The 57,135-nt window shown below is 57.5% G+C and carries 56 protein-coding genes and 1 pseudogene (1 of these 57 only partly in view); 30 read left to right on the forward strand and 27 right to left on the reverse strand.

Annotation, left to right across the window (positions count from 1 at the left end):
* The first annotated feature begins 101 nt into the window (after positions 1-101).
* Positions 102-383, forward strand: a complete 282-nt coding sequence (locus PGB28_RS21340) for a DUF2270 domain-containing protein (protein ID WP_408636286.1) — start codon at positions 102-104, stop codon at positions 381-383.
* Here PGB28_RS21340 and tnpA (PGB28_RS19245) read toward each other — a convergent pair.
* From tnpA (PGB28_RS19245) to ilvC, 8 genes and pseudogenes are all read right to left on the reverse strand, one after another.
* Positions 309-749: pseudogene (tnpA, locus tag PGB28_RS19245) on the reverse strand (IS200/IS605 family transposase); the annotation flags it as partial. The gene PGB28_RS21340 and the pseudogene tnpA (PGB28_RS19245) overlap by 75 nt on opposite strands.
* 75 nt (positions 750-824) lie before the next feature.
* Positions 825-1,241, reverse strand: a complete 417-nt coding sequence (gene tnpA, locus PGB28_RS19250) for an IS200/IS605 family transposase (protein ID WP_271423162.1) — start codon at positions 1,239-1,241, stop codon at positions 825-827.
* Positions 1,242-1,374: 133 nt separating this feature from the next.
* Entirely contained in the window at positions 1,375-3,642 is a 2,268-nt protein-coding gene (locus tag PGB28_RS19255; protein ID WP_271423163.1) for an NADP-dependent malic enzyme, read from the reverse strand.
* Between the two features lie 49 nt (positions 3,643-3,691).
* Positions 3,692-5,212, reverse strand: coding sequence for an AMP-binding protein (locus tag PGB28_RS19260; RefSeq protein ID WP_271423164.1), 1,521 nt, complete (start codon positions 5,210-5,212; stop codon positions 3,692-3,694).
* A 112-nt stretch (positions 5,213-5,324) separates the two neighbouring features.
* Positions 5,325-6,641, reverse strand: coding sequence for a TRAP transporter large permease (locus PGB28_RS19265; RefSeq protein ID WP_271423165.1), 1,317 nt, complete (start codon positions 6,639-6,641; stop codon positions 5,325-5,327).
* A gap of 3 nt (positions 6,642-6,644) precedes the next feature.
* A complete protein-coding gene (locus PGB28_RS19270) occupies positions 6,645-7,190 on the reverse strand; it encodes a TRAP transporter small permease (protein ID WP_271423166.1) in 546 nt (181 codons plus the stop codon).
* Between the two features lie 55 nt (positions 7,191-7,245).
* Positions 7,246-8,229 carry a TRAP transporter substrate-binding protein DctP gene (dctP, locus tag PGB28_RS19275; protein ID WP_271423167.1) on the reverse strand — a complete coding sequence of 328 codons (984 nt, stop codon included), beginning with the start codon at positions 8,227-8,229 and terminating at the stop codon, positions 7,246-7,248.
* 112 nt (positions 8,230-8,341) lie between these two features.
* Positions 8,342-9,346 (reverse strand): ketol-acid reductoisomerase, encoded by a 1,005-nt coding sequence (ilvC, locus tag PGB28_RS19280; RefSeq protein ID WP_271423220.1) that lies wholly within the window; start codon positions 9,344-9,346, stop codon positions 8,342-8,344.
* A gap of 232 nt (positions 9,347-9,578) precedes the next feature.
* Between ilvC and PGB28_RS19285 the strand changes: the two genes are divergently transcribed.
* The 6 genes from PGB28_RS19285 to PGB28_RS19310 all read left to right on the forward strand — a co-directional run bounded on the left by PGB28_RS19285 (position 9,579) and on the right by PGB28_RS19310 (position 16,042).
* Positions 9,579-10,253 carry a GntR family transcriptional regulator gene (locus tag PGB28_RS19285; protein ID WP_271423168.1) on the forward strand — a complete coding sequence of 225 codons (675 nt, stop codon included), beginning with the start codon at positions 9,579-9,581 and terminating at the stop codon, positions 10,251-10,253.
* Between the two features lie 112 nt (positions 10,254-10,365).
* Positions 10,366-11,589 (forward strand): CaiB/BaiF CoA transferase family protein, encoded by a 1,224-nt coding sequence (locus tag PGB28_RS19290; protein ID WP_271423169.1) that lies wholly within the window; start codon positions 10,366-10,368, stop codon positions 11,587-11,589.
* Positions 11,590-11,639: 50 nt separating this feature from the next.
* Positions 11,640-13,805 carry a methylmalonyl-CoA mutase gene (gene scpA, locus PGB28_RS19295; protein ID WP_271423170.1) on the forward strand — a complete coding sequence of 722 codons (2,166 nt, stop codon included), beginning with the start codon at positions 11,640-11,642 and terminating at the stop codon, positions 13,803-13,805.
* 35 nt (positions 13,806-13,840) lie between these two features.
* Positions 13,841-15,247 carry a Glu/Leu/Phe/Val family dehydrogenase gene (locus PGB28_RS19300; protein ID WP_271423171.1) on the forward strand — a complete coding sequence of 469 codons (1,407 nt, stop codon included), beginning with the start codon at positions 13,841-13,843 and terminating at the stop codon, positions 15,245-15,247.
* 283 nt (positions 15,248-15,530) lie between these two features.
* On the forward strand, positions 15,531-15,764 hold the full coding sequence (locus PGB28_RS19305) for a helix-turn-helix domain-containing protein (RefSeq protein ID WP_271423172.1): 234 nt from the start codon (positions 15,531-15,533) through the stop codon (positions 15,762-15,764).
* 77 nt (positions 15,765-15,841) lie between these two features.
* Positions 15,842-16,042 (forward strand): hypothetical protein, encoded by a 201-nt coding sequence (locus PGB28_RS19310; RefSeq protein WP_271423173.1) that lies wholly within the window; start codon positions 15,842-15,844, stop codon positions 16,040-16,042.
* On the opposite strand, the gene PGB28_RS19315 is transcribed toward PGB28_RS19310, so the two are convergent.
* A complete protein-coding gene (locus PGB28_RS19315) occupies positions 16,036-16,614 on the reverse strand; it encodes a hypothetical protein (protein WP_271423174.1) in 579 nt (192 codons plus the stop codon). The genes PGB28_RS19310 and PGB28_RS19315 overlap by 7 nt on opposite strands.
* A gap of 133 nt (positions 16,615-16,747) precedes the next feature.
* Between PGB28_RS19315 and PGB28_RS19320 the strand changes: the two genes are divergently transcribed.
* Genes PGB28_RS19320 through virB11 form a run of 14 tightly spaced genes read left to right on the forward strand, consistent with a single transcriptional unit; the run spans position 16,748 to position 28,027 of the window.
* A complete protein-coding gene (locus PGB28_RS19320; protein WP_007120603.1) occupies positions 16,748-17,062 on the forward strand; it encodes a hypothetical protein in 315 nt (104 codons plus the stop codon).
* On the forward strand, positions 17,055-17,699 hold the full coding sequence (locus PGB28_RS19325; protein ID WP_456300301.1) for a lytic transglycosylase domain-containing protein: 645 nt from the start codon (positions 17,055-17,057) through the stop codon (positions 17,697-17,699). The genes PGB28_RS19320 and PGB28_RS19325 overlap by 8 nt, the downstream gene beginning before the upstream one ends.
* Positions 17,700-17,715: 16 nt before the next feature.
* Positions 17,716-17,997, forward strand: a complete 282-nt coding sequence (locus tag PGB28_RS19330) for a TrbC/VirB2 family protein (protein ID WP_271423175.1) — start codon at positions 17,716-17,718, stop codon at positions 17,995-17,997.
* A 15-nt stretch (positions 17,998-18,012) separates the two neighbouring features.
* On the forward strand, positions 18,013-18,291 hold the full coding sequence (locus tag PGB28_RS19335) for a type IV secretion system protein VirB3 (protein ID WP_271423176.1): 279 nt from the start codon (positions 18,013-18,015) through the stop codon (positions 18,289-18,291).
* The gene (locus tag PGB28_RS19340; RefSeq protein ID WP_271423177.1) at positions 18,266-20,659 is read left to right on the forward strand and encodes a VirB4 family type IV secretion/conjugal transfer ATPase; all 2,394 of its coding nucleotides are present in this window, start codon (positions 18,266-18,268) and stop codon (positions 20,657-20,659) included. The genes PGB28_RS19335 and PGB28_RS19340 overlap by 26 nt, the downstream gene beginning before the upstream one ends.
* Entirely contained in the window at positions 20,656-20,865 is a 210-nt protein-coding gene (locus PGB28_RS19345; protein WP_271423178.1) for a hypothetical protein, read from the forward strand. Before PGB28_RS19340 ends, PGB28_RS19345 begins: the two co-directional genes overlap by 4 nt.
* Positions 20,862-21,974: a lytic transglycosylase domain-containing protein gene (locus PGB28_RS19350; RefSeq protein WP_271423179.1), complete on the forward strand. Its 1,113-nt coding sequence runs from the start codon at positions 20,862-20,864 to the stop codon at positions 21,972-21,974. Before PGB28_RS19345 ends, PGB28_RS19350 begins: the two co-directional genes overlap by 4 nt.
* Positions 21,971-22,738, forward strand: a complete 768-nt coding sequence (locus tag PGB28_RS19355; protein ID WP_271423180.1) for a type IV secretion system protein — start codon at positions 21,971-21,973, stop codon at positions 22,736-22,738. The genes PGB28_RS19350 and PGB28_RS19355 overlap by 4 nt, the downstream gene beginning before the upstream one ends.
* An 8-nt stretch (positions 22,739-22,746) precedes the next feature.
* Positions 22,747-23,172, forward strand: a complete 426-nt coding sequence (locus PGB28_RS19360; RefSeq protein WP_271423181.1) for a hypothetical protein — start codon at positions 22,747-22,749, stop codon at positions 23,170-23,172.
* The gene (locus PGB28_RS19365) at positions 23,172-24,185 is read left to right on the forward strand and encodes a type IV secretion system protein (protein WP_271423182.1); all 1,014 of its coding nucleotides are present in this window, start codon (positions 23,172-23,174) and stop codon (positions 24,183-24,185) included. Before PGB28_RS19360 ends, PGB28_RS19365 begins: the two co-directional genes overlap by 1 nt.
* A 17-nt stretch (positions 24,186-24,202) precedes the next feature.
* The gene (locus PGB28_RS19370) at positions 24,203-24,883 is read left to right on the forward strand and encodes a virB8 family protein (protein WP_271423183.1); all 681 of its coding nucleotides are present in this window, start codon (positions 24,203-24,205) and stop codon (positions 24,881-24,883) included.
* A gap of 5 nt (positions 24,884-24,888) precedes the next feature.
* The gene (locus PGB28_RS19375) at positions 24,889-25,623 is read left to right on the forward strand and encodes a TrbG/VirB9 family P-type conjugative transfer protein (RefSeq protein WP_271423184.1); all 735 of its coding nucleotides are present in this window, start codon (positions 24,889-24,891) and stop codon (positions 25,621-25,623) included.
* A gap of 2 nt (positions 25,624-25,625) precedes the next feature.
* On the forward strand, positions 25,626-27,050 hold the full coding sequence (locus tag PGB28_RS19380; RefSeq protein WP_271423185.1) for a TrbI/VirB10 family protein: 1,425 nt from the start codon (positions 25,626-25,628) through the stop codon (positions 27,048-27,050).
* The gene (gene virB11, locus PGB28_RS19385) at positions 27,050-28,027 is read left to right on the forward strand and encodes a P-type DNA transfer ATPase VirB11 (RefSeq protein ID WP_271423186.1); all 978 of its coding nucleotides are present in this window, start codon (positions 27,050-27,052) and stop codon (positions 28,025-28,027) included. The genes PGB28_RS19380 and virB11 overlap by 1 nt, the downstream gene beginning before the upstream one ends.
* A 239-nt stretch (positions 28,028-28,266) precedes the next feature.
* Here the strand turns inward: virB11 and PGB28_RS19390 are convergent, their stop codons facing one another.
* From PGB28_RS19390 to PGB28_RS19400, 3 genes are all read right to left on the reverse strand, one after another.
* Positions 28,267-29,865, reverse strand: a complete 1,599-nt coding sequence (locus tag PGB28_RS19390; protein ID WP_271423187.1) for a Na/Pi cotransporter family protein — start codon at positions 29,863-29,865, stop codon at positions 28,267-28,269.
* 164 nt (positions 29,866-30,029) lie between these two features.
* Positions 30,030-30,839, reverse strand: coding sequence for an inositol monophosphatase family protein (locus tag PGB28_RS19395; protein WP_271423188.1), 810 nt, complete (start codon positions 30,837-30,839; stop codon positions 30,030-30,032).
* Positions 30,840-30,847: 8 nt separating this feature from the next.
* Entirely contained in the window at positions 30,848-31,954 is a 1,107-nt protein-coding gene (locus PGB28_RS19400; protein WP_333908248.1) for an ROK family transcriptional regulator, read from the reverse strand.
* 183 nt (positions 31,955-32,137) lie between these two features.
* On the opposite strand from PGB28_RS19400, the gene PGB28_RS19405 reads away from it, so the two are divergent.
* The 7 genes from PGB28_RS19405 to xylA all read left to right on the forward strand — a co-directional run bounded on the left by PGB28_RS19405 (position 32,138) and on the right by xylA (position 39,758).
* Positions 32,138-33,163: an ABC transporter ATP-binding protein gene (locus tag PGB28_RS19405; protein WP_271423189.1), complete on the forward strand. Its 1,026-nt coding sequence runs from the start codon at positions 32,138-32,140 to the stop codon at positions 33,161-33,163.
* Between the two features lie 19 nt (positions 33,164-33,182).
* On the forward strand, positions 33,183-34,016 hold the full coding sequence (locus tag PGB28_RS19410) for an ABC transporter permease (RefSeq protein ID WP_271423190.1): 834 nt from the start codon (positions 33,183-33,185) through the stop codon (positions 34,014-34,016).
* On the forward strand, positions 34,013-34,837 hold the full coding sequence (locus tag PGB28_RS19415) for an ABC transporter permease (protein ID WP_271423191.1): 825 nt from the start codon (positions 34,013-34,015) through the stop codon (positions 34,835-34,837). Before PGB28_RS19410 ends, PGB28_RS19415 begins: the two co-directional genes overlap by 4 nt.
* Before the next feature lie 34 nt (positions 34,838-34,871).
* Positions 34,872-35,975: an extracellular solute-binding protein gene (locus PGB28_RS19420; protein WP_271423192.1), complete on the forward strand. Its 1,104-nt coding sequence runs from the start codon at positions 34,872-34,874 to the stop codon at positions 35,973-35,975.
* Between the two features lie 117 nt (positions 35,976-36,092).
* Positions 36,093-36,971: a glycerophosphodiester phosphodiesterase family protein gene (locus tag PGB28_RS19425; protein ID WP_271423193.1), complete on the forward strand. Its 879-nt coding sequence runs from the start codon at positions 36,093-36,095 to the stop codon at positions 36,969-36,971.
* 10 nt (positions 36,972-36,981) lie between these two features.
* Positions 36,982-38,454: a xylulokinase gene (gene xylB, locus PGB28_RS19430; RefSeq protein ID WP_271423194.1), complete on the forward strand. Its 1,473-nt coding sequence runs from the start codon at positions 36,982-36,984 to the stop codon at positions 38,452-38,454.
* Positions 38,451-39,758 (forward strand): xylose isomerase, encoded by a 1,308-nt coding sequence (gene xylA / locus PGB28_RS19435; RefSeq protein ID WP_271423195.1) that lies wholly within the window; start codon positions 38,451-38,453, stop codon positions 39,756-39,758. Before xylB ends, xylA begins: the two co-directional genes overlap by 4 nt.
* 325 nt (positions 39,759-40,083) lie before the next feature.
* On the opposite strand, the gene PGB28_RS19440 is transcribed toward xylA, so the two are convergent.
* From PGB28_RS19440 to PGB28_RS19465, 6 genes are all read right to left on the reverse strand, one after another.
* Complete coding sequence (locus PGB28_RS19440) at positions 40,084-41,997, reverse strand: type IV secretory system conjugative DNA transfer family protein (RefSeq protein WP_271423196.1); 1,914 nt, start codon at positions 41,995-41,997, stop codon at positions 40,084-40,086.
* Between the two features lie 14 nt (positions 41,998-42,011).
* Positions 42,012-43,940, reverse strand: a complete 1,929-nt coding sequence (locus PGB28_RS19445) for a relaxase/mobilization nuclease domain-containing protein (RefSeq protein ID WP_271423197.1) — start codon at positions 43,938-43,940, stop codon at positions 42,012-42,014.
* Positions 43,933-44,553, reverse strand: a complete 621-nt coding sequence (locus PGB28_RS19450) for a helix-turn-helix domain-containing protein (RefSeq protein ID WP_271423198.1) — start codon at positions 44,551-44,553, stop codon at positions 43,933-43,935. Before PGB28_RS19450 ends, PGB28_RS19445 begins: the two co-directional genes overlap by 8 nt.
* Positions 44,554-44,904: 351 nt before the next feature.
* On the reverse strand, positions 44,905-45,132 hold the full coding sequence (locus tag PGB28_RS19455; RefSeq protein WP_271423199.1) for a hypothetical protein: 228 nt from the start codon (positions 45,130-45,132) through the stop codon (positions 44,905-44,907).
* Entirely contained in the window at positions 45,129-45,488 is a 360-nt protein-coding gene (locus PGB28_RS19460) for a DUF2958 domain-containing protein (RefSeq protein ID WP_271423200.1), read from the reverse strand. Before PGB28_RS19460 ends, PGB28_RS19455 begins: the two co-directional genes overlap by 4 nt.
* Positions 45,489-45,557: 69 nt before the next feature.
* Positions 45,558-45,758, reverse strand: coding sequence for a hypothetical protein (locus tag PGB28_RS19465; protein WP_271423201.1), 201 nt, complete (start codon positions 45,756-45,758; stop codon positions 45,558-45,560).
* Between the two features lie 333 nt (positions 45,759-46,091).
* Between PGB28_RS19465 and PGB28_RS19470 the strand changes: the two genes are divergently transcribed.
* Positions 46,092-46,817 (forward strand): hypothetical protein, encoded by a 726-nt coding sequence (locus tag PGB28_RS19470; RefSeq protein WP_271423202.1) that lies wholly within the window; start codon positions 46,092-46,094, stop codon positions 46,815-46,817.
* Between the two features lie 232 nt (positions 46,818-47,049).
* A complete protein-coding gene (locus PGB28_RS19475; protein WP_271423203.1) occupies positions 47,050-47,826 on the forward strand; it encodes an AbiJ-NTD4 domain-containing protein in 777 nt (258 codons plus the stop codon).
* Positions 47,827-47,959: 133 nt separating this feature from the next.
* Here PGB28_RS19475 and PGB28_RS19480 read toward each other — a convergent pair whose 3' ends face one another.
* The 9 genes from PGB28_RS19480 to PGB28_RS19520 form a co-directional block, all read right to left on the reverse strand.
* On the reverse strand, positions 47,960-48,856 hold the full coding sequence (locus PGB28_RS19480; protein ID WP_271423204.1) for an ArdC family protein: 897 nt from the start codon (positions 48,854-48,856) through the stop codon (positions 47,960-47,962).
* 295 nt (positions 48,857-49,151) lie between these two features.
* Positions 49,152-50,384: a type II toxin-antitoxin system HipA family toxin gene (locus tag PGB28_RS19485; protein ID WP_271423205.1), complete on the reverse strand. Its 1,233-nt coding sequence runs from the start codon at positions 50,382-50,384 to the stop codon at positions 49,152-49,154.
* Positions 50,384-50,692 carry a helix-turn-helix domain-containing protein gene (locus tag PGB28_RS19490; RefSeq protein ID WP_271423206.1) on the reverse strand — a complete coding sequence of 103 codons (309 nt, stop codon included), beginning with the start codon at positions 50,690-50,692 and terminating at the stop codon, positions 50,384-50,386. The genes PGB28_RS19485 and PGB28_RS19490 overlap by 1 nt, the downstream gene beginning before the upstream one ends.
* 385 nt (positions 50,693-51,077) lie before the next feature.
* Positions 51,078-52,373 (reverse strand): plasmid replication protein RepC, encoded by a 1,296-nt coding sequence (gene repC / locus PGB28_RS19495; RefSeq protein WP_271423207.1) that lies wholly within the window; start codon positions 52,371-52,373, stop codon positions 51,078-51,080.
* 273 nt (positions 52,374-52,646) lie between these two features.
* Positions 52,647-53,618 carry a plasmid partitioning protein RepB gene (gene repB / locus PGB28_RS19500; protein ID WP_271423208.1) on the reverse strand — a complete coding sequence of 324 codons (972 nt, stop codon included), beginning with the start codon at positions 53,616-53,618 and terminating at the stop codon, positions 52,647-52,649.
* 2 nt (positions 53,619-53,620) lie between these two features.
* Complete coding sequence (gene repA / locus PGB28_RS19505) at positions 53,621-54,802, reverse strand: plasmid partitioning protein RepA (protein WP_271423209.1); 1,182 nt, start codon at positions 54,800-54,802, stop codon at positions 53,621-53,623.
* A gap of 208 nt (positions 54,803-55,010) precedes the next feature.
* Positions 55,011-55,349 (reverse strand): DUF736 domain-containing protein, encoded by a 339-nt coding sequence (locus tag PGB28_RS19510; RefSeq protein WP_271423210.1) that lies wholly within the window; start codon positions 55,347-55,349, stop codon positions 55,011-55,013.
* 258 nt (positions 55,350-55,607) lie between these two features.
* The gene (locus PGB28_RS19515) at positions 55,608-56,720 is read right to left on the reverse strand and encodes a hypothetical protein (RefSeq protein WP_271423211.1); all 1,113 of its coding nucleotides are present in this window, start codon (positions 56,718-56,720) and stop codon (positions 55,608-55,610) included.
* 267 nt (positions 56,721-56,987) lie between these two features.
* On the reverse strand, positions 56,988-57,135 hold the end of the coding sequence (locus PGB28_RS19520) for a ParB/RepB/Spo0J family partition protein (protein WP_271423212.1). The gene runs 1,718 nt beyond the window's last position; the window shows 148 of its 1,866 coding nt (coding positions 1,719-1,866); its start codon lies beyond the right edge, outside the window; it ends in the stop codon at positions 56,988-56,990.

Here is a 57,135-nt window from a genome sequence, read left to right on the forward strand (position 1 = left end):
GCAAACCCCCAGCCGTGGTCTACTGGCTAAGAAAAGACGAAACCCAATCAGGTCAGCAGGAGCAAAGAGTAGCTTAATTTACGCTGAACACTGTCCAAACACTGGGGAGTAGCTCACTTGGGCGCCGCGTTCGGCGCAACTACTTGTGGATAATGGTGATCCAGCTATTAGCATATGCTGGAAAACTCATCATACATCCTACACCGGCAAACGACATTTCTGAGTTTGTTGCACGCGCCTCCATTGGTCCAATTTCAGGCGAACTCGTGCTATTGGGTGGTGCAGCCTATTGTTTCCTGGGAGTGGCGCTATCTATATGGGTTAAGTTTGTCGATGCAAGGCGCATAGAAAGGAGAGGGATCAGTGGTGAAGCAATCGCCTAGAGCCAGGGTTTTTTCCATGCGAGGCGGCGCCGTTAATGGTTGAAAATACCCCCTGCCCCAAATCCGGCAGCCCCAATAGCGCCTGCGGATCGCGGGAAACTCGCGTTGCACCTTGAAGGACGAACGGCCCTTCATCTTGCACACCAGATCGGAGACCGCAAGCTTCGGCGGCACCGAGACGAAAATGTGCACGTGATCGCTCGACAGCACCCCACGCAAGATGTCGACCTCGTTCTCGCGGCAGACCTGCCGACAAATGTCCCGGACCCGCAGGCGCAGCGCCCCTGTCAGCACCTTGTAGCGGTACTTCGTCGACCAGACGATATGGTAGCGGCTACAGAAAACACAGTGCTTGTCAGTGTCATATTACCTGTTCTTCACGCTGAAGCAGGTCCGACTGGAAGTCGGAGGGTTTGCTTCAAAAGCGTGGATACTGAACGACTACCGGCTGGCGCCGGTAGGATCGGCGATGTGCTGCTCCAGATACTGAAGTACGATGTCTTCGGTAATGGCGCCGTTGGTGGTTGAAAAATACCCCCTGCCCCAGAACCGGCATCCCCAGTAGCGCTTGCGGATATGCGGGAACTCCCGTTGCACCCGGTAGGACGAACGGCCCTTCATCTTGCGCACCAGATCCGAAATCGCGAGCTTAGGCGGCACCGACACGAACATATGAACATGATCGCTCGATAGTACCCCGCGCAAGATATCGACCTCGTTCTCGCGACACACCTGACGGCAGATGTCGCGCACTCTCAAGCGCAACGCCCCGGTCAGAACATTGTAACGATACTTCGTCGACCAGACGAGATGGTAGCGATGATAGAAAACGCAGTGCTTGCCAGTGTCATATTGCATGCTCTTACCCTCCCGAAAATGAGCCTTCGATCCGGCTGCGGCTCATTTTCGGGAGGGTAAGAGCATAAACCGATTCTTCCGCGCTAAAGCGGGTCCGACTCGAAGTCGGAGGGTTTGCTCCAAAGCGTGGATACTAAATGTTAGTTTGAGCATCGACGACCGCAATCGCTGCCATATTCAGCAAACCGCGCACAGTAATTGACTGAGATACAATGTGGGCAGGTTGAGCTGCACCCATCATGATTGGCCCCACAGACACACCTCCCGCTAGAGATTTTATCAAGTTCAACGAGATGTGAGCTGCGTCCGCATTTGGCATTATCAGCAGATTTGCAGCTCCTTTCAGATTGCTGTTCGGCATAACGTTTTGACGGAGCGCAACACTCAGTGCCGCATCCGCGTTCATTTCGCCGTCAAACTCAAAGTCGACCTTTCTCTGCTGAAGTATCGAAGCGGCTTTCTTCATCTTTTTTGAAGACTTGTTCGGTCTATCTCCAAAATTTGAATTCGAAAGGAGCGCAGCTTTAGGCGTAACTCCGAGACTTTTGAGAGTCGCGGCAGCCTGAATTGTGATTTCGGCGATGTCTTCGGCCGTAGGGTTTGAGTTTACATACGTATCCGCCAAGAAAACGGTCCCTGAAGGGAGCACCAATGCATTTAAAGTCGAGTAATTTACCGCGCCAGATTTTTGCCCGACAATACCATCAAGTCGAGTTAGATGATGTCCAAATCGCCCATTGGTACCGCAAATAGCTGCATCTACTTCACCTCGCGCCAACATACAAAATGCTAGCACACTTGGGTCGTTTCTGACTCCTCGGGCAGCCTCTTTCGGTGCGATGCCGTTACGACCAACAAGTGAGTGAAGCGTGGCAGCATATGGCTCCAATGATACAGTTTCGGGGTCTACTACCTGAATGTCATTCTCCACATCCAACGCCAATCCCAATTCAATAGTCTTCTCGTGAATATTGGACTTCGACCCGATCAATATCGGGGTGGCAATTCCATTTGCGATAGCTTGGTGAGCGGCCTGCAGTACCCTTGACGATTCGCCTTCTGCGAATACCAGAGTCTTGGGGTCCGCCGCCGCCTTCTCCATGACCGGCTTCATGAGCATGCCAGATTGGTAAACAAACCGCGTCAGGTCTTGCCGATACTGCTCCATATCTTTGATCGGGCGCTCTGCGACACCTGTGTCCATGGCAGCCTGCGCTACTGCAGGTGCAATTTCCAGAATAAGTCTAGGATCGAAGGGCTTCGGGATAATGTACTCAGGTCCAAAGCGAAGCGCTTCTGAACCGTAAGCAGAGAGAACGACGTCAGAGGCTTCCACTTTGGCTATTTCCGCGATGGCGCGCGCACAAGCTTGCTTCATTTGTTCATTAATCTCAGTTGCGCCCACGTCAAGCGCGCCTCTAAAAATGAACGGAAAGCAAAGCACATTGTTGACTTGGTTAGGGTAGTCAGATCTGCCAGTTGCAATGATCGCATCATCTCGTACTGACTTAACAAGTTCTGGTCGGATTTCTGGCTCTGGGTTAGCCATAGCCAAGATCAGAGGGTTGGACGCCATGGCCGCAACCATAGGTGCACTGACGACTTTTCCGGCAGACAACCCTAAGAACACGTCGGCGCCATTTAGAGCTTCGGTAAGAGACCTTTTGTTGGTTTTTCTGGCGTAACGTGCTTTGTAGCAGTCCATATCATCTGTGCGGTCCGAATGGACAACGCCCTGTCGGTCGCACACTGTAATATTGTCCAGCTTCGCTCCAAAGCTCACAAGAAGATCCAAGCAAGCCAAGGCTGCCGCTCCAGCGCCATTGGCAACAATTTTGATATCCTCGATTGATTTCCCTACCAACTCTAAGGAGTTGATGACAGCCGCAGCAGATACGATCGCTGTTCCATGTTGATCATCATGAAACACCGGAATTGTCATCCGCGAACGGAGATTGGCTTCGATTTCAAAGCATTCAGGCGCTTTAATATCCTCAAGATTAATACCGCCAAATGTGGGCTCCAACCGCGCCACGGTTTCACAGAATGCCTCGGTGTCTGTCTCATCAACTTCGATATCAAATACGTCAATTCCTGCAAATTTTTTAAAGAGCGCCGCTTTACCTTCCATGACTGGCTTCGAGGCCAGCGCACCAATGTTTCCAAGTCCTAGAACAGCAGTTCCGTTTGAAATCACGCCAACCAAATTTCCCCGCATCGTGTACTTGCTCGCTAGGCTCGGACTATCTGCGATTTCCTTACAAGGAATTGCCACGCCTGGACTGTAGGCCAATGCAAGATCGCTTTGCGTCGCCATTGGTTTAGATGGCAAGACTTGAAGTTTCCCACATGGAAAGTTCGAGTGATATTCCAGAGCGAGCTTCTTAAAACTCTCAGCCATTACTATTGTCCTTTGGTTTCGTTGTTAATCGTAGAACAACACTGCGCATCTAGTTGAGGCGTGCATCGGATTGCGCAAACTGGGTGCGCAAGTCTTTCTTTTGAACTTTGCCCATCGAATTGCGGGGGAGTTCTGAGACCGTTTTGTAGAGTTTTGGATGTTTGAACTTAGCCAAACCGCTCGATATCACCGCGCGGGTGGATTCTTCATCAAAAGTTTCGGTTTCATCTTCGACGATTACTGCCAGAACCCGCTCGCCAAAGTCCGGGTCAGGAATACCGATGACAGCACTTTCCTTGACACCGCGGCATCCGTCGAGAACTGCCTCAATCTCCTTCGGATATATGTTATATCCGCCAGAGATAATCAGATCCTTCGCACGTCCAGTTAACTTCAAGTACCCATCGGCATCCAAGCAGCCAAGATCGCCTGTTCGGAAGTATCCATTGCTCGTGAATTCTGCTTTGGTTTTTTCTTCAAGTTTCCAGTAACCTGCGCATACATTAGGTCCTCGCACATGGATTTGTCCAACTTCGTTTGCTGCACAGACTTGCCCGTCCTCATCACGAACTATTTGCACTTCCACACCTGGCAACGGCAGCCCCACAGTTCCTTTGCGTCGTTCGCCGTCATAGGGATTTGACGCGATCATATTCGTTTCGGTCATGCCGTAACGTTCTAGAATGATGTGACCTGTTCGTTGCTGAAACCGGTCAAATGTATCAGCTAGCAACGGTGCACTCCCTGACACGAACAGCCGCATGTGGTCAGTGGATTCGGCGCTTAGCCTCTCGTCCTGCAGCAGTCGGGTGTAAAAAGTAGGAACTCCCATAAAGAGCGTAGATTTTGGCAGTGCAGCAAACACATCATCCAAATTGAACTTAGGTAGATACTCCATGGATGCACCGGCAACCAAAACCGTATTGACCGCGACAAACAAACCATGAATGTGAAAAATGGGCAGAGCATGCAGCAGCGTATCTTGATCCGTAATCTTCCATAGCTTCGCCAAGGTAGAGGCATTGGTAAGCAAATTCTCGTGCGTGAGCATGGCGCCTTTTGAGCGCCCGGTTGTTCCTGAGGTGTATAGTATGACAGCCAAGTCTCGCTTGTTTCGAGCGCAAACCGGTCCAACTAGACTTTGGTTTGCTACCCTGTCTGCGAACAAACCCGTCCCGTCGGCAGAAAGCGTTTCCACGCACACGCCCGTTCCACCCAAATTCCTACGAAACTGATCCCGCAAGTCGGGGCGACAAATAAATAATCGAGCGCCCGAATCCTCTAGGAAGAATTCGACTTCGCTTGCAGTGTAGGCCGTATTTAATGGAAGAAACACGAGGCCCGATTGTATGCATGCTGTGTAGATTGCCAAAGCGGCGGGCGACTTATCCACTTGCACCGCAACCCTTTGCCCAGGTTTTATGCCCATAGACTGAAGCGCGTTTGCCGTTTGATTTGTTAGTTGGATGAACCTCTTATAACTCCAGACGGTGCCATCAGCTTCCCTTAAAAAGGTTTCGTCCCTGGACGAATGGCGACCAACCAAATTGTAAAAGAGCTCATTTTTCATAGGATTCTTGCCGTATCTCATTTTGTCTCGATCTTATTCTGGCGGCGTTCATTGCGGCTTCAAAACCTAAGCTCCGGGAAGCTCAATTAGCACGAGGTCAGATCGCCAATAGCTAGATAGGTTTTCCCATCACGGTATTTGGCAACCAAGTTGCAATCTGTGGAAACAGGCACAGCAGAACAATCGCGACGACCATGCAAGCTACAAATGGCAGAGATCCTTTGAGGATCGTTTTCAGGGGGATTTCCGGCGCAATCCCGTTGATCACATAGAGGTTCAAACCGACCGGAGGAGAAATCAGGCCGATTTCCATGTTGATCGTCAGAACAACCGCAAACCAGATAGGATCGAAACCGGCCGTCGTGATAACCGGCAGTAGGATCGGTGCAGCCATGAGGATGACGGCAACGGGGGGTAGAAAGAACCCAGCAATTAGCAGGAAGATGTTCACTGCAAACATAAGAACCCAGCGGTTTACATCCAGAGTGCCGATCCACTCGGCAATGGCTTGGGTGATAAAGAGGCTCGAAAGCATGTATGCGAAGATACCTGCTGCCCCGATGATGAACAGGATCATGACGCTTTCACGTGTGCTGTCCCGCAGTACCGCCCAGATATCATTTGGATTCCAAAGCTTGTAGATTACAATCGCCAGGATCAGGCAGAGCAATGCGCCAACTGCTGCGGTTTCTGATGGTGTCGCAACACCTCCATACATGGCAAACAACACGCCGACGATGATTGCCAAGAACGGTACAACCCGGGGCAGGATTTCAAACTTCTCCCGCCAAGTGTAGCTTCCACCACCAAGCAATTGCTTGTCCCCAGACCTCCAAGTCGAATATAGCGACCAGACCATAAAAAGACCGACCAACATCAGCCCTGGGAGAACGCCCGCCAGAAAGAGTCGCCCGATCGAGGTCTCGGTGGCAATTCCGTAAACAATCATGGTAACGGACGGTGGAATCAGAATTCCGAGCGTCCCACCGGCTGCTATCGAACCCGCTGCAACACCGTCAGGGTAACCGCGCTTACGCATCTCGGGAATTCCCATTTTCCCAATCGCTGCGCATGTCGCCGGGCTTGAGCCGGACATTGCGGCAAAGAGCGCACAGGCGCCGAGGTTGGAAACCAGAAGACCACCTGGAACACGCGTCAACCAGCGTTCGAGAGCCTCATAGAGGTCTGCGCCAGCTCTTGTAGAGGCAATGGAAGCCCCCATGATGATGAACATCGGAATGGATAGTAATGCGAAGTTGTCGAGCTTTCCGAAGAAGAGTTCAGGCAACAATTCTAACGAGCGGACGCCATCAAAAACAATAAGGAAGCCAGCGGATACTGTCAGCAAGCCGATGGCCACCGAAACCCCTGAAAATAGAACGACTATTGTTGCGCCCGCAACAATAGCGCTGAGAATGAGGGGGTCCATTGGCTACTCCTCTAATCCAAATAGCTTGTCAATTCCGAGGAGCAAACCAATTAGGTCTGCCAATAGTTGCAAAGAAAGGAGGCCAAACCCCACTGGCAGAGCAAGATAAGGGATCCAAAGCTGAACACCCCACACTGTGTCTGAACGCCAGCCTCTCTCAAACGCCAAATGCCAGTGCTCATAACTATACCAGCACATAGCGGCGACGACGATCATGGAAGCGGCAAGTGTAAACACCGCCAAAAGCTTCCTAAGTCGCTTCCCCAACGCCAAAGGTATCAAGTCAACGTTTACATGACCCCGCACACTTTGCACGAATGCCAACCCGACCAAAGTTGCGCCGATGACAAGATAGACCACGGCCTCGGTCTGCCAGGTGGTCGATTGATTGAGAACAAAACGGATGAAAATCATATGACAGGTGGTTATGACCGCAGCAACGATCATTCCTGCCGATACCCATCCCGCCACTTTAGACATGGTGATAATCGCTATCAGGATTATATTCTCACCCATTTTCGCCTCAGAAGTTGCGTGCGAATGCGACATTGTGATCCTCCCATTGGGGTGCTGAGCGATCGTTTACGATCGCTCAGCGACGACATCATTCTACGGCTAGGGCCATATCCAACAGCGTCTGCCCGTCAGGAACTTCCGTAACAAAGCTGGCAAGAGAAGTTTCCTTGGCAATCGCACGCCAGGCCTCAAAATCGGCCTCTGTCATCTCCGCAATTTCGACGCCCGCCTGTTGGAAAACCTCTACCGAGTCTGCGTCTTGCTTCTTGGCTTCTTCTAGATAGTAATTCTGCGCTTTTTCAGCTCCGGCAAGAAGTGCCGCTTGCTGCTCGGCCGTGAGACCTTCGAATGTCGATTTGTTCATCAACAACGGCTGATACATGAACCAGAGCGCCACGTCGCCGGCAGGGGTATAGCAGGAAACCTGTTCATAGATCCGATAGGATACAAACGACGCCGAGGACGTGTTAGCTGCATCGAGAACCCCGGTTTGCATCGCCGAGTAGATTTCCGACGACGCCATTGACGTGATCGATGCGCCTGCACCAGCCAGCATCTGTTCGAAGGACTTGCCAGCCGCCCGCGTCTGCAGACCCCGCACGTCACTAGGCCCAGTTATGCAGCCCTCTTTCCCCGCAAATCCACCAGCTAGGTAGCCATGCACCAGAACCATGACGTCATCTTCGGCCATTTTTTCTTCCAACGCCTCCATAAATGGAGAGGCGCTTAGGCGTGCTGCATGATCGTGGTTTTTGATCAAGCCCGGCATGAGAGTCAGATTGTAGGCTGGCTGGACTCCGCCCGCGTACGCCAGGGGGAACATTGACATATCCAACTGACCACGGCTCATAGGCTGGTATTGCTCGCGCGGTTTGAACAGCGATTTAGATGGGAAAATTTTGATCCCCAGATCAACATTGGCTGCCGCCACTTCATCAGCAACAATCTGTGCAACCTGATGACGAATATCGCTCGTCGACCATTGGTGCGACAGACGCAACTCCTCTGAGATCGCTGCCGAAGCTCCCATGCCCAGAGTAAAGGCAGATGCAATTAGAGTCGTAAGTTTCATGAATTTCCTCCCTTGAGGTTTCGAAATATTTCGATGACACGGTTAAAGAGGTTCGTTTTTTCCAATTCTCGGACCCATCCCCACAGGTCCGAGAATTGGTTGCCCTTCGGGATTAGATAACCCGTTCTTCCTCAATCCACGGCATAAGGGCACGAAGACGTTTCCCGACATGTTCGATAGGATGCTCACTAATCAAACGCCGCTCTGCGTTGAGTTTCGGTTTGCCCGCATTGTTGTCCGTGAGATAGTCTTTGACGAATGTCCCGTTTTGAATGTCCCTCAAGACTTCACGCATTGCATCTTTGCTTGGCCCGGCAATCACTTTTTTACCGGAGTGGTAACCGCCATATTCTGCGGTGTTCGACACAGAGAAGTAGCTATTTGCGATTCCACCTTCATAGATCAAATCCACGATGAGCTTGATTTCATGCAAACATTCGAAATAGGCCAGCTCTGGTGCATAGCCTGCTTCGGTCAGGGTCTCAAACCCGGAGATTATCAACTCTCCCAAACCGCCACACAGGACCGCCTGCTCACCAAACAGATCTGTTTCACATTCGTCTTTTAGAGTAGTTTCGATGATTCCGGAGCGACCGGCACCCATTCCAGCTGCATAAGCCAACCCGATGTCCCTAGCTTTGCCAGAAGCATCTTGATGGACTGCAAAAAGACACGGAACGCCCCGTCCTTTGGCGAATTCCGAACGCACGACATGCCCGGGGCCTTTTGGCGCGACCATAAATACATCCACGTCGTCACGCGGGGTGATCAGACCAAAATGAATGCTCAGTCCGTGCGCAAATGCTAGGGCCTTGCCAGGCTTCAAATTCGGCTCAATCTCATGCTTGTAGATATCTGCATGAAATTCATCCGGGGCAACAATCATGATGATGTCCGCCCAAGCCGCAGCATTGTAGACACTCATCTGCTGAAAACCATCAACTTTAACTTTGTTGGCCGTCGCAGATCCCTCTTTAAGAGCCACCACAACGTCCTGAACACCAGAATCGCGAAGGTTCTGCGCATGGGCGTGGCCTTGACTGCCATAGCCGACAATTGCAATCCGCTTGTTTTGGATGACTGCCAGGTCGCAGTCTTGATCGTAGTAGATATTCAATTTCTTCTCCTGCCAGCATCCGTCGCCCGACCCAATCACCGGAAGTTCGGAGCCAATACTAGATTGCAGATCCGACAAATCGGACTCCCGAAATGTGCAATACATTGCCGATTGTTCTTTTGTCAACTCTTCGTGTATACAATATGGTATTTACAAAATGCAAAATGACCGCTACTTTGACGCTGTCAGACGCGGTAGTATGTACGCGCGAAGCGTTTGAACGGAGAAATCAATGTCCAAGGACAGAAGTGAGCGAATCATGCAGGACCTGCAGCAGCGCATTATTTCCGGCGATTTGAGGCCTGGTGAGCGGCTGGATGAGGTTTCGCTCGCCAAAAAGTACGATGTATCTCGCACCCCCATCCGCGAAGCTCTGCTCCAGCTCAGCTCGGTGGGCCTTATCGAGTTGAAGCCTCGTAAAGGCGCCTTCGTCAGTAGGCTGTCAATCAAAACACTGATGGAAATGTTCGAACTCATGGCCGAGTTGGAAGGGTTGTGCGCGCGATTGGCGGCACGACGGGCATCGGCCAAGGAGCTAGAGGAACTGCAAGCGCTTCATAATGAAAGCCGCGAAGCGGTTGAAGAGCAGGATTTGGATTCTTACTACGGCTACAACGAGCGGTGGCACGAGGCGATATATACAGCGGCCCGCAACGATTTTGTAAAAGAACAAACTATTCAATTGCGCAACCGTTTAGCTCCCTATCGCCGGGCGCAACTAGGGAGCGGACGCCGCATCGAAGGTTCATTTGATGAACATGAGAAGATCTTGGACGCCCTCAAAGCCGGGGATGACTTGGGAGTCGAAGTACTTATGCGTGAACATGTCATCCATCAGGGTGGAACGTTCGGGGATTTCATCGCGCGTTTGCCCCATGAAATGGCGGATCTGATCGCCATGCACTAGGGGCGCCGTATGACCGGCTAACGCCGCAATAAACCGCAAACTTTGGCAGTTTGAATGGGATGGTTCCGCCACCCCAATGGGACTGCTATGCCATTTGGAAAGGCTGGAAGGTATGACACAATCGATCGGGGCGCTTCATGGACTGCGCGTGTTTGACCTAACGCGCGTGCTTGCTGGTCCAACCTGCACGCAGATTCTAGCCGATCTTGGCGCTGAGGTGATTAAAATTGAACGACCGGGGTCTGGGGACGACACCCGCAAGTTTGCACCGCCGTTTGTGAAAGATGCTGAGGGATGCGACACCAGCGAAAGCTCCTATTACTGCGCTGCCAACCGCAACAAGAAGTCTGTGACCCTGGATATTTCCACCAAGGAGGGGCAGGACATCGCTCTGGGCCTTTTGGAAAAATCCGACATTCTGGTGGAAAACTTCAAAACCGGCGGTCTGGAGAAATACGGGTTTTCCTACGATCAACTGAAAGAGCGGTTCCCCGGTCTGGTCTATTGTTCCATCACCGGTTTCGGCCAAACCGGCCCCTTCGCCAAGAAACCTGGCTATGATGTGATGATCCAGGGCATGAGCGGCTTCATGAGCCTGAACGGCGACCCGGATGGCCCACCCCTAAAGGCCGGTGTGTCGATTGCCGATATCATGACCGGCATGTATGCGGCGGTGGCCGTGAACGCCGCGCTGCGTCACCGCGAGGCAACCGGCCAGGGCCAACAAATCGATATTTCCATGCTAGATTCCATGGTGGCCTTTTCGTCCTTCCAGGGCATGAATTATCTGACCACCGGCGAAAACCCACAACGCATGGGCAATGCCCACCTTAGCATCGTGCCCTACCAGTCCTTTGAAACTGAAGATGGCAATTTCATCCTGGCGGTGGCCAATGACGAACAATTCGCCCGCTTCTGCGAGGCCGCGGGCTGCACCCTGCACCAGGACCCGCGTTTTGCCACCAATGCGCAGCGTGTACGCAACCGTGCGGACTGCGTTTCTGCCATTGCCGAAATCATTCGGCAGCAGCCATCAGCGTATTGGTTGGACCTTTTGTCATCGCGCGGGGTGTCCTGTGGGCCGATCAACACCATGAAAGAGGTGTTTGAAAACCCTCAGGTCATCGCCCGCGAGTTGAAGGTCCATTTGCCACACCCCAAAACCGGTGAGGCCGGGGTGCCCCTGCTGGCCAGCCCGATCCGGCTGTCAGAAACACCGGTGCGCTATGATCTGGCGCCACCATTGCTGGGCCAGCACACCGAAGAAGTCCTATCTGATCTTTTAGACCTAGATCAGGACGCACTGGCCACGCTGACGGCGAAAAACGTGATCTGAACATACTGAACATCAGGACCACCCAGGATAAAACGGGGGAGGAAAACCCAATGGCAAAACGCGAAGATATCGACAGCTGGACGCAGACAGCCACAGCAGAAGCACGCGGGAAACCTCTAAGTGATCTAGGCCGCACCACGCCGGACGGCATTCGGATCAAACCGCTTTATACCAGCCATGATCTGGACGATATGCTGCATCTGCATTCTGTGCCCGGACACTTCCCCTTTGTCCGCGGGCCAAAGGCCACCATGTACGCCGGCCGGCCCTGGACAATCCGTCAATATGCCGGCTTTTCCACGGCAGAAGAATCCAACGCTTTTTACAAACGCAACTTGGCGGCCGGGCAAAAGGGGCTATCCGTCGCCTTCGATCTGGCCACACATAGGGGCTATGACTCTGATCATCCGCGCGTCGCGGGCGACGTGGGCAAGGCAGGCGTGGCGATTGATAGCGTTGAGGATATGAAAATCCTGTTCAACGATATCCCGCTGGACAAAATGTCGGTTTCGATGACGATGAACGGCGCCGTCCTACCAATTCTAGCCAATTACATCGTCGCCGCCGAAGAACAGGGGGTGAGCCCTGATCAGCTGTCAGGCACCATTCAGAACGACATTCTGAAAGAATTCATGGTGCGCAACACCTACATTTACCCGCCTGCCCCCAGCATGCGCATCATTTCCGATATTATCGCCTATACCTCGGAAAACATGCCGCGGTTCAACTCGATTTCGATCTCGGGCTATCACATGCAAGAGGCCGGCGCGACCACGGTACAGGAACTGGCCTATACCATCGCCGATGGCTTGGAATATGTTCGCGCCGCCAAGGGCGCGGGCCTGGATGTAGATCACTTTGCGCCACGCCTCAGCTTCTTCTTTGCCATTGGTATGGATTTCTTCCTGGAAATCGCCAAGCTGCGCGCGGCCCGTTACCTGTGGTCCACCCGCATGCAGGATGAATTCGCGCCCAAAAACCCGAAATCCCTAATGCTGCGCACCCATTGCCAGACCTCTGGCGTTAGCCTGACGGAACAGGACCCCTATAACAACGTGATCCGCACCACAGTCGAGGCGATGGCGGCGGCGCTTGGCGGTACGCAGTCCCTGCACACCAATGCCCTGGACGAGGCGATTGCGCTGCCCACCGATTTCTCAGCCCGCATCGCCCGGAACACGCAGCTGATCCTGCAAGAAGAAACCGGCATCACCAGCACGGCTGATCCATTGGCCGGATCCTATTTCATCGAAAGCCTGACCGCCAATCTGATCGAAAGGGCCGGCACGCTGCTGGACGAGGTCGAGGGGCTGGGCGGCATGACCCGCGCGATTGAGGCCGGTTTGCCCAAACGCAGGATCGAAGAAGCCGCGACAGCGCGCCAGGGCCGGATCGACCGTAACGAAGAGGTCGTTGTCGGGGTTAATAAATACCGTTTGGAAAGTGACGACAGCGCCATCGAAGTTTTGGACATCGACAACAATGAAGTCCGCCGCCAGCAGGTCACGCGCTTAGAGAAAATGCGCAAAACCCGGGATGAAACCGCATGCCAAGCGGCGCTGAAGGCTCTGACTGAGGGTGCAACAACCGGCGGCAACCTTCTGGCGCTCAGCGTCGATGCCGCCCGCGCCCGGGCCTCGGTTGGAGAAATTACCGATGCCATGTCCGTCGTCTTTAACCGCCACGAAGCCAGCGTCACGCTGGTGAAGGGCGCCTATCATGACCCAGCCAAAGACCATGCGGATTATGATCAAGCCCGCAGCACCGTCAGCGATCTGGAAGGCAATGGCCCGAAACCCAAAATTCTGATCGCAAAACTTGGGCAAGATGGCCACGACCGCGGTGCTCATAGCGTCGGCTCGGTCTTACAGGATCTGGGTTGGCAGGTCGCACTCAGCGATATGTTTGCAACGCCGTCCGAAGTGGCCATACAGGCCGATCAGCTGAATGTTGACGTGGTTGGCGTTTCGTCGTTGGCCGCCGGTCACAAAACACTAATCCCGGAACTGAAAACTCTTCTCGAAGACCTGGGGCGCGATGACATCCTGGTCGTCGCGGGCGGTGTAATCCCGGAAAAAGACTATGACTACCTGCTGGAAAACGGTGTGGCGGCGGTCTTTGGCCCCGGTACCAATATTTCCCAGATGGCAATTGAGCTTGGTCAAAAGACCAAAGACAACCGTTTGCGCATGCACAATCGGCAAAGCTCTTCTTAGTTTTCCTAGCAACTCTAATTCACGGCTCCGAAATCATGAGCAGTTTTCTGAAAGACGTCGAGTCTCAGTTCGACAATGTAGTTGCTTCACTGGATTTGCCCGAAGGGTTAGCTGAGAAAATTCGGGTGTGCAATGCAACGTATGTAACCCGCTTTGGCGTGCGGTTGAGGGGGAAAATCCATACCTTCACTGGTTGGCGAGCGGTCCACTCAACCCATCAGAATCCTGCCAAGGGAGGAATTAGATACTCCTCAATAGCCGACCAGGATGAAGTCGAGGCTCTGGCAGCATTGATGACTTACAAATGTGCGATGCTAGGATTGCCTTTTGGCGGATCGAAAGGTGCGCTAAAGATCGACCCAAGCAAGTGGGAAGAAAACGAACTCGAAAAGATCACACGCCGTTTCGCACAAGAATTGATTAGGCATGGTTTTCTAAGTTCAGGTATGAACGTGCCCGCTCCCGACATGGGTACAAACGAACAAACAATGATGTGGATCGCCGACGAATACCGGCGTCTGAAGCCGGATGACATCAATGGCATGGCCTGTGTTACCGGCAAGCCACTCGGCGGCAATGGCATCGAAGGTCGAACCGAAGCAACCGGGCGCGGCGTGCAATTTGCCATTCAAGCCTTCTTTGAAACACCAAGCGACGCGTCCAAAGCCGGGTTCTCCGGGGGCGATCTGCACGGCCGCTCCGTGGTAATTCAGGGGCTCGGCAATGTCGGCTATCACGCGGCCAAGTTTCTGAGCAAAGAGGACGGCTGTCTGATTACGGCCGTTATCGAGCGTGACGGTGTAGTGCGCAACACTGCGGGATTGGACATCGAGGCACTAAAGACGCATGTCGCGGCGACCGGTGGAGTACACGGTTTCGAGGGCGGAAGCTACGACCCTGAGGGCGCGCGGGCTCTCGAAGACAACTGCGACATCCTCATTCCCGCCGCGATGGAACGTGTCATTCACTGCGGCAACGCGGGCGCGATCAACGCGCGGCTGGTCGTTGAAGCGGCAAACGGCCCCACCACCTATGAAGCGGACCAGAAGCTACGCGAACGAGGGGTGGTCATCATCCCAGATATTTATGCTAATGCTGGCGGCGTGGCGGTGAGCTATTTTGAATGGGTCAAAAACCTCACCCACATTCCGTTCGGCCTGATGGAGAGACGCTACGACGAAAAAGGGCACCGTACCTTGGCGCGGTCTCTGGAAATGATGACGGGTCAGGCTTTCCCCAAGGAGGCCGAAGCTGCGTTCTTCCAGGGTCGACGGGAAATCGATCTCGTGCGTTCGGGCCTCGATGACATGATGCGCTCAACTTATGCCGAACTGTCACGTCGCTGGAACGATCCCGACGACCCAGCAAGGGATCTTCGAAGCGCAGCCTACACTCTTTCCATCAATCGGATCGCGGAGGCTTACAAGGCCATCGGGATCTGACGGCTTCGAAATTTCCCCACAGAGCCACGAAATCGGATTTCGCTGATCCTATTTGTCGGAGAAAAGTGCTTCCTTCGCCACCTCCCTATGACGACCAACTCGCTGCACCGGAATTTCCGGTGCAGCCTTTTCGAAAAATGCATTAGAACGGCCCACAAAGTATGCGAGACGGATCTTTCTGTGACCTGCGTGTCAGCAGGCATCTTATCTAGGCGACCAAAAGCCGTTCCAAAGTTTCTTCTCTGCGCCCTCGAATGTAACATATATCGCGTGGCGATATTTCGTGTATCGTGCCCGTTTCGCGGGCATGAACTTGCGGGATCGCGTAGCACAAAACATCCAAGACCTGAGGCGCGCTCGCGGCCTCAGCCAGGAGGAACTTGCCCATCGGGCCAACGTGAGCCGCGGCCATATGGGCAAGGTCGAAAACTCCAAATTTTCCGCCTCCCTCGATCTCCTGGAGCGCATCGCGAAGGCTCTCAACGTCGACGCCGAAGAACTTTTTGCAAAACGCTAGTCCGCTCCATCCGGGTGTGACCACGAAAATTTGCAGGAATGAAGCGAAAGCAAGAACGGTACGAGTGGCGCGGGTACATGGCGAAGAGAAAGATAGGCTGGCCTTTCCAGGAAGGGTTTATCATCGACGGGATGCAGGAACTTCACCTGTTCACCGATTACCGTTGGAATGATGGCTCGGTGAGCCGTCGTTGGTATGTCGATCCTGAACGCTTTGATGCTTGCCTGGCCGAGCTTCGCCCAGTTTCCCTGAAGGCATCGGACGAATTGGATCAGTAAGAGAACCACTCCGAGTGTCCCAAGTTGCCCTCGTAGTCGCCAAATTCGACCATGATGCTGCGGGAATAGAAGTGCCATAGGCCTCCGCTGCTCGGGTAGGCGATCTCCTGGCCGCTTTCCGAGACGAATGTCGCGGGCCAGGGCGTGAGGGAACCGTATACCCGCTGGATATAGCGACAGGTCCGGTTTTCGCGATCGCAAGAGCGGATCGACCAATCCCACTGACGCGGCTCGTCGCGCGGCTCATAGGAGCGCCCGGTGAACCAGATAACATGAGTCCGGTTCAGCCATTCGTATTCCGGCAGATTGGTGTCCAGCTCGCCCTCTCCCCCGGGCCCACCCAGCTCGACCGGCACATGGGTGAAGTTGCAGACCCCGAAGGGCGGCAGGCTCGGCCAGGGCGTGATGCGGCGGATCATGGTGCGATAGGCGCGCGCGCAGACCGCGCTCGGGGGGAAACCACCCGCCATGCAGAGCATGATGGCGCAGTCGATGTCATAGGCCTGCGCCTTCTCAGGGGCTCCGAACACCACCATCACCCCCATCGCCGCTGCCATCGCCTGTCGCTTCATGTCGCTCTCCCGCAAAAGTTGCGCAGACTATCGCGCAATATGTTTTTATCTGCAATATGTCGTATTGACTCCATATGACTTTATGGCCTTAGTGTCGTGAAGTAGAAGGGCTCTCGTGGGGAGAGTCCAAAACATGCCGATAGCGCGCAACCAGATCCTGATCACCATCGATGGTGTTAAAGACTTGTCCGAACAGGGCATCGCGTTCCGCTGCCGGTATGAACTCGTGGGGTTCACGGACGATGGCAAGCCGCGCTACCAGTGCATCTACCTGCGCGAAGGTGAACCGGAAGCCATTTTGGTCTCGACCCGGATCACCCCGCACGGGCCAGAGCCGCGGTATTTCAACATATGGCCAGGGCTCTTCAAACATCATCTCGAGTTCGGTGACGGGCGCGATCTGCGCTTTGGTCCTGACTATAGCATTACCCTCGAGGAGCGTGGCTGACGTCATCGCCTTCGGCAGTGACGGCACGGCCCGGACCTCAGGCTGGACCTTCCACGGCGAGCGGCCTGCCTGGGCGGGTCTGGATGATAGTGCTGAGGCCGAAGTCGTTCTGGCCTCGTTGGACGCCACGCCGCGGTCTGGTCGCGACGACATCCTCTCCCTGGTCCACGCCACAGCAGATCGCCACCAGGGAAACCGCGCCCTGCAGCAGGTCGACCTCGATGCGGACGACAGGCAGATCCTCTTCCGCGCCCTGGTCGAGGCCGAAAGCAGCTATGACCCGACCGCCGTCAGCCCCAAGGGTGCCTATGGTTTGGGCCAGCTGATGCCAGACACGGCCAGCGCGCTCGGCGTCGATCCGCACGATCCCTCCCAGAACCTCGATGGAGCGGCGCGCTACCTGCTCGCGCAGCTCGCCACGTTCAAGGACATCGACTTGGCGCTGGCAGCCTACAATGCCGGGCCGCACCGGGTGGTCGAGTATTCCGGCATCCCCCCCTTCACCGAGACCCGCGACTACATCGCGCGCATCCACCGGATCCGGTCCCGGCTGGCAGGCGCACCCGCTTCAACGCCGGACACTCGCGTCGCGGACCGGGTTCCAGTCCGCGCGCCGGTCCTCATCGAATTTCAGTAGAACAAGGGAACTTCGCATGCTTCGACATCGCCTCAGCCGCCTCTTGCCCATCGCCACAACCCTGACGGCTTTTGCAAGCCCTACCCTCGCGCAAGACTTGTCGCCGATCCAGACCATGCTGGAAACCGTCGAGGCCGCGCTGACCGGTCCCATCGGGATCGCGGTCGCCACGCTCGCGGTCATCGGCACCGGTTTCATGTGCATGATGGGACGGCTCAACTGGGGCTGGTTTGCCTCGGTCATCATCGGGATCGTGCTGATCTTCTCGGCAAGTACGATCGTCGCGGGCTTCGCCTGAGACCGGTCCCTGGAGATGGCAGAACGATCCCCCCTCTTTCTGGGCCTCGCCCGCCCGCCCAAGTATCTGGGTCTCCCTGTCGGATACCTCGTGGTGCTGGCGACCGGGGTCGTTCTGCCGTTCATCTGGACGAAGTCGATGGTGTTCTTCCTGATCGGCGTTGTTGCCTATCCGATCCTCTGGTTCGTCGCCGACCGCGAACCGCATTTCTTCGAGGTGCTGCGCGTCTCCTACGGCTCAGTGCGCCCGACGAAGAACCGAGCTCTGCATGGAGGCGACAGCTTTGGCGCTTGATGCAGGCACACTTTCCACTCACGGAGCAGCCCTGCATCAAGCGGGCGGCGGGGAATTCGCGCGGGAGAGCTATCTCGCGGAGCACCTGCCCTATTTTGCTCTCGCGGATGATGATGTCATGGTCCTACGCGAGGGCGATCTGATGGCGACCCTGCGCCTCGACGGGCTCAACCCGATGACCAGTGAAGACGCCCGGCTCGACGCGCTCAAACGCGCGGTCGCGGCCATCGCCGCCCAGACCGGCAACGCCTTCGGCTTCTACATCCACCGCATCTCCGTGCCACAGGATCTCGGAATGCGCCCCATCGAGGGAGACAGCTTCGCCGCGGCGATCGACGCCCGCTGGCAGGCCCATGTCGAAGACCTCCGCCCGGCCAAGCGTCAGCTCTATCTCAGCGTCATCCGGCGCCCCGATATCTCAGCGCGCATCCCGCTTCTGCGCGCCTTTGCCCGCAAGACCTGGGTCAAGGACCGCGCGACACGGATGCAGGAGCTGAACGAGGTCATGGGCTTCTTCGAGGTGGCACTTGCCTCGGCCAATCCGGTTCGGCTGACCCGCAAGGTCGGCGAATGGCTGGGCTACCTCAATACGCTGAACGCGGGCAGCTTCTCCCCCATTGCCTTCGGGCAAAGCGCCCTGCCCCTCTCGCACACCCTGGGCAATTGCCGCGCGACCTTTGATGGCGACGTTGTCACCTTGACCGACGCCGTGACCGGTCAGGTCAAACACGGCGCGCTCTTTTCGATGAAGACCTATCCGGCCCTCACGGATGTCACGCTGCTCGACGCGATCGACCTACCCCTCGACGTCGTTCTGACAAACTCCTTCAGCCCGATCCCGAACAACATCATGGCCGAACGCATCCAGCGCATCATCCGTCAGATGCATGCCTCCGACGATGCGGCCGTCTCCCTGCGCGAGCAACTCGGGCAAGCAGCCGACGACCAGGAAGCGGGCCGCATCGCCTTTGGCGACCATCACCTCTCCATCGCGGTCTACGCGCCGGACCGCGACACGCTGGAACGCGCCGCCGCCCAGATCAAGCGCGTGGGTCAGGAGATCATGTCGGTGATCGTCCGCGAAAACATGGCGCTGAAAGCCACCTACTTCGCGCAATCCCCCGGCAATTTCGGCTACCGCGCGCGCAAGACGCCGATCTCCTCGATCAACTTCGCGGATTTCGCCGCCCTCCATGGCAGCGTCGAGGGGCGTGGGCCGGACCAGTCGCCCTGGGGTCAGACCATCTCCGTGCTACCCACGGTCGGCACGTCGGGCTATCGCTTCAATTTCCACGAGGCGGGCAGCCCGGGCAAGGAACCGACCGTTGGCCATACGCTCGTGCTGGGCCGCACCGGTACCGGCAAGACGCTCACCACCGCCTTCCTTGCGGCGCAGGCGCAGCGGGTTGGCGCAAGGCTCTTTTTCTTCGACAAGGATCGAGGGCTCGAGATGGCCGTGCGCGCCCTCGGTGGCCGATACAACGAAATCCGCGCGGGCGTTCCCACGGGGTTGAACCCGCTCGCCACCGAGACAGACGAGCGGGGCCGGGCATGGCTCTCCGACTGGCTTGCGACCCTTCTCACGCGTAATGGCACGCTCTCGGGCGAGCAATCTCGCCATATCCAGAGTGCGGTCGGCCAGAATGCTGATGCGGGGGCAGCTCTGCAACGTTTCGAGAGTTTCGAGACCCTGTTCCAGTCGCTCGATGACGAGGGCGAGCTGCAGTCCCGCGTCGCCGAATGGGCCCCTGGCGGGCGCTACGGCTGGGTTTTCGATGAACCCGAGCGCGGCGCGGGTCTCAAGCTTACAGGCGATATCGTCGGGTTCGATATGACCGAAATCCTCGACATGACGACCGAGCGCATGGCGGTGCTCTCCTACATCTTCCGCCAGATCGAACGCGTGGTCGAGGACCGCCGCCCGACCATCATCGTGCTCGACGAGGCCTGGAAGCTCCTGGACGATCCGTATTTCGGGGCGCGGCTGGAAAACTGGCTGGTGACGCTCAGGAAGATGAACTGCGTCGTGATCATGATGACGCAGTACCCGAGCCAATTGCGGGATTCCCGCGTTGGCAAGACCATTGTCGAGACGGTGCCCACCCAGATCCTCTTCCCGAACGACCGCGCCACGATCTCGGATTACGACTTCCTGCGCGTGAACGCCAAGGAAGCAGCACTTCTCGTGCAGCCCACCATCGGCCAGCGCATCGCGCTCGTCCGCTCAGCGGGCGACAGCGTCTTTGTCGACGCGGATCTCTCCGCGCTTGGCGACCTCCTCCCCATCCTTGGCGGCGGTGCCACTGGCGAGGCCCGCGTGCCCGCCGATTGGCGCGGCAATCCCGATTTCTGGAGACATGTTTTATGAGTTCAAAACCCCTCTTCGCGCTTTGCGCCGCCGCGAGCCTGCTGGCCGCTTGCGAACAATACACCGAACAGACATCGCCATGCTTCGGACGCAATGGCGAACCGCAAGTGACGCGGTCTGCCTTTTCGGTCTCGACCTTGGGCGGTCCGGTTCAGGCGGCGACCAAACCCGACTGCACCTTCGCGCCCCTGCCCCGTCCGGAATGAGCCGTGCGGCACTCATATCCGCCGGGCTCTTCCTTGGCCTTGGCGCCCTGCCCGCGCATGCCCAAGGCGTGCCGACGCAGGACAATTCCGCGATCGGGCGCGCAATCGCGCGGGTCACAGCCTTGGCCGAGGATCTGGGCGTCCAGCAGGACAAGGACCGCACCGAGTCCACGCTGGCCGATGTCCAGGCCGACCAGTTACGCGTCCTCGAGGAGATGACGGCGGCCATCACCGGCCCCGGGTTTGAGGCCCGCGCGCTCGAGGGCAATGCGGATTTCGGGGTGGCGGCAGTTTATCCCAACACCGATCCGAGCCCGATGGTGAGCCGTCTCTTCGGCGAGGGTCGCGAGACGGTCGAGATGATGATCGTCGAGGTGGCGGGCGAATTCGCAGGCGCGCCCGGTGTGGCCCGCGCCGGTCTCTCGGCCACCCAGTGGCGCTGCCTCTTCCAGGCCCTGATCAAGCAGGAGAGCCGCTTCAACGTCGCGGCCGAAAGTCCCGTCGGCGCCTATGGTCTGACCCAGCTCATGCCCGGCACGGCCTCTGATCTCGGCGTCGACCGGTACGATGTGAAAGACAACCTCCGCGGCGGCGCGCGCTATATCACGACCCAGCTCAACCGCTTCGGCAATATCCCCCATGCGCTTGCAGCCTATAACGCGGGCCCTGGCCGGGTCATCGAATACGGTGGTGTGCCGCCCTTTGCCGAGACCCAAGGCTATGTGCGCAACATCTCCAAGTTCTACAACGAATACCTCGCCGTCGTGGGCGGTGCCGACGCGCTCGGCACGCTCTCGCCCTCGGATTTTGCGCTCGCCGAATATGCCAGCATCTCCGAGGCGGGCGTCTATTACGCCGCCGACAGTTCGGCGACCACCGAACAGGTCATCAATCGTCTCCGCGCGATCATCCTGCAGATCGACGCCCAACCCAATGCCAAGGCGGCCTGGGAGCTCAACACCTACGCCAAGGCCGAGATCGGTCGCATCCTCAACCTTCGCGTCCGGCTGATGGCGGCAAACCAGCAGCGCGAGGCGGCCTATGCGCAGCACCTCGTGGCCGACCGGCTGGCCGAGCGCGATTTCATGCAGATGGGAGTTCCCGAATGAGACATCTTCTCCTGACCGTGGCCGCAGTCACCACACTCGGGTTTGCCTCGCCCTCAACGGCCCAGGGCGTACCAACCTTTGATGGCTCGCAGCTTGGTCAACTCGTGGCGCAGCTCGAACACATGGCTGAGGACCTGAACGTCCAGATGCAGCAGCTTGCGACCATGCGGCTGGAGTTGGAAACCCAGCTGTCGCAGCTCACGAACCTCGAGGCGCAACTGACCTCGCTCATTGAAGGCAGCGGGCTCGGAGAACTCTTTGCCACGGTCGAAGAGTTCCGCGCGCTGCGTGGCAAGCTGGTGGCCCCGCTCAACACCGCGCAGTCTTTGGCCAGCGGCGATTTCCTGAGCGGCTTCAATCCCGGCGCAGAACTCTCAGCCTCGGTCGAGCGCGTGCTGTCTGGCAGCGGCTTCACCTCGGAACGCCTCAGCACGCTTTCGGACTCCGATCAGCCTGCCGACAACCGCATCGCCGCCTCGGCTGGGGCCAGCGCCATGCTCTCCGTCGCAGCGCAAGAAAGCCACGAAGAAGCGGGACAGAGCCTCGAACGGCTCGAGACCATGGTTGGGCTCATCGACGATCAGGATGGCTTAAAAGCCGCCGTCGATCTCAACACCCGCGTCACCGCCGAACTTGGCATCATCCTGACCCAGATCTGGCGGCTGGAAGCGGCCCAGGGCGTCAGTGCCGGCCAGCTTGGGGTCGTCGACGCCGCAACCCTCGCGGATGAGCGCAAGTTCCGCTCGATGGCGGTGGATCCATGAGGCAATCCATGACCCGCAGCTTGGCACCGGTTCTATCTCTTGGTCTCGCCGCGCTTGTCGTGGCCGCCCCACCAAGTGTTGCGTTGGCCCAAACTCCAACCACACAGCCCTCCGGTGACACGCCCTTCAGCTCGATGGCCATCGCGCGGGACGAGGCCGACGCATGCCGTGTCCCGAAACCGCCCATCGATCTGGCCGAGACCGCCTATCTCCGCAACGGCTACCGCGCGATCCTGAGAATAATGGCCGCTGAGAAATGGCAGGAGTCGCATTCCTGCGAGTGCTATCTAACGCAAATTACATGGCAGGAGGTGGTCGAGCGCTCTGCTGATTTCATGCTGTCGGATGACGCTCGCCGTCCCTTCGATGTCTCAGAACTGCGCCTGCTTGCCGACGAAATGCTGGCAGAACACGACAAGGCCTGCATCAAATAATGGGCATAATTCGCGACATCCTTTCCGAAGTGGACAGTGCCGTCGACACCGTTGCCCAAGACGGATTTCTCGACGCGGCCGCAGCCGTCGGAAATGTGATCAGTGCCGGCAGCATTCTGCTTCTGATCCTCTTGGGAACAAGTGTCGTCATGCAGCTTCGGCCAATGACGTTTGGCAGCGCGTTTGCCTTCGGCGTCAAACTGTTGCTGATTTCGATTTTCGCCCAAAGCTGGGACAATTTCCAGGTGATCTACCGCATCGTCACCGAAGTGCCAGACAGCATCGGCGCAGCCATTCTCGACCTGACTGACACTGGCGACGAGGCCGGGGTCTATGAGAGCCTCGACAACATGGTCGCGCGCATCACCGCCTATGGCGACACGATCGGCGACCGCGCGGGCTGGGTCTTCGGCGCGGTCCTGGGCGCGATCTTCTTTGTCCTTTCCGCCGTTTTCGCCGCCGTCACCGCCGGGATCATTGCCTTCGCACGCATCGTCTTCGCGCTGATGATCGTCATCGCCCCCTTCATGATCGTGACCTCGCTGTTCAAGCCGACCCAGTCTCTTTTCGAGGCCTGGACCCGCGCCACCGTCGGCTACGCGCTCATGCCGGTCGCGGCCGCAGGCGCCGCGGGCATCATCGTGGCGATCGCCGAAGCCATCGGGGACGCCTCCGCCGATCCGGGCGATGTCGAGACCGTGAGCCTCATCCTGCCCTTCCTCGTGATCCTCATTCTCAGCGCCGGGATCATGGCCTCAGTCCCCTATATTGCGTCCAACCTCACCGGCGTCGTCGGCATTGCCTCGAATGCCGTGGGTCTGACCGGCCTCGCACGTCAGGGTTTTGTGAACACGCGGGAGTACGGCACTGGCGCGACCTCGCGTCTCGTCACCGGCAAGTCTCCGCACGAGCTGAACCAGATGGCCAATGCGGGCGTGGTGAAGACCGGCGAGCTGATCCGGCAAAGCCCCGGCGCGCTTCTCTTCGCCGCCAAGGCCTTCCGCAAACCCTGATGTGAAAGACGACGACTTTGAAGAAGCTTGTGTCCAGTTCTCCTGCGCCTGACCGCGACGCGTTTGAAGCGGATTTCATCTATGGGCCAAGGCGGCGCGAACGATTTGCGTGGTTCGTCGCGGCGGCAGGTGTGCTCGTCGGCATGGCCGGCATGGTCGCGGGCGCGAGTCTCTTTCCCCTCAAGACGATCGAGACCTTCGTGGTCGTGGTCGACAAGGAGACCGGCGAGATGGATCGCGTCGCCGCCGTGCAGGCTCTGACGCTCTCGGAAAGCGATGCCATCATCCAGGCCAATCTCGTAGCCTATGTGGATGATCGAGAAACCTATGACCTGACCGATGGCGAGCAACGCATCAACTCCGTGCTCGATCGTTCGGACGGCGATGCCGCCCGCACGTTGCGCGATCTCTGGTCTTCCACGAATGAGGACTACCCGATCACGGTCTATGGGCGTGACGCCAAGATCGAGGTGGTGATCAAGTCCGTGAACCAGATCGAGCACGGCGTGGCCCAGGTCCGCTTCACCCGCACGCTGCGCCGGCCGCGCGACACGCGCACCGTCACCCGGTCTTACGTCGCCACTGTCGGCTACGACTTCCAACCCGAAACCCGCCAGCGCCTTCAGGACGTCTGGGCCAACCCCTTGGGCTTCGTGGTGACCTCCTACCGCGTCGACGCCGAGACCCTGGAGAACTGACCAAGATGAAATCCCTGCCCGCGCTCCGCACCACACTTCTCCTAGCGCTTGCCCTTCCTGTTGCCGCACTCGCCGAGGCCACGCCACAAGGTGGCCCGCTCGATATCCGCATCCGCACCGCCGTCTACAATGAAAACCAGGTCTACCGGATCGAAACTGACTTGCGGCATTCGACCACGATCCATTTCGGGGCCGGGGAGAGTTTCGAGGCGGTGATCGTCGGCGACACCGAGAGCTTCCAGGTCGACCCGATCCCCGAACTTGGCAACGTGCTGACCATCAAACCACATGTGGCCAATGCCTCCACCAACATGACGGTGATCACCAACCGCCGCACCTATTCCTTCCACCTGCGCGAGGGCTCGATCCCGAACCGCACTGGTATGTTCTTCGAGGTGCGCTTCCGCTACCCCGACGAGGAACGTCGCGCGGCGGGTGCCACCCAGCCGAAGGGTTTCGAGGCCCCGCGCAACTACAACTACCGCGTCTCGGGCGAAGGTGATTTCCGCCCCAGCCATATCTACGACGACGGGCGCTATACCTATTTCGTGTTTCCGGAGAACGTCCGCCAGCCCGCCCTCTTCAAGGCCGATGACCAGGGCCGTGAGCGCACCGTCAACTGGACCCAACAAGGCAACACCGTCCGGGTCCTCGGGGTCAACACCTACTGGACGCTGCGCATCGGCGACGCGGCGATCTGCGCCTGGCGCGACGAAAGCGCGATCTACGTGAGCAACTGACCATGGCCGATCAAACCCCTCCTGACCTTCAAAACCGCCTCGATCAATTCAGCCAGCGCGGCAAATCCAAACGCCGGAGCAACAGCCTCGGGGTCGGCGCCCTCGCCGCTGCCCTCGCCCTTGGCGGCGCCGGGGTCGCGTATTTCCTGGCCACTGGTCTGCAGGAAGGCGACAGCGCACTCGAGACCTCCGATGTCGAGACCTTCCAGGACCGCCGCCCCGGTACCGGCGGGCGGCTGGAGTTTCCACCCGACGAGACAGAGCAGCGGGTCAATGACGCGCTGATCGCCGTCGAGGAGGCGCTTGATGTGCCCGCGGCCCCGGCCCCCGAGCCGAGCGCCGAGGTGCTGGCCGAGATCGCCAAGCTCCGCGAGGCCCTTGCCGCCAGCCAGGCCGCGCGCAATTCAGAAATCCAGTCTGCCGTTGCGGACCTGCGCGAGGCCTTCGACGAACAGAAGGCGGCGCTTGAAGCGACGCTCGCCGCCAAGGAAACCGAATTGGCTAACCTGCAGCGCCAGACCGAGACCCGCATCGAAGGGCTTCAGGCCATGCTCGATGCCGAACGAGCGCAGCGCGAGGGGCTCGAGGCCGAGCTCGACCGCGAAGGGCTGATCGCTGACCAGCGTCTTCTCGAAGAACGCCGCCGGCAGGAAGAGGAACAGCGCCAGCGCGAGGCCGAGCGGGTCGCCGAGGAGCTTCTGACCGCGCAGATCAAATCCCCCGCGGTAGTCTATGCCGACGGTCCGCGTGGTGGCCAAAGTGGCGCGGCAGTCGCTGATCCGGCGGCCCCTGGCACCGGGGGTCCGGTCCTGTCAGGAAACGAGCAGTTCCTGCAAAGCGCGCGGCCGCTCGAGGTGCAGGAGGCCGCCCGCCTCACCCATCCCGAACGCACCCTGACCCAAGGGTCCGTCATCCAGGCCGCGCTCCAGACCGCCATCAACAGCGACTTGCCGGGCTCAGTCGTCGCGGTCGTCTCCGAGCCGGTGCCAGCGTTTTCCGGGGACCGGATCCTGATCCCCCGGGGCTCCCGCCTTTTTGGCCAATACCGCTCCGGCATCGAAATGCACCAGAAGCGCATCCTGATCCTCTGGACCCGCGTCCTGACCCCGGACGGCACCTCGATGGAAATCGCCGCCGTGGGTGGGGATCAGCTTGGCCGCTCGGGCCTCACCGGTTTGGTCGACACCAAATTCGCCGAGCGCTTCGGCGGGGCGGCGCTGATCTCCGTGATTGGGGCGGCACCGGCCGTAGCGGCCGAAAGCGCCAACAAAGAAACCACAAGCATCGTTCTGGGCGATGTCGGCAGCGACCTGCAGGATGCGGTCGGATCGGTCATTGCCGACCAGGTGTCGATCGCACCCACGATCTATGTCGATCAGGGCGCCTCAGTCACCGTGCTCGTGGACCGGGATGTGGTGATTTACTGATGGAGCAGGCGTCACCAGCCTCATACCTTGAGCGCTATCTCGACCCGTTCCGCGACCTTCTGAGACGCGATGACGTGGTCGAGATCGCGATCAATCCGGACGGCAAGGTCTGGCTCGAAGTGGCAGGCGACGCCACCATGCGCCACGAAGGCCAGACCGTGGATCGCACCACCGCCCTCAACATGGCCCAGACCATCGTTGGCGATGCCAAGGCCCGCGTCTCTGAAAAGAACCCCCTCGTCTCCGGCAAGGTGGAATATGCAGGCCGTCCTCTCCGGGTCCAGGTCGCAGTGCCGCCCGCCATCGATCGCGGGGCCTCGATCACCATCCGCCTTTTCGCCTCCGGCAGCGTCCGGGATTACGCTCCTGCCTATCTCTTCGGCAAAGCCGTCTCGCTCGACGCGCTCCGCGCCGAGAAGATGAAAAACATCGCCACACTCGCCGAAGAGAACCTCGAAGCTGCACTGCAGACCCTTGTCGAAGCGCGGCTCAACGTCCTGATCAGCGGCGGCACCTCGACCGGCAAGACCACTTTCGCCCGACACCTCCTAACGCATGTGAGCGAGCACGAACGGCTGATCACTATCGAGGACGCCTTCGAGCTCTTCCCCGGCCAACCCAACACCGTCGCCCTCCTTGCCGACCGCGGTGCCGGTTCACAACGCAGCGCCAACGCCCTCCTCCAGGCCTCCCTCCGCATGCGCCCCGACCGGATTATCGTCGGCGAGCTGCGCGGCGCCGAAGCCCTGACCTATCTCGAAGCTATCAACACCGGCCATGGCGGGTCGGTTTCCACCATCCACGCCGAAACCGCGGAACTCGCCATTGACCGGCTGGCGATCATGGTTCTGCAGGCTGGCACACCGCTGACCTTCGCCGAGGTGCGGGAATACATCCGGAAATCCATCGATGTGATCGTCCAGCTGGGGCGGGTCGAGGGGAAACGGGGGATTACCGAGTTCTATCTGCCGAATTGACAGAGTTTTTCGACAGGGTGCGGGCCCGAGTCCAGTCATTCGCTGCGCCAGGTCTCAAGGGTCACCATGCGAACAGTGCGCGCCTTCGCTGTACTTGTCGTCAACGACCGCTTAACAGCTACTTATCGCCATTGTATGAGCAGCTAGAAAATGTTGAAACAGGCAGTGGCCAGAACCGAGGAGCCACAGTAGGGACCATATTAGTCCAAGTGTGCCCTTCCACGGAAGGAACGCTCACCTCAATTCGTGCCCGATTTCGGTTTACTTTTCATTCGCGTTTTCTTGAGTGCACCATGCTCATCGAGAACAGCATAGCCGATTGTCGCGAGTTTGCTGTTTGCCGTCTTGAGGCCCGAGATCATTTCCAGATGCTGATTGCTGGAACTCAGGCTGGTCAGGTTTGCTCGCCCAACCCGATCGAGGTGACTTCTCCGGCTTTCCTCTTCCAATGTGGATATAGCAGCTTTGTGTTGCACCAACGCCCTCGCATCCTCGAGTCTCCGTGTCCAAAGTACGGTTTGCGACAGCAAAATTGCCTTGCGTAGACCCGCAAACATCTCGTCGATTTCGTGTTGGCCATCATTGGAGAACTTGTACTCGCCACGCAATCTCTCCTCTTGGATGTTCAGCAATTTGCCGGAACAAATATCGCCGCAGCTCTCCACACGAATGGCAAAATCAAGAAGAACATGGACTTGAGAGGTGGGAGTTTCTGGAAGATCAGGCAAATCGGAGTAGCCCTCCCGAAGGTCCGATAGAGCCTGGTTCATACGCTTCTCACAAGCTCCAACTTCTTCGGTGTTTGGATTGGGACACTCCAATTCGTCCAGCATCTTTTTCAGGATGTCGAGCATCTGTCCGGCATGAGATTTCATGGTGGCAATGATCACGTCTGGATCTGTTTCGTTGTGTGGGAGTTCAAATCTTTCGGTGCGGCGGCCATCGTCTGACAGCGACCCAAACCAGATTGCTAGACGTTGCGAAATGGGAGCAAGAAATAGAAACAGGAAATTGAACACCAAATGCCCGGCCAACATTACCGCGCTGGCAGGCCATTTCAGGGCATCCAGTACGTGGGTCTGGCCGGCAAGCAAGCCAGCCACCGCAATCGCGGCAAGCGCACATCTGAGCAAAGCGACCGAGCGAGCAATATCCAGTCCAGGTCCTGTGTCTCGTCTGAGAAGCCAGGCTCCCAACACTGCGCTCCCAGCATTACAGCCGAAAACAAATCCCAGTCCAGCCAACGGTTCGATCACCCCAAGAGCGGCAAATGACAACGCGGTTAGAATGGCGGCGAGACTTGAATGCATCAGCAGCGTCAGAGCGATACCGAAAATTGCCGCGCTTACAGGGTCACTATTGATGAAAGCTAACAGGGATGGAGCGCCCGCCATTGATTTCAGAGGCTCCACGGCGTCGCGGATGACATTCAGAGAAAGAAAGATCAGTCCCAGGCCCAGGAATACGCGTCCGAGGTGTCGGGCCTTTGCTTGTCTGGCGTTTAGATATGCCCATCCGCCACCAAGGAGTGCGAGAGGTCCAAGCGCGGACACTGGGAGCGTCAGAAACTGAACGGCTACCGCAGATCCAAAATCTGCCCCCATGGCGAGTAACACTGCGGTTGCGGCTGGGATTGTCCCGCTTCCGGTCAATCCACTGACCATGAGCAAGACAACCGTTGCACCTTGCATGACAAAGCCGAGGGCTGCGCCTTTGGCAAGCGAGACAGGCAGCGCCGTGCTGTTTCCCAACATCGCTCTGATTTGGGCACTCCAGAGACGCTCCACCCCGACCCGTAAAAACCGGACGGCAAAGAGCAGTAATATCGCGCCGCTCATTAAGTGAATGGTGAAACTTACTATCGCCAAGATCTCAATTCTTTCTTTGCGCTGTGCGCAGCTCCGCGTTTCCAAAAGTTAGTTTTCGGTCTGGCAAACGGTGCAGCCTTACTTCACGCGGGCCCGAGGCTTCGGTATGCTTGTGTCCAAGACCGCCACGACATCTAGGCAACCGAGGGTTGCGTCGCGGCCAGCGAAACGCCTGTTGCCCTGACAAAAAACTCGGTCATGCTGGGAGTGCTGACCAGGATCTCGTTTCCAAGACGCCATCCATCGTTGGATGCATAGTCGGAGACATGGGCACCCGCCTCGGTGGCCAGAACGATGCCCGCGGCAACGTCCCATGGCATAATGTGATCTTCCCAGAAACCGTCGAGCCTGCCGACTGCGCAATGTGCGAGGGTTAGCGCCCCGGCGCCGCAAAAACGGTAGAGCGCCTTGTGATCCATCAGGGCCTTCAATACCGAGTGGTGGCGTTCGGCCGAGGATTTGAAACTAAAGCTGACACCCAGGACAGCACGGTCTGCACTCATTGTGTCACTGACCTCAACAGGCTTGCCGTTGAGGTGGCATCCGCCGCCGTGCCACGCCGAAAACATCTCGTCGTTGCAAGGATCGTAAATGCTTCCGAGGATCGCTTTGCCGTCTTCAATCAATGCGATGGAGAGGCACCAGAATGGAACTCCGCGCACATAGTTTGAAGTCCCGTCAATTGGATCAATCACCCAGGTGCGACCGTCGATGCTCCCGCCGGTTTCTTCGCCCATGAATGTCGTATCCGGATATGTCGCCTCCAAGCAATTTCGGATCAGCGCTTCTGTTTCTCGGTCAACCGCGGAAACGAAATCCTGCGCGCCTTTGGTCTCGGTTTCGAAGTCTCGGGCATGGAATCGATCGAGGGCCTTTTTTCCAGCTTTACGAATTACGTTTTCAACGCTCGCGCTACGCGCAGCCAGTTGTGAACTGTTCAACATGACATTCCCTACAGGAAGAAGTTTTCTTTGAGAGGTTTAAGTGCGGCGCCAGTCGCGGCGGGCTCGCCGGTGGTCTTGCCGAGTAGCAATTTTGGGTGAGGCCAAGGCGCATCGTAGCGGTGCTCCGTCGGGAACTCGACCCGTTCTATCAGCATCTGCGCCAGAGCCGTCGGTATTTGTCCACCGAATACAATAGCTTCGGGATCCAGAAAGCCGTGGATCGCTATGACGACGCGATTCAGCTGTGGCGTGACTGCGTCGATCCAATCGTCGACCCCGGGCCAGGCAGGATCAAAGTTCTGCCGAAGATCCTCAATGCCTGCGATTGGGATACCCCCCTCACGGATTCGTTCCAAAAGACTACGAAGAGCTGGGCGGTTGGAATGTTCCTCAGGTGTCGTATAGATGTTCGATAGCTCGCCCGCATTCCCGTTCATGCCGGTCAAAGGCGTACCGTTGATAACGATCCCACCGCCAAAGCCATAATCGAATCCGAGATAGGCAAAACTATCCAGATTGCGCCCCACACCGTTCAGGCTCTCACCTATCGCACCAGCTGTTGCGCTGTTTTCGACATAGGCTTCCAGGCCGAAGTGCTCAGTTAACTCAGTGGAAATATCGATCAATGACCAGTCACGGAGTGGGGCAGGTGCATTAAAGGTACGGTGTCTGTCCGTAAAATATCCCGGTATCGTGAAGCCGATACCACACAGGTTCTTCTTTTTGATTCCATGGTCCGACAGAAACCTGTCGACCTCCAATCCAATTCGAACCAGTGCGTCTTTGCGAGATGACAGATCGAGTGCCATCCGACGTTCGCCAACAGGTGAGCAAGTCAGATCGACAAGTGAAAGGACGACGGAATCAGTGTTTACTAAAAGACCGAGGCTGTGAACGGCCGAGCTGTTTAGATCAACAAATGGGCTTGGTTTGCCCGGTCCGCTGGCAGGGGCAGGTTTGATCGTCAATAGGCCAGAAGCGTCCAGTTGAGAAACGATTCTATGAACCGATTGCTGGGTAAGATTCGTACGCTCTGTTAATTCAGACCGCGTAATCGGCTGATTGCGGAGAACCAGATCCAGGATCATTCTTTGGTTGTTACTCAATGCGGCCAAACTGTTAACCCTCTGTTTTGCAAGGTGTTCTTTAGGTGCTCACCCGACGTCCCGATACTTTTCCGGAGCGGGGCGCAAATTTTTCCTTGGCGTCACGAATATTACATAATAAGTGTGATACAACAATACACACAAAGTGTAAAACTTGAGCGGCGAGAAAGTTGCTCTGATGGGAGGAAGCGAATGGGGCTCGAAATTGAGAACGTAGGCGTTCGATTTGGCAGCTTTGAAGCGCTGCGAAGCGTCAATCTGACGGTCGACGACGGCGCCTTTGTTACGCTTCTAGGTCCGTCCGGATGTGGCAAGACCACCTTGCTCAATGTGATTGCGGGCTTTTTGAAGCCAACCAGCGGGACCGTGCGCATGGATGGTATGGACATATCCGACACGCGACCGGAAGCACGTGATACGGCGATGTGTTTTCAGTCCTATGCGTTGTTTCCACACCTAAGCGTACGCGAGAACGTTGCTTTCGGTCCGCGTCAGAAAAAGGTTCCGAAAAATGAGATTGTGCAGCGCGTGTCGAAGCTGCTCGATCAAATGGGCCTAGACATTCATGCAGAGAAACTCCCGAACGCATTATCGGGCGGCCAGCAACAGCGTGTTGCCTTGGCACGCGCACTCGCCGTCGCGCCCGGGATCGTCTTATTCGACGAACCTCTGTCCAATCTTGACGCAAAGCTCAGAGACCAGGTCCGCACCGAAATCCGTGCACTCCAACGTGAGGTCGGCTTCACAGCTGTCTACGTAACGCATGACCAGGCGGAAGCCCTAGCTATGTCGGACGAAGTCTTTCTCCTGAACAAAGGTGTCGTCGAACAGTCCGGTGCGCCACGTGAGATCTATTTCAGGCCCCGGACTTCATTTGTCGCAGACTTCATCGGCGCGGCAAATCTTCACGTCGGCAAGATCAAAGACGGCGCAATGGCAACACCCTTTGGACCTCTCGGCGTTCGGGGTGCCGACGCCCTCAACAAAACGGTGTGCTGGCGCCCGGAAGTCGTGAGGCTCGGAGGTGATTTGCAGGGTGCTGTTACCGCGAGCGCCTTTCAGGGCGGACATCTCGATCTTTTTGTGAGTGCCGGCGACCAGACCGTGCGCCTGCAAGTACCCGGGTCACATGAGTTCGACGTAGGTGACGAAGTCTCATTTGGGCTTGATCCCGAGAACGTCGTGGTACTGGCGGATGAGGGACATGTCGATGCCTAGGTATCTCAGGATCGTCCTCTTGCTCACGCCGGGCCTCGGCCTTGTCGTTGTGATGATGAGCATGGTGATTTATCGCGCCGTTGCGCAGTCATTCGGGTTGTACAATTTCGGTGGCGAAGACATCCTGAGCCTCGCGCACTGGCAGGAAATGTTCGATAACCGTCGCTATTGGAGTGCGCTGCGCTGGTCCGGCTATATCGCCACGACCTCCGCGTTATTATCTGTGGCTTTGGCATATCCGCTGGCACTTTGGCTAAGGCGCCCGTTCTTCGGATCCACGATCCTTTCCGCGATGATCAAAGCGCCGTATTTCGTGCCCGGCCTTGTGGCAGCATTTCTCCTGATCAACGTCATATCCTTCCACGGGTTCGTCAATGAATTCATGATCTGGATTGGCCTCTGGGACAAGCCGGTGCGTATGCAAAATGACGAAAACGGCTACGCCATTATCGGCCTGCAAGTCTGGAAACAACTTCCATTGGCATTCCTCCTTTTGTTGGGATCGATCCAATCCATACCGGATTCGGTCCTTCACGCGGCGCAGGATCTAGGCGCAGGCACCTTGGCGCGGTTCCGGCGTGTTGTATTGCCACTAACGATGAAGGCAATGCAGGCAGCTCTTGTCCTGATCTTTATTGGCGCTGCGGGCGACTTCAGCTTCCAAGCCATCGCCGGACCTGCTCGGAAAAATTCCATGGCCACGCTCATGACTCAACTTCAGGGAAGCAATTATTCGGACTGGAATGGGGCGGCGGTCGTGGGCGTCACGCTGATGGGCTTGTCCTTGGTTGGAGCGGTCGCACTTGCTGGATTCGTTCAGCTGATGACGAAATTCACGGAGAATGTACGATGAAACGTCGCCATATCAGCACGATTCTAGCGATTGCAGTATCCTTTGCACTATTCTTTTGGCTGGCGATCCCATTCGCAATGGCCGTCATGTGGTCAATGGTCGATCCCGGACATCCGTGGAGTTATCCGGATATTCTGCCTCCTAAACTGTCTTTCGAGCGCTGGCGGGTGGTCTGGGAAACGACGTCGCTCCCAACCGCGATGCTGAATTCCTACACGCTCGCACCGGTTGCAGGCATCTGCACTCTATTGCTGGCTGCCCCGACGGCCTACGCGTTCGGCAGAGAGGAATTCCGCGGCAAAGCAATTGCCCAGGTTGTCATTCTGATACCGTTGGTATTGCCGGGCTTTGTGACCGCTGTGTTTTTCGCGTCGCTCCTTTTGTCACTGGGTATTTTTGAAAAATATCCTGCCGTCCTACTTGGTCACATTGTTCTGTATATGCCCTACGCGGTGCGCATTCTCTCGGTATCGTTTTCGCAAGTCCAGGACGATGTGGTCAATGCCGCACGCGATCTTGGGGCGTCACCATTCGAAGTGTTCCGTGCCGCCTATTTCCCGGTCCTTAAGCCGGGGATATTTGCGGCATTTCTGATCGTATTTGTCCTTTCAATCGAAGAATTCGCAATCGCGTTCATCGTCGGCGTTCCGGATTTTACAACAATCCCGACAATATTGTTTTCCTACCTCGGTTTCGAATTTGTCCGGACAAATGCCGCGGTGGTCGCCCTCATTCTTGTCGTTCCGAATGTCATTCTGATGCTCGTCCTGGAGCGGCTTCTTCAATCAGCCAACCCCGCCAGCGTATCCGGCAAAGGCTGATGCAATACGAACGATCAACCAACAGGAGGAAATAATGTTGCGTAAACTCATGCTGAGCATATTGGCCGGCACAACACTGACCGGTTCGGCGATGGCCGCCGATTTAACCTCAATGTCCTGGGACGGCATCGTCGCTCAGGCCAAAGAAGAAGGAGAAGTCACATGGTTCCAATGGTACTTTGAGGATCGATTTCGAAACGTTGTCCCTGCCTTCGAGGAACAGTATGGCATCAAGGTCAATTTGCCGGACCTAGACGGCGGAGACGCGGGCCTCAACAAAGTCATGGCCGAAGCCGGTCGTGAGACCGGTGCGGTCGATGTGCTGTCGATTAGTGGTGACAAGACCAAAGCGATTTCGCCATCCGATTTCTTTATCGGCCCGATCCTGTCATTGCTGCCGGAAGCGAATGCAGTAACCGATAAAGCTCAAGGCGGCGACTGGGGTGGCTATGCCATCAAGTTTTGGGGCAACCAGACTGGTATGGGTTATGATTCCAATCGAGTGAACCTTGAAGACTTGCCCCAGACCGTAGCGGAACTAGAGACCTGGATGGCGGCAAATCCTCAACAACTTGGCTTCAACTTTGAAAACGGCGGCTCAGGCCCTTCATTCATCAATAACGTCGCCCGCAACATCCTTGGGTTGACAGGTGACGCTGAAGCGCCGGAATCTCTCGACCTCGCGCCTGTTTTCGACTGGTTTGTTGACCACGAAGACGAATATGTCCTGACAACCAGCAACAACGACAGCTACGCACGGATTAATTCTGGTGAATTCTTGATGGTCCCGGTTTGGGAAGACGGGATCGCGGGCCTGATCCAATCGGGAGAAATGGGCGGTCACATCAAAGTCTACTTACCGGAATGGGGAATGAACGGAGGCGGCAATGTTGTCGCGATTCCCAAAAATGCACCTCATCCAGCGGCCGCGCTCGTCTTCATTTCTTGGCTGACATCGGCAGAAACGCAGACCGAGTTAAACAAGACGTTTGGCTCAGCGCCGTCAAACTCCAATTCCGATGATAGCTTCGCTCTGATTTCCAATGCAGAGCGCGCAAACTCGACGAACTGGAGCGGGGGGGCATTGCCAGCCGATGCTGTTGTGCCGGCTGTGATTGAGAACGTTTTCCAGCGGTGACTGTTTGGTACGAGTACCTCCCCGGACGGGGGGAGGTGAAAATTTCCCCTCGTCCAATAACTCTTCACTTTCTCACTAGGTGAGAACAATTTGAACGTGTCTCTAGAAAGCTTACGTATGCTGAAGGCAAAAGGTGTCTCCCTTTCCTCAGCCATCTCCGATCTGTCTTCACACCCCTGGGTCGTGTCGCATCGCGGTGACTGGTCAGAGTACCCGGAAAACTCGATTGAAGCCATGTTGTCCGCCGCGGAACTGGGCGCCGACATGATTGAGATTGATGCGCAATCCGCAGGCGACGGGACACTTTTGGCGATCCATGACGACCATCTTGATCGAACAACAGGTGCTTCGGGTCCTGTAAAGAGCCTGAGAGTCGAACACAGTGATCAGGTCCTCCTTAAGGCCAAGGACGGCGGCAATGCCGCACCGATCTCCGAGTACGAGTTGCCAACCTTGGCGGGCCTTTTTGAGGCCGCGCGTGGCAAGGTGCTGCTAAACATCGATACCAAGCACAAATCAGACCTCGACGCGGTTTGTGACCTCGTACTCCAAACGGGCATGGAGGATCACGTTCTTGTAAAGATGAGTGTCGATCCCGATACGAATGGCGCAGATTTGAAAACTGCCGCTTGGTTCGGAAAAGTGCATTTCATGCCAGTCATTCTGGATGCCAAACGGGGCGAACTTGTGCGTCGGATAACCAACGCCGCCGAATTTCTCGACTCGCAAATTGTTGAGGTTCAGTTTCAAGACGGCAAAGAGTTCGTAGAACTCAACAAGGTCTTGAGACAACAAAACCGGCATACTTGGATCAACACGTTGGATCCGATGCACCCGCTGGAATATTCGGACAGCTGTGCGCTCGCGTCGCCCGATGCCGTTTGGGGTGAGCTAATCCACCTTGGTGCCAGGGCGATACAAACTGATCAGAGCGCAGTATTGGCGAGATACCTCGGGCGGAAAAGCTATTCGACCGGAACAGATAAATGCAGGTGACTGTTCGGGAGTGTTTGAATTGGTAGTCGCGCCAACCTTTCTTGGCATAGATTTGGGCACGTCCGGATTGCGCGCCCTATTGCTCAGGGAAGACGGAGATGTCATCGGGGCGGCAGAATCTCACTATGAAGCCTCGCACCCGCAACTCGGATGGTCCGAACAAGATCCCAAGCATTGGGTGCAGGCTCTTGAAACCTGCGTTCAAAACCTAAGCGAGCGCTATTCCGCATTCAGGCAGATCACAGGTATTGGCGTCGCAGGCCATATGCACGGCGCCACGTTGCTTGATTCGAACGATCAAGTGATCCGTCCCTGTATTTTGTGGAATGATACACGAAGCCATGCCGAGGCAGCGGAGTTGGATCGAATTCCGGCATTCCGCGAGAAGTCCGGCAACATTGTTTTCCCAGGGTTCACCGCGCCAAAACTGGTCTGGGTCAAACGACATGAACCCGAGAAATTCGCCCGTGTCGCCAAGGTTTTGCTGCCCGCAGCATACCTGAATTGGTATCTGACAGGGGAATTTGTGGCAGATATGTCCGATAGCGCTGGAACCAGTTGGTTGGACGTCAGAGCCCGGGCCTGGTCGCCAGAGCTTCTGTCCGCCAGCCATATGCGCATCGACCAAATGCCGCGGCTTGTCGAAGGCAGCGCACGTGCCGGGACATTGCGTCCTGAATTAGCAAGAGAGTGGGGGCTGGGACCCGACGTTGCTTTGGCTGGTGGTGCAGGTGACAATGCCGCAGCCGCCTGTGGAACCGGCATACTGACTCAAGGGCAGGGATTTGTGTCGCTTGGCACCTCAGGCGTTGTCCTGGCCGCCCGCGACAGGTATGCCCCTGATCCGGTCAGTGCGGTGCACACATTTTGCCATGCGGTGCCCGAGCGTTGGTATCAAATGGGGGTGATGTTATCGGCGACCGACGGGATCAACTGGCTGTCCAGGATCACGGGTAAGAGACCTGCCGATCTCTCCGCAGCATTGGGTGAGGTCTTGCAGGCCCCGTCTCGCGAGGGATTTCTGCCCTATTTGTCTGGTGAGCGCACACCCCATAATGATGCCGATATTCGCGGGGCGTTTACAGGACTTGGCATCGACACTGAGATCGCGGACCTGACCCGGTCGGTCATGGAAGGGGTTGCATTCGGTCTACGCGATAGCGCCGATGCGCTGAAAGACACCGGCGCGAAACTTGACCATATGCTCGCCATAGGCGGCGGCTCGCAATCGTCCTATTGGGTCAAGCTGTTGGCAACAGTCCTGAACAAGCCACTGAATCTACCCGCAGCGGGCGAGTTTGGCGCGGCTCTCGGTGCGGCGCGACTTGGCTTTTGCGCGGCGGCAGGGGCCGACCCTGAATCCGTGATGACACCTCCCAAGATTGGGCAAACCATCAAACCCGATGCGGCACTCGTGGAGGCCTTTGACGAGGCCTATGGCAAGTTCCGCGCTAGATATCCCAACATCAAGGCAATCCAATGAGTACAGGTTTTTTCGACGGCATCACGCAAGTCACGTTCGAAGGTGCTGACAGCACCAATCCAATGGCATTCCGTCACTACAATCCCGATGAGGTCGTGATGGGGAAGCGAATGGAAGATCATTTGCGCTTCGCCGTCGCTTGGTGGCATTCCTTCGCCTGGGAGGGCGGCGATCCATTTGGCGGTCAGACCTTTGAACGGCCCTGGTATCCGCAGGACAGCATGGAGAATGCCAGGACGAAGGCCGATGTTGCCTTTGAGATGTTTCAGATCCTGGGTGTGCCTTTCTATTGCTGGCACGACGCCGATATTCGACCCGAGACCGGTAATTTTGCGGATAATCTGGCGACCTTGAATGAAATCACAGATTACATGGCCGACAAGCAAGCAGCTACAGGGGTCAAATGCCTTTGGGGCACGGCGAACATGTTCAGTCACCGTCGCTGGATGGCCGGTGCGGCCACCAACCCCGATCCGGACGTTTTTGCCTTTGCAGCAGCCACAGTCAAAAGCTGCATTGATGCGACCCAAAAACTTGGCGGAGAAAATTACGTTCTCTGGGGAGGTCGTGAAGGATATGAAACCCTTTTGAACACCGATCTCAAACAGGAACTGGACCACCTGGGCCGTTTCTTGAACATGGTCGTTGACTACAAGCACAAGATTGGTTTCAAAGGCACAATCCTGGTCGAGCCCAAACCTCAGGAACCTTCCAAGCACCAATACGACTATGATGCTGCTACCTGTATCGGCTTCCTTCGCAAATATGGCTTGGAAGGCGAGGTGAAGCTGAACCTCGAACAAGGCCACGCAATCCTGGCGGGACATTCTTTCGAACACGAAGTAGCCGTTGCGGCAGCCGAAGGAATGTTTGGCTCAATCGATATGAACCGTAACGACTATCAATCGGGTTGGGACACCGATCAATTCCCGAACAACGTGCCGGAAGTGGCGTTGGCCTACTACCACATCCTGCGGGCAGGTGGCTTCGAAACCGGTGGAACGAATTTCGATGCAAGGCTGCGACGCCAGTCGTTGGACCCCGGCGACTTGATCGCCGCCCATGTCGGCGCGATGGACATTTGTGCGCGCGGCCTGAAGGCGGCCGCGGCGATGCTTGAAGACCGTGGGTTGGAGGATGCGCTGTCCGAGCGCTATGCAGGCTGGCGCGAACCACAGGCTCAGGCGATGCTGGACAGTGACTTGGAGGAGATTTCGCGGCGCGTGCTGGACGCGAATACCAATCCGGAACCGCGATCAGGAAAGCAGGAGGTTTTGGAGAACTACCTGAACAGATTCGTGTGACGGAGCGTGTTTCTCCAAGATTGGAGTCAGCTGTCTTACCCGATACTCTCGATCGCGCGGGCCGCACCGGCGCCCACGAGCAGATGTACGCAGACATAATGGTTTTTCGAATCGACAACTGCTCAACGCCGCAGCCTCCAATCCCGCCAAAGTCGCAGTAATAGGAGACCTCCCAACTCCAAAATTGCTTGATTGGCAATGACAGCTTTGGTTTCGTTTTTGCCCGTTTATTAACGTCGCAGCATCAGGTAATTTGGGCTCTCTCACGACCTTCGCCGCGCTGATCGTAAAGGTCCGCTCTATCAGTTCTACGCCTCCACCAGCTTCACCCACCCAACAACTCCTCAATAAAATCCTCCTGCCGGTCGAGCGCCGCCTCCCATTCCTTCGGCACAGCCGCTTCCCGCTCGAGCGTCTCGGGCTCAGGCTGTCCACGCCCGGCCTCCATCGCCATCACGCTCATTGCGCGTGCTTCGCGGCGCTCCGAGCGGTCCCGGACTGGCGCGCGTTCGGCTGGTTTCGCCTGCTCGTCTGCGCCGGCCTCATCATCACCGTCGCTACCCCAAGGCCCCACGCCCTGCACACTCGGCGGATAGGGGAACGGCTTGCCCTCCTGGCGGGCGAGCATGTCCTTGAAGAACGGATCGTCGTAATACTTGATCCGGCTCGCCTTGATCGGATGCTGGGGCGAGGCGAGGATGATCACCTCGTCGGGGTCCATCAGGCGCGCTTCGGTCTCGGAAAGCAGCGGCCGCTCTTCGAACCGCGCCGAGGTCGAGGTCGCGCCGAGGAAGCCCTTGTTGCGGCCATACATCCGGGTGACCGCCTCGCGGGTGGTGCTGCCGACCGCGGCGGAAACCTCCTTTACAGTGCGCTGGTCACGCGGGGTGATGTAGAGCTTGAGCCCCGCCCCGTTCTCGAGGCTCTCACGACCTTCCGGGCCGTAGATCCGGTCGAGCGAAGCCAGTGACTGCGCGATCATCGCGACGCGGCCGCCATAGCTCGCCAGAGAATGGATCGCGCGTTCGAGATAGGGCATCGCCCCCATCTGCTGGAATTCGTCAATCATCATCATGACGGGCCAGGGCTCGTCCGGGCCGGGCTCGTTCAGCCGGATCGACGCAATGAGGTCAGCAAACATCAGGCGCAGGAGCGGCGCCAGGGTCGCTATGTGATCTTCGGAGACGGCGATGTAGAGCGACTGCGGGGTCTTGCGGAAGGTCGAGAAATCGAAGTCGCTCGCTTCGGTGGCCGAGCGCACCGCCGGGTTGTCCCATTGCTTGAGACCGGCCGTCATCAGCGCCTGGATATTCGAGGTCAGAAGCCGCGACGAGGCCGAGGCGGCGTTGGTCCAGAGCTCGCGCAAGATGTCTTCCTCGGCCTCGTCAGCATAGGTCTTGTACTGCGCGTTCTTGTATTCACCCCCGGCGACGATCTTGTTCACCTCGCCAAGGTTCGGCGTGCCGCGCTGGATCGCCAGCAGACATGCCGCGACAAAGATCGACTTGCCCGCCTCAGAGAATGTGTCGAGCGTCTTGTTGTCCTTGTCGAGGAAGAGGTCGGCGAGGATCGAGACCTCGGTGAAGCGCTGCGCGAAGGTCGGGGCCTTCGCGATCCGCGCGAGCGGGTTGTAGCGATGCGTGGCATTGGCCCAGTCGAAGGGGCTGAAGCGATAGACCTCGTCGCCGTTGAGCGCCCGGAGCCGTGCGGTCTTCTCGAAGTTCTCGCCCTTCACGTCCAGCACCACGACCGAGCCCGCGAAACTCAGGAGGTTCGGGATCACGAAGCCCACACCCTTACCGGCCCGGGTGGGCGCGACCATCATCACATGCGGGATGGTGGTCGAGGAGATGAACTCGGCCTTGGAGGTCGGTGCGCCAAGCTTGCCGCAGACGAAGCCCTTGCCCGGCGCCTGCAACATGTCGTTCTTCTTCAGCTCCGCCTTGGTCTGCCAATGGGCCGAGCCGTAGTCGTCTCGCTCCTTCTCCCAGGTCCAGGCCAGCGCCAGGGCGCCAAGCCCGATGGCCCCGAAGCCGACAGCGCCAAACCCCACCTTGAAGGCCTCTGGGTGCGCCGCGCGGGTGCCGGCGCTCGCCTTCCAGAGCGCCAACATGTCGAAGCTCTGAAACCCGGTTTTCAGGGCCAGCGTCAGGTAGAATGCGGCGACGATGGTGCCGATGACGGCACCGCAGATCACGCCGAAGAGGAGCGCAGCCCAAAGGGGAAGTGTCTTGGTCATGGTGGTCATCCCCCTCAGAATTCCATCTCGTCGTCGAGTCCGCGGTCACGGCGAAGGTCGCGCCCCATTTCCTGCGCCTCCTGCTGGCCGCGCAGCCGCGCCACTTCAGTTGCCTTATCCTGCTGCAAACCGGCGGCGCGGTCGGTGAAGACCTGATCGCCGGTTTCTTCGAAGGTCATTTCGAGGAACTCCTGCGTGACGGTGATCTGGTCGAGCTTGCTCGGCAGGGCCGCATCCAGCACCTCGTAGTTGCCGCGGCGCAGCTCGGCCAAACCTTCTTCACCCAGTTCCTTGAAGAGCTCGGATTGCAGGGTCCGCTCGACCACCTCTTCCTGCTCCTCGGTGAGTTTGCCGTCACGCAGCATGTCGGCGAGGTCCTGCAGGTAGGGATTGGGTGTCCGGTCATCCTCGTCGATGAGCGGCAGCGTCGCCTCTTCCTCGTCCGCGAGGGTTCGGCCGATCTCTACGCCCTTCTCCTTCGCCCGTTCCACCAGCGCGTCCATGACCTCGTCGACCTTCTCCAGCGCGGCATCGAGCTGGTCGTCAGTGGCGGTCTCCACGGTGAGGCCATCCTTCGCCAACACAGCGTTCATGTCCCGCTCGACCCAGTCCTGCGCCATGCCGTAGTTCCGCGTGCCGCCCGCAGCGATCCGGGCCACCAGCTCCTCGCTGTCCATGCCTGCTTCCTCGGCGCGCTCGAGCACGTCGCGCAGCCCCTCGTCATTGCCGGACCGAAGTGCCGCGATCAGCACCTCGCTGCCCGCCCCCGGCGGATAGGGCTCTTCAAGCTGCTTGCCGAAACGCGCGCGCAGTTCCGGGTCGGGCACCATCTGCGAAAGATCCGCGATGATCGGCGCGGCCTTAGCCTCGAACGCGGCGCGCTCGGCCGGGTCCAGTTCTTCGGCCTTGAGCCTGAGCGCCTCGATCGTGCGCTCGGAATAGTCGATCGCGTCACCGACGGTCTTGATGTCCTTCATGTCTATCTCTCCTTCGGTGAAGTTCCACGGCGTGCCCGAGCCAAGCCCGTCCGCCATGCCGCGTACGGCACGTGCCATGTGACGCTGGTCCATCCGGTCCAGCAGGTCGGCGAGGTTCTTGTAGTCCTTGGCGAAGCCCACCACCTGCGCCAGCGCGATGGCGGATTCCTGGGCCGTCATGACGATCTCGCGCGGCAGGCGGGCCTCTTCCTTGGCGCGGTAGATTTCCTCGATCCCGGCGGGCTTTTCGAAGATGCCACGCTCGAGCCGGGTGGTGGCGTCAAGCATCACGCCATAGCGTTCCGCGATTTCAGCCTGCTTCTCGCGCATCAGCTGCGGCGACATCACGCCCTCGGCCCAGCAAGAGAACCAGGTGCCGTTTTCGACACCGCGATTGTTCAGGATGATATGGGCGTGCTTGTGCGCCCGGTCGTCATGGACCGCGAGCACATAGTCCCATTGGTCGCCGTATTCGCCGCTCTCGAAGAAATGCTCCGTCCAGTCCATCGCGATGTCGCGCACCTGGTCGACCGTCACGTCGGTCGGGAAGGAGAGCAGCATGTGCGAGGTGAAGCCGAGTTTGGTCGAGCCGCGCCAGGTCCCGGCCCAGTCCTCGATGATGTCTTCCTTCTGCTCATCCGTCAGGACCGCCGCATCGGTCAGCGCATTGGTCATCGTCGAGTAGGTGTAGACCGCCTTGTCGTTGATGTAGGAGATCTGCGCTCCGAGCGAAGCACGCGTCTTGCAGCCCCCTGCCCGGATCCGTTTGAAGACCGCCGCCCGGCTCTGGCCCGAGGCCGCCTTCAGCGCGTTGCGCGCCGACATGGAGCCAACGCGCGCGAAACTCCGACCCTGCCGACGCCCCGCCAACCGCGCGTCGATCCGCGCCGCGGCCTGCCCCCGGATGCGCTCATCCTCCCAGAGCCGCCCCATGACCGAGGCGTAGAGGGCGAGCGGATCAGCCAATTCTGATGAGCCTCAAACCTGTCACGGTCTCGCGCGAGTCATCCTCCAGAACCGCGCCGTCCGCCCCCTGCCCTTCTTCCTTTTGCGGCCACTCCTGATGACGCAGCACCTGCGCCGCATCCTTCATCCGGCCCATCTCACGGCTCATGGACTGCGCCAGATCGAGCAGCTCGATCAGCACCGCGCGGTCCGCCTCAGAGACCTCGAGCCGACCACGATGGACCGCCTTGGCAAGCACCAGTCCGGCGTCGCTCACATCCTTCGCCTGACGCCACGCGGCACAGAACTCCGCGACCAGATCACGCGGCACATCGAGGAACCCGCATCGTCCGCGCAGCACCGCATTCAGCGCCTGCGATCGGTTGGCATAGCCCCGCGCGCGCCACTCCAAATCGAAGGCATCGAGCTCGGATCGGCTGGCCCGGAAGGCCACCGTCTCGCTCGGGTCACGCACCGCAATCCCCTCGCCCGCCTCTTCTTTCGCGAGCCGGTTCACATGGCGCGGAGAGATGCCAAACGCCGCCGCCAAGTCTTTGGCGCTTTCGCCGGCCGCAAAGCGCCGCGCCACTTCAATGCGCTGCTCAAGCTTCAGGTTTTTCGCTGGCCTCGGCACGGGTCAGACCCCTCGGACAAAATGTGCAAACATTGGCCATATCCTGCCAACGTCTTCCTTTTCTACTTCACTTATACATCAATACATCATTTTGCACAATATATCGTATTGATTGGTGTATCTTTTTGCCTGCCGTTTCTGGCACACCTCGACCAACAGAGTGCAGAGAGGCACGACTATTCAATGCACTTCAAACCGACACCAGTCGGGGAACAATGAGGCCTTCTTTTTCGTCTGGGCCCCGCCCAAAATTTCGTTCAGCTTTGTTCGCGTGGGATCATGAACGAAACAGAAAAAGGCCGCCCAGAAATGGGCAGCCTCTTCTTCTGGATGCTATGCGGCGCGCGACCGTCAGGCGGCAGTACCTTCATGATCCGTCAGAACCATGTTCTCCGTGATACCCACAATGAGCGGTGTGATCTGGTACTCGTCTTCGTCGCTTCTGGGCGGCATCACCGCGACAATTGCCACGGCTGGTTCACCGTCGAGGAAGCAGGAGAACAGCGCGAAACTGTCGTGCTCTCCGGAAGTCAGCGCCGCAAAGGCGCTGATGTGTTCAGGTCGGATATTGGTGCTCATGCGATGATACCTCCAGCTTCACGAGCGCGCTCGGCATAGGTGCTGAGTGGCGCGCTGGCTTTGAAGTGAAGGTCGCGCTCGATCGGTAGCCCGAGGCGGCCAAGATGCGCCTTGAGAACGCTGAGCCGAACTGAGCCAAGTTCCGGATAACCAAGGCCGAGGTCACAGAGACCGAAGGCGATGTCGGGATCCTCTGGATCAGTTTCGCTGAGAAGCCAGGTGGCGCCGCCGTCAGGTGTGAAGAGCTTGGCGACTGGGTGATGGTCGATGGTGTCTTCACCGGCTTCGATGCGCGTCTGGTTGGCGCGGCCATTGGCGGCCAGTTGGTCGAGGATGGGTTGAGGCAGAAGTTCCATTGTGTCTGTCCTTCGTATGAGATGTCGGAGAGGTTTGGCGGGAGGGCACGAGGCCCCTCCCCGGCCGGGTCACTCGGTGACCTGGACATCGTCGCTGTCGGGCTTAGGCTCGAAGAGGACGAGCTCGCCATTCACGGGGGTTGCGAAGAGCTGGATGGTCATGAAGGACTTGGCACCTTCGTTCTGCGGGAAGGCGACACCCACCTTGTGGAAGCGGGTCTTGCCATCCTTGCCGGTGTCGGGGGTGGTGACGGTGTAGTACTTGGTCATATCGGTTCTCCTTCGTTTTCGATGCAAACGGGAGACCGTGACCGCCCGGACCGGTTGTCAGGCTGAACTTTGGCGCGCGAGGAATGGCCGCGTCAGCGGACGGGGGAAAGTTCTGCTTGAAGGGGGTGGCTGAAAGCCGCGCCCGGCAGACGGGCCAGGTCACGGAGATTGCATCAGGAAGAAAACGAAGGGGAACAGAGGTGGCCGGGCTGCGTGCCGATCACGCCAGACCGAAATGGAGGTTGGATGCTCCGAAGGTGGCTGACGTCTGAACTTGGATGAAGCTGCAACGACCGGAATGACATGTCCCTGCGCAACCTGATATGGCGGGGCATGATCAAGCTTCGACCCATTGCCGATAACGACCCTATCCTGGACCAATCCCGGCTGCTGCAGGCCATGGAGCTCGCCTTCGCCTATGCCGACACAAACGGCGGGATCGGACTGACACAAACCAAGGCGTTCAACCGGAAGTTCGCGCACTGGATGGCGGAGCATTCACCTTGGCCGGGCTACAAGGCAGAAGAACTTCTTCGATTGAACAAGGTGCTCAACGAGTGGGATGTCGCGCCGGCCATGGTCGTGCATGACCTCATGATCGTCATGAAATTGGGCCGACACGTAAAGGGTAAGTTCCAGGTCTCAAAGAAAGCCAGAGCGCAGGCATCAAACCGTGGCGCTTTCTTCACAGATTTCGCCGACACCTACCTCTTCCGCTACAATCACGCCCGCACCGCTCGGTCCGAGTTCACGGCTCCGGGCAACTGGGACATCTTCCTCAACATCATCAACGTCGAAGCGGAACAGGGCCTGACCGAGCCGCATCTGGTGAAGACGCTCTACGGTTTGGAACGGCGAGGCGTCTATGATCGGGAATATTACGACCACGCGGGGTTTCTGTTCACCCATGTATTGCGGCCCCTGAGCTGGATCGGGTTTCTGGCAGAGACCAGCGATGGCGACAAACGGTCCGAAAAGATTTACTGGAAGACGCCGCTCTGGCGTGGCTGTCTCCAACTCAGCACAGATGACATGGTGGAGGCGCCATCGCGGCATTGAACAACGCCGGTTCCCAGCAGACTGATATCCCACGGATTTCTCGAATGCGGCCGACCTACTGAACACGGAGATCGATTGGAGCGAAACGTGTTTACCGGTTTTGCGTCACACGGCCAAAGTTAGTTTTGTAAACTGTAAGCACTACCAAAAACTTTCATTCCACGTGCATTGGCGGTTAATGACAGTTTAGGTTTACCGAGGCAGAGCAAGTATAAGAGTAGGTTTCTGGGCAATGTTTTCTAAACGACACGGGTTCGCATCACCCCCGGCCATCCGATTTCGTCATGACGCTCCAGAGGGGTTACGCCACGCAGTCATTCAAGCCGCTTACGACCATCTCTCTTATGAGCAAATACGCACCTCTATTTGCCGCACCCTTTATCTGGCACCGGACAAAGGAAACTGGAGCGAGATCCCAAATATCCGGGATGAGGTCGAACGCATCATTCAAGACGTGGAATGGTATCGCGTATATGACGCGATTGAAGGTCTTGTATCGTTCATTGAAGGGACATACGGCTACCAAGTAACGGTAGAGTTTGCTGATCGTATCAACTCAGTATTCGTTGACACTGGGGCTGGCTGGCAACTGGTTGCAGGCGATGGCATTGTAATGCGTGGTGATGCTGACTTTGAAGAAGCCGTCCAGTCTTCCCAAACCGCATTAGCACAGACCGGTTTCGATGTGGCAGCTAAGGAAATCCGGGAAGCTTTGAGTGATCTCTCGCGACGTCCTGAGGCGGATTTGACCGGCGCAATTCACCATGCCTTGGGCGCCCTTGAGGCAACTGCTCGTTACGTTTCCGGTACCAATGAGGACCTTGGAAAACTCGCTTCAAAAATTGGATTGCCAGCTCCATTGGATGGGGCTCTGAAACAGATGTGGGGCTTTTCATCCAATTTTGGTCGGCATGTCAGCCCAACAAAAGTGCCTTCCCAGGAGCAAGCTCAGTTGATCGTACACTTGTCGAGCGCCTACTGCCGTTATCTGGCCGACTGCAACAAATAAACAATCGACAAGTAGTGGCCCTGTCAACAATCCGCGCGTGCGGCGGCAATCACGATTGACGACGCAGCCCAGCTGTTGGATGGGGCTGCTATGAAGGTCTTCGTATGGTGAGATCAACTCGACTTGAGGCCGCCTATGCGGCCACCTCCTCCGGCTTGGGCTGCAGCTCATGCAGATAATCAACGGCTTTCTGCGCATGCGCGGCAGCCTGGAAGATAAACCTCTTGTCATTGCGCAAACCTTCGAGCCAATGCGCAATATAGGCGGCGTGCTCGTCACGCGGCTCTGGCGACAGGTCCAGATCGGCTGCCAAAAACGCAGCCCCGAGCTCGGCGACGAGTTCCTCTTGGGCATAGCCTTCGTCGCCCCAGCGTTTGCGGCCAAAGCTGCGATCGAGGCGCTTCGGATGGCGAGTCCAATGGCAAACCTCGTGACCGAGGGTTGAATAGTACGCTTCAGGGGATTCAAAGGTCTCGAAGGGCGGCATCTGAACGTAGTCGGGTTCAACCGCATAGAAGGCCTGGTTGCCACCATGGCGAATATCGGCCTCGGTCGCAGCGAAGAACGCTTCCGTCCTGGTATCACGCTCGGCAGGCTCGCGCATCGGCTCAGCCACCTCGTAGTAGGTCTCGGGCAGTCCCTCGATCTGATCGACGTTGAAGACAGTGTAGCCTTTCATGAAGGGGATCTCGACCTCCCGGTCTTGGCCCGCATCATCGGTTTCGGTTTTGCGCATCTTGTCGGCATAGATGACGAGTTGGCCCTTGGACCCTTTGCGGACCTGCCCGCCGAGCTCGAGCGCCTGGCGATAGGTCATCCACGTGGGTGCGGCGTAACCATGGGCAACGGACGCGGTCCAGAGCAGGATGATGTTGAGGCCGCGGTAGGCGATGCCGTTGTGGCGCAGGGGCCGAGTGATGCGACCGGCGAGATGATCGGCACTCCAGGGCTTATGCCAGGGCCGGGTGCCAGCTTCGAGATCGGTAATGATCTTTTTGGTGATGCGGGTATAGATGTCGGGCTTTGCCATGTGATCCTCCTTTGTCTCGTCCCCGTGCGGGACGCGGGAGGAAATGGCGGACGGAATGAGCCGACCGGGCATGGTCAACCCGGGAGCGTCAGCGAATGGAGCGGGCAGGCCATTGCGCGGGTGGCGGCGTCCGCCAAACCCGCGATCCCCCTGCTCGCACGGGGATGAAAAGGAGGAGGTTCAAGGGGCTAAAATTCGGCACCCATCATTCGCACAAACATGTTGCACGCTTTGTCACGTCCACTGTGGCAACGTCTGGCATCCATGTTGAGATGGTCCGCCTTAACGGATCCGCTTACAATCCGAGAGCCGTCTCCATCCTCTCATGTTCAAAGGCTGGTGCGCATCTTCTATGCGCAGCCCCGGTAATGCCATGATGGCGGAGCGTTTCGCTCCAGGTCTCGGTTACCGTTTTTGCCATTTCCCTGACCATAGCCTTGGCATCTTCCGACTCAATATCAAAGAATGGCGCGGCATCTATCACCGCTTCCACGGAAGGCTCAAAGCCATGAATGTCGCTGATCCCCGTTTCCAATGTGGGTTGCCTGCGTGGCTGCGGGTTTACGTCAAACATCGGTGACAGGCGCCATCGATTGTCGCGCACATAGAGCAATCCATGATTTTTCAGGTGATCATCGGTGTTTGTGATCAGCACGGTGAACAACAGACGCCGCCAAAGCTCCAGAATGTCCCTGTCAGGAAGAACAGACATTTGACGAAGAGCATCTGCAATGTCGGTGTAATAACCGTGAGCAGATCCTTTTTTCCCCAGAGCCGTACGGGCCGACATATATGGCAGACGACCACCTTTGCGGCGATCAAAGCGTTTGATGAGCCCCACAGGATGCCTGCTGGCGGCCAGTTCAAGTCGGGCCTCAGGTGTTCGAATACCTACCGCGCGCGCCATATTTAGCGTGGCGATTTCCAACCGCTCAACGGGCCATGTATCATCGATTGAGGTGAATTTGGCGATCCAAAGCTCCTGGCCATCCACGACATTGGCTTTGGGGCGTGCACCGCCAAGTGAACCTGCCGCACCCACAAGATCACGCGCTTCGGCTTCAGCCCCATCCGGATCGCGTTCATACCGTGCTGCGATCGCACGAAGCTCTTCAATATTTGCCAGGCGTGGCACAGGGGGCTGATCTGGGTGGAACACCTCACCCTCTTCATTCAAAAACCGCAAGGCTCCCTGTCGGGCCCTGTCATCAGCTGCAACCAGATAGTCGAACTCCGTCGCGCCCACGCCATGCACCCTGCGAATGAGCTTGCGCCCCCAACTATCAGGTGATGTGTCCGTAAAGGGCCCCGCCAGAACATCTCGACGACGGCTTTCCCGTCCTTCTGCCGAAGAATGGAAAGGCGCACGACTGCGCGACATATCCGGAGCGAGATCAAATCCTAACGGGTTTTCAAGCCATCTTTCATCATAGATGAACGTGGAATGAGACCGACGCCCATCGGTTTCAAAAATCAAACGACCGACGGGGATGCAGGCGTCCCCAAGAACAACGGTTGCCTCAGGCATTAAAATGCCGTCCCTTCATCATCATCTAGCACCGTCGGCCCCTGTGACGCGTCACTTTGGTTGACTGGGACGGTCTTCTTGTCCTTTTGCCCACGCCGCCGAATGCGTTCTGGGAGTTTCTCCCGGTCCAATCCAATGCCGGTGGCATCCGAGGCTGGATCCGCGATCCCGGCCAACCGGTCCAGCATGCCCAGAGCGAGAAGCGCCATGGCAAAGGTCTCAAGCCGGACGCCGCCATCACCCCGCTCAAGCTTTGCGAGAGTCTTATCGCTAACGCCAATCCGGCTACAGAAATCCGCAACCGACATGCGGCGCCTTTTGCGCGCCGTCTGGATATCGCGACCGAGCTGCGACAAAGCGGATTTAACTTGTAACGAGCCCACAACGCTCTCCTAGAGTTACACCGGATATTTTTCCGGCTTTAAAGGCTTAGTTCGGATTTTTCTCCGGTATAAAGCCTCACACCACACAAATCAAGGTGGCGAAGCATAATCTGCCTAAAACTCCGATCTAAACAATATAGAGAGAATTTTTCTCCGGTTTATTCGAGAAAAGCTCGCATCCCCTCCCCTGCCCTATGATCCACAGTAGAAAACTCAGACAGGCTTTCGAAAAGTTCAGACCCATATTTGCGAAATCTCGCAGATTCACTGTGCAGTAAACCTGCGGGCATCGACCAGTGGACCGCCTTCTTCATGCCGCCTGCCCACTGAGCCTACCATAGAAGCTGCGCTCGAGATGGAGATCCCCTGCCCCGGCTTTTTGGACAATGCCACGCAGATATCCCCCTGGAGACGCCACTTCGCCGGCGCAATGCTTGTCGAACGTGAGAACCAGCGCCGCTGTTGCGATTTGAAGCCCAAGTCGGTCCTGAGCGAGGTTCCAGGCGTGCTCTGAAACGCCGATCATGGGTCTCAACTGCCCGGCAACCCGGTGCAAGTCGCCCCAATCCTTCAGATATCCGCCCATATTGCGCGCCCAGGACGCGAATTCAGGACAAGCTTGCATCACCGTCGGCAAATCAAGCGCAGCACCGCGTTTCTTGCGTGTCTCGGCAACCCAATCTTCCAACTCCCTATCCACCTGCTCTTCCGGTGGCGCATTGGGCACCACGCCCGCCGCTTGCTCAGTTTCTGAGCGATTACAGGTTACAGGATTAAGTTGAGTTGTAATTAGTATATGAGGGTCAGAAATGACCTCCCTGGGGTCCATTTCTTGAGTCTTTTCACTAACTTGCTCGGTGGTTTCAGCGGTGTTTTCCACAACCTCATCCGCGCGAACTGCTTTGAGATAAGTCGCCTCCACGCGCTCCTGAAGCTCCCTGAACCATGCCAGGAGCCGCTCAAGCGTCTCAGAACCCATGTTCCGACGTGGCAGACGGTCCAGGAGGTCCTCGAACAGCCCTGTAAGATGCGCCCAGGGCCCTCTCAGCGTGCTGCTGAAGGCCGCCTCGATCCGGGCGCGGATCATCCGGCGCGCAACCGTGATTTGGCGCTTCAGGCGCTGGCAGAGCTCGCGCTCGGCCTGCAATTCGGCCTGTAGCTGCTCGAATTCTTCGACACGCGCCGACAGCGGCGACAGATCGAAGCCATAGGCCTCGATGATACGTCCGTCCGGGTCCCTGTGGCCCCAGCGCTTGCCATTGGGACTGTCTTTGAAGGAGATCACACCGATCTCGGCCAAGCGGCGCGCATGGCGCTTTAGCGCTGACAGCGAGAAGCCCGTCTGCTCCATCAGATAGGCGTTGGACGCCCAAACGATCGGACGCTGCCCCTCTTCCCAGTCCTGAACCTGTGTAAACGCTCCCAGCGTATCGAGAAGCAGCATGTCGCCAGCTTTGAGGCCGATATGGGCTCCTACACGCTTCACGGCAACAAAGGCCTGCGATTTGGGAACAGCCGCCTTTTCGCCGACCTGTGCGTGCTGTTCAGCGACAGCAAGTCCAACCGTTGCCTTACGCCAGCCCGAGGTTTGGTTGATATTGGACATACCTCCACCGTTCTGAGGCATGCCTGTCCCAGTTGCTCCATGCGGAGCATCATTAAATTTCTTCATTTTCTAACTAGGCACAGAAAACCTGTTCGCCCAAAGACGTTTTTCGTTGTTTAGCGATTCGCGGGCTGCTAGGATTGTAGTGTCAAAACAAATCGCGCCTTGTGCGCAGCAGCCCTCGGGACTTCGGTTTCGAGGGTTTTCTTTTTGGTGCCGTTCTCCTTTCTGCTCGTTGCCTCCGTTTTGACGGTTAACAGCTGTTAACCGCCCCTATCCTTCGTGGTTTTCTGATTGAAACCGCTCGAAGGAATCCTGAATGAGCTGGTCCAGATTTTGGTCCAGCCAGTTTGCGAATTTCGTATTGCCCCCTGCCCTCTTGACGGTCACCGAGAGGCCGGACTTTCCATTCTTGATCTGAACGCCAGGAAGTGGAGAGCGCTCTTCAACAGCCCGTTCTTGCTTTCCGCGCTTTCCGATCTCCTTGAGCACGAGCTCCAAACGGGTGTCGGATTCCAACTCACCGGATCGGCCAAGCACTCTGAGCGCTGCTTGCTCGGTCAGCTGCTCCTTCTCAAACGCAGTTGCGAGGGTTGTCCACTTCGGGCGCCCTGCCCCTGGAGCCGCGCCGATTGCTTCACCGACACTGCCGGGAACCAGGCGATTGATACGTTCAAGCTGAGACAGCGTGTTTTTGCTGATCGCCAAGGCCTGGCAAACTTCTGCGCGGGAGTATCCCTGCTCTAGGATCGCTTTCGCAAAACGAACACGTTCATAGTAGCTCAGTTCCGCGCGGCCAGCGTTTTCGAGCCCTTTTGCCATCAAGGCGTCTGTATCGTCGAGCGTCCGGATCAGAGCCCGCACTGGGATACCAAGATGCCGACAAGCAAGAATCCGTCGCTGCCCGTAGATCACCTCGAAATGCCCATCGCGCTCCTTAGACGGCCGAAGAAGAACGGGCACTTGTTGCCCCGCTTCAGCGATACTGGATGCCAGGTCCTGGATCGATTCAGGCGGCTCGGCGCTGTTAACAGCTGTTAACTCGATATCGAGCCGGTCCTTTGGACCCCATGCCAAGATGAGGTTTGTATCGATATCTTGAATACCGCCGAGTCCTGCGCGAACAGACCCAATGGTCCCCTTGGGCAATGTCCGATGCGCCCGCTCTGAACCACTGTCTTTCGCGGCTTCAGTCGCCGCAGTAATCGCGGCCATGATGCCGGTTTTGTTTTTCCCCATTGCCATGATTACCGCCCCCATGCCTGTTGAAGCATTCCCGCGATCTCAGCACCAACCGCATCCATGCTGTTTTTAGCGCGATCGTAGGTCGACCGTGTCATCTCAGAACGCGCGACCTCATAGATCGACATCTTGAGCATCGATGCGTCGCCAATAGCCGTACTGCGTAGGCCCGTCGCACCAACGACGCGGTCCTGAAACAATGCGCGCATCAGACTCACGATCTGCTGACTTGGAATATCGCTCGGGTCATCGCGCGTTATGAGGAAGGAAAAGAAATCATGATCCAGTTTGACGCCCGTGTCTTCGATTACGCCCAAATAGGCGGAGGTCATCTCGACAAATTGCTGTGTGGACGCCAGGTCGAGCATGCTTGGTGTCATCGGCACGATGACCGAGGTGGCCGCATATAGGCCCGTCAAGGTTAGAAACCCAAGTGCTGGTGGGCTGTCGATGACTACCACATCGTAATTGCTCTCAACGGACTGAATCGCTTTGCTGAGCTTCTCAAAGAAAGCATCGCCGCGGCCCGCATTGACTGCGGTCTCGGTTTCAAACTCGCTTAGCACAAGACGGGCTGGCGCGAGGTGGAGACCCGGGAAGTAGGTTTCCACAATGGCCTCCGACATGGGCACGGGATCCTCGTAGCGGAGCGCGTCATAAATTGACGCGCCTTCAAATTCCAGTTCCGTCTGAATTCCGCAGAATCCCGTGAGGCTTCCTTGCGGGTCCAGGTCAATCGCCAGGACCCTATAGCCGCTCAAAGCAAGGTAGTGGCAAAGGTGGATGGCGGAAGTGGATTTGGCGGAACCACCTTTGAAGTTCATCAGCTGAATGACCTGAAGCTTGTCACCCTCGCGACGCCCGGGAAGGTACTTTCCAGGTTTACGAGAGCTTGCTTCCAAGAGGTGGCGCGCTTGCAGAATCTCTTCACCGGAATAGAACCGACGCCCGTTCTTGATAACTTCAGGTTCGGGCAGGGACCCTTCGCTGTGGCACTTACGCAGAAACTGTCCCGTCACGCCGAGCAGTTCAGCAGTCTCTGTTGCGCTGAATAGTCTCAAACTTTTGCGCTGATCGGGTGCATAAGCCTGCTGAAGATGCGTGGTAAGCGCCGTGTGTAGACGCGCCGCCATCTGGCTTGTAAGTTCGGATTGAGAGGCCGCTTCGATGGGTGCCGTCTGAAACATAGTTGCAATTTCTCTGCTCGAACGCGCTTATTTGCGCAACTTGACTCTAAAGGCAGTGATTCACCCTTCTAAGTCAAGGATTTTTCCACAATTTGTGCTATCTAACCAACGGGCTACTAGGGAAGCGATACTGCATCGGCGAGTTAACAGCTGTTAACAGCGCCGGAGGAATGGGTGCACCGGGCCGAGAAATGGCCCGGTGCAGGTCTTATTGAGCTTCCTTCGGACCCCAGGGAATGACAGCCTGACGCGTGTCATCATCCTGGTTTGCTGCCTTGCCGAGATTGGCGTTGAAGCCAAAGTCCCGGATCGTCAGCGTGAAATAGTCGGCGCCGGTATCGCGATTCTGCTTCTTCCAGATCCCGCCGCATTCAACCAGGCGACCACGGGGAGAGCGCCCCAGAACACGGTGCGTCGGGGCCATCGGATTGTCGCTTGAGATGGGCTCAACGGTGATGTCGATGTCGAATGTCAGGGTGGAAATCGAACCGCTGCCTTTGGCGTTTTCGATGTTGGGGCTGTCAAAGTGAATGCAGTTGGTAGTCATCGCCAGGTTCCTTTCTATGGTGTTGCGATGATGGTCAAAGGGCAGGGACCATGGCCAAAACCACACCGAAGGCGAAGCGAAGCGGCGAGGGGTAGGGGGCCAGAATTCTGTTCCGCGAGGAATGCACGTTAGGGCAGGGGAGAATTCTGGGAACCGCCCCTTGTGATTTTGGTAGGACCTGCGACCAGCATTCTAAGCAACGCCGATGGAAGGCCAGTGCGACGCACCACACAGCAGCGTCGACGCCAATATCTAACGTCAAGGGGCCGCCAACGGATCGAGTTCCTCGACCTTGCGATGCGCCCATTTCAACCAGTCAGCGGCTGGCATACCGTCAATCTCATCGGCCAAACCATGAGGGTTCGCTTCAAGTGCGGCGAGAAAGGATCGAAGCCTTTGCGCTTCTTCCCAGTCCTTCGCCCGGTCCCGAAACAGACGCCATTTCTCCTGCTCAAGCTGAGCCATATGACGGCGCTCCTCCTCTGCGACCCGCTCGGCCTCAATGCGACGGTCTCGCTCCGCAAACTCCGCGCGTCGTGCGGCCAAGGCCGGTCCTGCCAGCAAAAGGCCTGCAATCACGGTTGGAAGTAAATCCTCACCATTGAGCTTACTCGTTTCGACCCATTCTTTCTTCACACCCGTTCCAAGGTAGGTCGTGATCGTGAAGCGCAGGAACCCGGTGGGGGCCAGAGCGCTGTTGTGGTGATAAGGAAAGGCGGTCCAGCCCTTCGGCTCATCTGAAGGCTTCCCATGAAACTGGTACATCTTTTCGACAACAGAGACTTCAAACTTTTCCCCGGAAACCTCCATTTTCAATTTGCCACGGATACTGCCTTCGAGCGCACGGCCTCCCTGGGTTTCAAACCAATTCAGGAGCGCGCTGGTGACCCGGAAGCGATAAAGATCCCTCTCCGTTAGATCAGCCAATTCTTCCTCCCCCCACCAAAGATCGTCCGGTTGGTGGGCACGAAATCGAGCGCGCAGCTCTACTTGTTCCTTTCGGTGTTCATCCACCCAAGCCGCGACGATCGGGTGGAGATTGCGAAGCGTCCCGGGGATGGAAGTCTTGGCGATATTCACTGCGACCTCCTCAACACGTTTCCTGCCTTCGCGGGATTTTCTTTGAAACTGACTCCTCTGCGTGATCCGGATGATACTGGGCGTTCCCGCAGGGCAGGGGGGAAGGTTGCGCCTCTCAACCTCCTTTCCCGCTTCCCGCTTGGCCCAGTATCCCGGCGGTGGCTTCGGAATCGCATGGCGCGTACAAATTTTGGCAAGGCCCTGATCGGAGAGGCCAAATTCCTCCGCTAGCCTTGTCATCGGCTTACGCCAAACGAGCTTAAAGAGTTCCTCACGCGAGATTTCTTTCATCACCAGACCTCATATTTTTTATATTTTTCTTATAGTTACATCTAACCGCGCTACAACTCTGTGAAGTCTTACTTTGGGGTAGAAGCCAAATCGCGCCGCCGATGCGGTGCTTCCGCGCGGACAGCGCCGGTCCGGCGGCGGGGCAGGGGGCTTGTTCTTCTGCCCCGCCGCCGGACAATTTTCCAGGCCCTGCTCCTGGTCAATCACTTGGCAAAAAAGAAGCCCCGCGTGATGCGGGGCCAGTTGGGTCTCCCCACGAAGGAGCCGTCAGGTGCAGTCGGGCACCCATTTGTCGAGTTTGGCTTTTTGATCCGTTGTCAGCCCCATGAGCTTCTGGGTGGTGGGGTCACTGACCAGCTTTTCCATCTTCTCGGCCTTTTCCGCCTTCTTGAGCTTGGCGAAACCGGCGACACGT

This window comes from Primorskyibacter aestuariivivens (genome assembly GCF_028023675.1).
Lineage (GTDB): Bacteria > Pseudomonadota > Alphaproteobacteria > Rhodobacterales > Rhodobacteraceae > Marinovum > Marinovum aestuariivivens.

Excerpts from the sequence above, each read along its gene's own strand:
- PGB28_RS19510 (WP_271423210.1), bottom strand. The coding sequence starts at position 55,349 with ATGACTACCAACTGCATTCACTTTGACAGCCCCAACATCGAAAACGCC.
- PGB28_RS19355 (WP_271423180.1), top strand. The coding sequence starts at position 21,971 with ATGAGACATCTTCTCCTGACCGTGGCCGCAGTCACCACACTCGGGTTT.
- repB (WP_271423208.1), bottom strand. The coding sequence starts at position 53,618 with ATGGCAATGGGGAAAAACAAAACCGGCATCATGGCCGCGATTACTGCG.
- PGB28_RS19310 (WP_271423173.1), top strand. The coding sequence starts at position 15,842 with ATGGCGAAGAGAAAGATAGGCTGGCCTTTCCAGGAAGGGTTTATCATC.
- PGB28_RS19395 (WP_271423188.1), bottom strand. The coding sequence starts at position 30,839 with ATGTTGAACAGTTCACAACTGGCTGCGCGTAGCGCGAGCGTTGAAAAC.
- PGB28_RS19515 (WP_271423211.1), bottom strand. The coding sequence starts at position 56,720 with ATGAAAGAAATCTCGCGTGAGGAACTCTTTAAGCTCGTTTGGCGTAAG.
- PGB28_RS19405 (WP_271423189.1), top strand. The coding sequence starts at position 32,138 with ATGGGGCTCGAAATTGAGAACGTAGGCGTTCGATTTGGCAGCTTTGAA.
- dctP (WP_271423167.1), bottom strand. The coding sequence starts at position 8,229 with ATGAAACTTACGACTCTAATTGCATCTGCCTTTACTCTGGGCATGGGA.
- PGB28_RS19330 (WP_271423175.1), top strand. The coding sequence starts at position 17,716 with ATGCTTCGACATCGCCTCAGCCGCCTCTTGCCCATCGCCACAACCCTG.
- PGB28_RS19375 (WP_271423184.1), top strand. The coding sequence starts at position 24,889 with ATGAAATCCCTGCCCGCGCTCCGCACCACACTTCTCCTAGCGCTTGCC.
- PGB28_RS19340 (WP_271423177.1), top strand. The coding sequence starts at position 18,266 with ATGGAGGCGACAGCTTTGGCGCTTGATGCAGGCACACTTTCCACTCAC.
- PGB28_RS19335 (WP_271423176.1), top strand. The coding sequence starts at position 18,013 with ATGGCAGAACGATCCCCCCTCTTTCTGGGCCTCGCCCGCCCGCCCAAG.
- PGB28_RS19480 (WP_271423204.1), bottom strand. The coding sequence starts at position 48,856 with ATGGCAAAGCCCGACATCTATACCCGCATCACCAAAAAGATCATTACC.
- PGB28_RS19420 (WP_271423192.1), top strand. The coding sequence starts at position 34,872 with ATGTTGCGTAAACTCATGCTGAGCATATTGGCCGGCACAACACTGACC.
- PGB28_RS19285 (WP_271423168.1), top strand. The coding sequence starts at position 9,579 with ATGTCCAAGGACAGAAGTGAGCGAATCATGCAGGACCTGCAGCAGCGC.
- PGB28_RS19260 (WP_271423164.1), bottom strand. The coding sequence starts at position 5,212 with ATGAAAAATGAGCTCTTTTACAATTTGGTTGGTCGCCATTCGTCCAGG.
- PGB28_RS19390 (WP_271423187.1), bottom strand. The coding sequence starts at position 29,865 with ATGAGCGGCGCGATATTACTGCTCTTTGCCGTCCGGTTTTTACGGGTC.
- PGB28_RS19465 (WP_271423201.1), bottom strand. The coding sequence starts at position 45,758 with ATGACCAAGTACTACACCGTCACCACCCCCGACACCGGCAAGGATGGC.
- xylA (WP_271423195.1), top strand. The coding sequence starts at position 38,451 with ATGAGTACAGGTTTTTTCGACGGCATCACGCAAGTCACGTTCGAAGGT.
- PGB28_RS19485 (WP_271423205.1), bottom strand. The coding sequence starts at position 50,384 with ATGCCTGAGGCAACCGTTGTTCTTGGGGACGCCTGCATCCCCGTCGGT.
- PGB28_RS19290 (WP_271423169.1), top strand. The coding sequence starts at position 10,366 with ATGACACAATCGATCGGGGCGCTTCATGGACTGCGCGTGTTTGACCTA.
- PGB28_RS19320 (WP_007120603.1), top strand. The coding sequence starts at position 16,748 with ATGCCGATAGCGCGCAACCAGATCCTGATCACCATCGATGGTGTTAAA.
- PGB28_RS19380 (WP_271423185.1), top strand. The coding sequence starts at position 25,626 with ATGGCCGATCAAACCCCTCCTGACCTTCAAAACCGCCTCGATCAATTC.
- PGB28_RS19415 (WP_271423191.1), top strand. The coding sequence starts at position 34,013 with ATGAAACGTCGCCATATCAGCACGATTCTAGCGATTGCAGTATCCTTT.
- PGB28_RS19475 (WP_271423203.1), top strand. The coding sequence starts at position 47,050 with ATGTTTTCTAAACGACACGGGTTCGCATCACCCCCGGCCATCCGATTT.
- PGB28_RS19315 (WP_271423174.1), bottom strand. The coding sequence starts at position 16,614 with ATGAAGCGACAGGCGATGGCAGCGGCGATGGGGGTGATGGTGGTGTTC.
- PGB28_RS19350 (WP_271423179.1), top strand. The coding sequence starts at position 20,862 with ATGAGCCGTGCGGCACTCATATCCGCCGGGCTCTTCCTTGGCCTTGGC.
- PGB28_RS19365 (WP_271423182.1), top strand. The coding sequence starts at position 23,172 with ATGGGCATAATTCGCGACATCCTTTCCGAAGTGGACAGTGCCGTCGAC.
- repA (WP_271423209.1), bottom strand. The coding sequence starts at position 54,802 with ATGTTTCAGACGGCACCCATCGAAGCGGCCTCTCAATCCGAACTTACA.
- PGB28_RS19265 (WP_271423165.1), bottom strand. The coding sequence starts at position 6,641 with ATGGACCCCCTCATTCTCAGCGCTATTGTTGCGGGCGCAACAATAGTC.
- PGB28_RS19460 (WP_271423200.1), bottom strand. The coding sequence starts at position 45,488 with ATGGAACTTCTGCCTCAACCCATCCTCGACCAACTGGCCGCCAATGGC.
- PGB28_RS19440 (WP_271423196.1), bottom strand. The coding sequence starts at position 41,997 with ATGACCAAGACACTTCCCCTTTGGGCTGCGCTCCTCTTCGGCGTGATC.
- PGB28_RS19455 (WP_271423199.1), bottom strand. The coding sequence starts at position 45,132 with ATGAGCACCAATATCCGACCTGAACACATCAGCGCCTTTGCGGCGCTG.
- PGB28_RS19300 (WP_271423171.1), top strand. The coding sequence starts at position 13,841 with ATGAGCAGTTTTCTGAAAGACGTCGAGTCTCAGTTCGACAATGTAGTT.
- PGB28_RS19255 (WP_271423163.1), bottom strand. The coding sequence starts at position 3,642 with ATGGCTGAGAGTTTTAAGAAGCTCGCTCTGGAATATCACTCGAACTTT.
- PGB28_RS19270 (WP_271423166.1), bottom strand. The coding sequence starts at position 7,190 with ATGTCGCATTCGCACGCAACTTCTGAGGCGAAAATGGGTGAGAATATA.
- PGB28_RS19425 (WP_271423193.1), top strand. The coding sequence starts at position 36,093 with ATGCTGAAGGCAAAAGGTGTCTCCCTTTCCTCAGCCATCTCCGATCTG.
- virB11 (WP_271423186.1), top strand. The coding sequence starts at position 27,050 with ATGGAGCAGGCGTCACCAGCCTCATACCTTGAGCGCTATCTCGACCCG.
- tnpA (WP_271423162.1), bottom strand. The coding sequence starts at position 1,241 with ATGCAATATGACACTGGCAAGCACTGCGTTTTCTATCATCGCTACCAT.
- PGB28_RS19360 (WP_271423181.1), top strand. The coding sequence starts at position 22,747 with ATGACCCGCAGCTTGGCACCGGTTCTATCTCTTGGTCTCGCCGCGCTT.
- PGB28_RS19345 (WP_271423178.1), top strand. The coding sequence starts at position 20,656 with ATGAGTTCAAAACCCCTCTTCGCGCTTTGCGCCGCCGCGAGCCTGCTG.
- repC (WP_271423207.1), bottom strand. The coding sequence starts at position 52,373 with ATGTCCAATATCAACCAAACCTCGGGCTGGCGTAAGGCAACGGTTGGA.
- PGB28_RS19470 (WP_271423202.1), top strand. The coding sequence starts at position 46,092 with ATGATCAAGCTTCGACCCATTGCCGATAACGACCCTATCCTGGACCAA.
- scpA (WP_271423170.1), top strand. The coding sequence starts at position 11,640 with ATGGCAAAACGCGAAGATATCGACAGCTGGACGCAGACAGCCACAGCA.
- PGB28_RS19490 (WP_271423206.1), bottom strand. The coding sequence starts at position 50,692 with ATGTCGGTTGCGGATTTCTGTAGCCGGATTGGCGTTAGCGATAAGACT.